Raw genomic sequence first — 56,264 nt, 5'->3', positions numbered from 1 at the left:
GACGCGGTGCGTCTCGTCGCGCTCGGCGACGACGCGCTTCGTGCGGCGCGCGAGCGCGCGGTCGACGATGAGCGCGGTGAGCGCGCCGAGCGCCGCACCGATCGCGACCCCACCGAGCAGCAGGAAGCCGAACACCTGGCCCGGGTCGTACGTGAAGTCCTGCGCGACCCGGTCGGGGTCGGGCGTGAAGGCGAGCGAGAGCACGAGGGCGACGAGCGCGCCGACCACCGCACCGACGAGCAGGAACGCGCCGTAGCGCGGCGCCCGGCGCACGACGACCTCGTCGCGGCTCGTCTCGGTCTCGACGACCGGCTCGACGGGAGCGACCGGCTCGACGGGAGCGGATGCCTCGTCGGCGGCGTGCGGCTGCGCGCCCCGGTCGGCGGCGGGCTCGGGCTGGTCGTCGGTGCTCACCCCTCCATTGTCCCGCATCCGTCCCCCGCCCGGGACCCGAGCGAAAACGGCGCCGGCCGGGAGCCCCCACGGCTCCCGGCCGGCGCCGGACTTCGGATGCAGCGGCGGCCTACGCCTCCGTGCGACCCGCCGCCCGGCGGCGGAGCAGCACGACCAGCACGACCGCCGCGATCAGCAGCAGCAGCGCGACGCCGCCCCAGATGAGCCACGGGCTGACCCCGGCGGTCTCGGCGACCTCGGTGCTCCCGGCATCCGTGCGCTGCACCTCGCCGCCGTCCTCGGCGGCGACGGCCGGGGCCGCCACCCCGCAATCGGCCGGCAGGGTGAGGCTGAACGTCACCGGATCGAGCTCCTCGCCCGCGGCGTAGGTGCCGAAGGCGGCGGCGCCCTGCTCGGTGAGCACGGCCGGCACGTCGCTCGCGGCGAGCATGGTGCCGTCGACCGCGAGGCCCGAGAGCTCGAGCTCGGCGAAGCGCACGCCCTTCGCCTCGACGGGCGCGCCGTCCTGGGTGGTGCCGGTCACGTCGAGCAGCAGGTACGCCTCCTCGGCGCTCACGAACTCGAGCTTCGGGTTCGCGATCGTCGTGTCGAGCGCGCCGTCGTGGCCGGTGAACTCCACCGAACCGGGGAACGCCACGACGCCGCGCAGCGTCTTCGCGTCGATCGGGCCGGTGCCGCCGGTGAAGGCGAAGCGGCCGTCCTGCTCGCTCGCGCCCGTCACGGTCCACGTGCCGTTCGCGATGCCGCTCTCCAGGTACTGCAGGAAGCTCGCCTTGAAGCCCCAGTCGAGGCTGCCCTCGGTCACGAGGCACTGGTTCGCCGCCGCGGCGACCGTGAACACGACGCCCTTCGAGATCGAGCCCTGGAAGGTGAGCGTGTGCTGGCCCGGCTCGAGCCCGGCGGGCAGCGAGCCCGTCCAGGTGACGACACCGTTCGCGTCGGCGGTGAGGTTCTCGGCCAGCACGGTCGGCGTCGAGTAGACGACCACCATGATGCCGGTCTCGTTCGGCTCGAAGCCGTCGACCGAGATCGTCACCGGCTTGCCCGCGACGAGGTCGGCGAGCACGGCCGGCGCGAGCTGGATGCCGGTGGTCGCCGGCGGCGTGAGCGGCACGGGCGTCGCCGCCGAGGCAGGCGTCGCCGAGGCGGTCGTGCCCGAGCTGCCGGCCGGCGCGGCGCCGGGGCTGCCGATCACGACGGTGATCGGGTCGAGCGCCTTGCCGCTGCCGTAGTAGCCCTGGAAGGCGTCCGCACCGGCCGCGGTCAGCGTCGCCGGGGCTCCGGCGAAGCGGGTCGCACCGCCCACGCTCGACTTGGCGGCCGCGCCGAGGTCGACGGTCGCGAAGTCGATCCGCGAGCCGTTCGCGGTCAGCTCGAGCACGCCGGTCGTCGCGCTCGTCACGCGCAGCGTCGGGTTCGAGAAGGTCAGGTCGAGGATGCCGCCGTGCCCGATGAAGCGCACCGAACCGGAGTAGTCCGCCGTGCCCGTGCCGCGGGCCGCGGTGTAGCTGCCGCCCGACTGCCCGAACTGGAAGGCGCTGCCGGCCTGCGTCGCACCGGAGCCGACCGTGATCGAACCGCGGGCGATCGGCCCGACGACGTAGGAGCGGAAGGCGTCGGCGATGCCCCAGCTGAGCGAACCGCTCGAGACCGGATTCGTCGTGCCCGGCTTCGTCGGATTCACCGGGGGCTTCGGGTCGACCGGGGGCTTCGTGCCGCCCTTCACCGTGATCGGCGTGAAGGCGTCGAGCGAACGATCGGTGACCGAGAGGCCGTGCGCCGCCGAGGAGGCCACGGTGTAGCGCTTCTTCGCGTCGAGCTTGCCCGCGGGCACCTTCAGCTCGATCGAGAAGGCGCCGTTCACGATCTCGCCGGGCTTCACCCAGGCGAGCGCGGTCCAGCCGTCGGCGACGAGCGGGCCGGTGCCGGTCCAGATGCTCGCGTCGCCGAGCAGCACGTACACGCCCTGCGCCGCACCAGCTCCGGTGTAGCCCGTGCCGCGGACGGTGAACGTCTGCGCCTTCGAGGCATCCACGTCCGTCGACGGGCTGACCGCGAGCTTCGGGTTCGGCGCGTCGGCCTTCAGCGTGATGGGCGCGAAGGCGTCCATGGTGCGGTTGAAGACCGAGAGGCCGTGGGCGGCCGAGGTGGCCACGGTGTAGCGCTTCGCGGGGTCGAAGGACTTCGCGGGCACCTTCAGCTGCACCGTGAACCGGCCGTCGACGATCTGGTTCGGCATGACCCAGTCCAGCGCGGTCCAGCCGTCGGCGACGAGCGGGCCGTCACCGGTCCAGATGCTCGCGTCGCCGAGCAGCACGTACACGCCCTGCGCCGCGCCGTCGCCGACGTAGCCGGTGCCGGTGACCGTGAAGGTCTGCGCGGCCGCGGGGTCGACGTTCGTCGCGGGCGACACGGTCAGCGTCGGCTTCGCGGCGCCGGCCTTGACGGCGATCGGCGCGAAGGCGTCGAGCGAGCGGTCGGTCGCCGACAGCGCGTGCGCCGCCGAGGAGGCGACGGTGTACCGCTTGGCCGGATCGAGGGCCCGCGCCGCGGTCTTCAGCTGGATGCTGAACGCGCCGTCGACGATCTCGTTGGGCTTGACCCAGGTCTGCACGGTCCAGCCGTCGGCGACGAGCGGGCCGTCACCGGTCCAGATGCTCGCGTCACCGAGCAGCACGTACACGCCCTGCGCGGCGCCAGCTCCGGTGTATCCGGTGCCGGTCACCGTGAACGTCTGCGCGAGCGAGGCGTCCACGTCGGTCGACGGCGTGACCGTCAGGGTCGGCTTGACCGGCTGCGGTGCCGCGGCGAACGCGATCGGAGTGAACGTCTCGAACCCGGCGTGCTTCGCGCCGCCGCCCGAGTACGTGTAAATGCCGTAGTTCCCATCGGCCAGGGCCTTCTCGAACTCGCGCACCGTCAGCTCGACCCGGAACGAGCCATCCGCCTCGATCGCGACCGCGCCACGCGCCGCCCCACCGATCGTCGCGACATCCTCCGGGTTCACGACCCACTTCTGCGAGTCCACGACCCGCGCCGCCGCCGGCTCCCCAGCGCTCGGCTTCCACGCATCCAGGAACGAACCGAACACCACGTACGCCCCACCGAACTTGCCCGCCAACGGCGGACGCGTGCCATCCGTCGACGGCGACACCGGCGAGAACCCGGTGCCCGACACGGTCACGACCTCACCGGCCGCATCCAACCCCGTCGTCTTCGACACCGACACCACCGGGGTCGCGGGCGCCGCGGCGAACGCGATCGGGGTGAACGTCTCGAACCCGGCGTGCTTCGCACCACCGCCCGAGTACGTGTAGATGCCGTAGTTCCCGTCAGCGAGGGCCTTCTCGAACTCGCGCACCGTCAACTCGACCCGGAACGAGCCATCCGCCTCGATCGCGACCGCGCCACGCGCCGCCCCACCGATCGTCGCGACATCCTCCGGGTTCACGACCCACTTCTGCGAGTCCACGACCCGCGCCGACGCCGGCTCCCCAGCGCTCGGCTTCCACGCATCCAGGAACGAACCGAACACCACGTACGCCCCACCGAACTTGCCCGCCAACGGCGGACGCGTGCCATCCGTCGACGGCGACACCGGCGAGAACCCGGTGCCCGACACGGTCACGACCTCACCGGCCGCATCCAACCCCGTCGTCTTCGACACCGACACCACCGGCTGCTTCACGGTGATGGGGGCGAAGGCATCGAGGGATCGGTCGGTGGCCGAGAGTTCGTGCGCGGCCGAGGAGGCGACCGTGTACGTCTTGGCCGGGTCGAATTTGCCCGCCGCGATCGTGATCGACTTGGTGAACGCGCCGTCGACGATCTCGCGCGGCATCACCCAGCTCTGCGCGAGCCAGCCCTCGGAGACGAGCGGCCCTTCACCGGCCCAGATGCCGGTCTCGCCGATCAGCAGGTAGGCGCCGTTCTTCGCGCCCTCGCCGACGAAACCGGAGCCGGTCACCGTGAACACGTTCTGCACCGCCGGGTCGACGTTCGTCGCCGGGGAGATCGTGAGCTGCGGCGCCGCGGCCACGAGCGGCGCGGGAGCCGGAGCGTCGGCGGCCTTTGCGGCCGGGGACGGCGTCGCAGGCTCGGCCGGAGCAGCCGGGGTCTCGGCGACGGGTGCGGTCTCGGGCGTCGGCGCGGGCTCCGCCGCCGGCGCCTCCGACGCGGGGGATGCCTCGGGCGAACCCGACCCCGCCACGTCGCCCTCATCGCTCGAGTCCGCGGGCGCGAGCGGCGCCTCCGCGACGAGCGGGGCCGGGGACGGCGAGGCGTCCTCGGCGAGCGCGGGGCCCGCCGACATGAGCGAGCCGCCCGCGACGAGCAGCGCGGCGAGGCCGCTCGCGAGCCAGCGGGTCACTGTTCCGGCGCGGGTCGCCGGTCGAGCGGTGGTCGGTGACGGTGTCTTCACGACGCGGTCCTCCAGGCATGGCGAAGCCGCGCGGCGCACGTCGGCGAGCGCGGCTTCGGTGGTGGTGATCGGGGGAAACCAATTGAGGTTAGGCTTGGCTAAGACGAACCTATGCCCCACGCTGACGCCCTGTCAACATTAAGGATAGGCTAACCTCACTCCCGATGACCTCACGCCCCAACCCCCGCTCGGCGCGCACGCGCCTCGCCGCTCTCGCGACCCTCGCCGTCGTGCTGCTCAGCGGCTGCGCCACCGGCGCCGCGGGCGGCCCCGCGGCCGTCGCGCCCAACTGCATCGACGCCGGGGTGCCCTTCGGGGAACTCACCATCGAGCAGACGCCGCGCGAGACCGTCGGCGAATCGACCGCCTGCCTCGCGAACTCCGCCCTTCCCGTCGTCGAGAGCGACGAGCAGCCGGCCCTGCCGACGGTGGTCACCGACGCGAAGGGCAACGAGGTCACGGTCGAGGATGCCTCGCGCATCCTCCCCCTCGACATCTCCGGCTCGCTCGCGGCGACCGTCTTCGGCCTCGGCCTCGGCGACCGCGTCGTCGGCCGGGACGGCTCCACCGGCTTCGCCGAAGCCGCCGGACTGCCGGTGGTGACCCACGGCGGCCACAACATCACCGCCGAGGCGATCCTCGCGCTCGACCCGAGCGTCGTCATCACCGACACGACGCTCGGCCCGCTCGACGTGCTCGACCAGCTCCGCGACGCCGGCATCCCCGTCGTGCTCACCACCTCGGAGCGCAGCCTCGACACGATCGACGTGCTCATCGAGCAGGTCTCGACGGCCCTCGGCGTGCCCGAACGCGGCGCCCTCCTCGCCGCCCAGGTCGACGAGGAGCTCGCGAGCACCACCGCCGAGATCGCCGCCGCCGTGCCGGCCGACCCCGAGGTGCGCCCGCGCGTGCTGTTCCTCTACGTGCGCGGCTCCGCGAACGTCTACTACCTCTTCGGCGAGGAGTCCGGCGCCGACGCCCTCATCGAGGCGATCGGCGGCGTCGACATCGCCGGCGAGATCGGCTGGAAGGGCATGCGCCCGGTCACCGCCGAGGCGCTCGTGGCCGCCCAGCCCGACGTCGTGCTGCTCATGTCGGACGGGCTCGAGTCGGTCGGCGGCGTCGACGGGCTGCTCGAGCGCGTGCCCGCCCTCGCCTCGACGCCCGCGGGCGAGCACCGCCGTTTCGTCGACATGGCCGACACCGAGATCCTGAGCTTCGGCCCGCGCGCCCCGCACATCGTCGAGGCCCTCGCCCGCGCGGTGTGGGCGCCCTCGCAGTCCGGCCCGCTGCCGTGAGCGGCGCGCGCACCGGCACCGGCACGGTCGAGACGGGCGCGAGCGGCGCGGGCACGAACCGCACGCCGCTCGACACCGTCACCGCGCCGCCGAGCGGCCGGGTGACGCTGCGCACCCGCCGCACGCTGCTCTTCACCGGGCTCGCCCTCGGTCTCGTCGTCGCGGCGGTCGTCGCGGCGGGCACCGGCCAGCTCGCCATCCCGCCCGGCGAGGTCTGGGCCTCGATCCTGCGCGGCCTCGGCCTCTCGAACGCCCCCGAGACCGTGCCGAACGCCGACTCAGCGCTCTGGAACATCCGCTTCCCCCGCGTCGCCATGGCCGTGCTCATCGGCGCCGCCCTCGCCGTCGCGGGCACGGTCATGCAGGCGATCTTCGCGAACCCGCTCGCCGAGCCCGGCGTCGTCGGCGTCTCCTCGGGCGCCGCGCTCGGCGCCGCGAGCGCGATCGTCTTCGGCTGGACCGCCGCGGGCGACCTCGTCACCGCCGGGGCCGCCTTCGTCGCGGGCCTGCTCACGACCCTGCTCGTCTACTTCACGAGTCGCGCGGGCGGCCGCACGGAGGTCGTGACCCTGCTGCTCACCGGCATCGCGATCAACGCCTTCGCGGGCGGGGCGCTCGCCTTCCTCACCTTCCTCGGCGACTCCGGCTCGCGCGAGGAGATCGTGTTCTGGCAGCTCGGCTCGCTGAACGGCGCCCGCTGGCAGGAGGTCGCCGTGATGCTGCCGCTCATCGCGGTCGCGATCACGGGCGCGCTGCTGCTCGGCCGCACCCTCGACCTCTTCTCCCTCGGCGAGCGCGGCGCACGCCACCTCGGCGTCCGGGTCGAGGCCGTGCGGATCACCTCGATCGTGCTCGTCGCCATCCTGGTCTGCTCGGCCGTCGCCTTCGCCGGCATCATCGGCTTCGTCGGCCTCATCGTGCCGCACCTCATGCGCATGGCGATCGGACCGGCGCACCGTCCGCTGCTCATCGCGAGCGCGCTCGGCGGCGCGCTGCTGCTGCTGCTCGCCGACCTCGCGGCGCGCACCCTCGTGCCGATGGCGGAGCTGCCGATCGGCATGCTCACCTCGCTCATCGGCGGTCCGTTCTTCTTCTGGCTGCTGCTGCGCACCCGCCGCCGCTCGGGAGGCTGGGGATGACCCGGCCGCCCGCGCTCGAAGCGCGCAGCCTGTGCGTCGAGATCGACGGCGCCCGACTGCTGCACGACGTGGACTTCGCCGCGCACGCGGGCCGGGTGCACGCGCTGATCGGCCCGAACGGCGCCGGCAAGTCGACGCTGCTCGCCGCGCTATCCGGCGATCTGCCCGCCGCGAGCGGTGAAGTGCGGCTCGGCGACGCCCCGCTCGCCGGCCGCAGCCCGAAGGCACTCGCCCGCGAGCGCGCGGTGCTCACGCAGGACCACCGCGTCTCCTTCCCGTTCCCGGTGCGCGAGGTCGTCGCGATGGGCCGGCACCCCTGGGCCAGGAGCCCGGAGGCCGAGCGGGACGACGCGATCGTCGACGACGCGCTCGCGGTGACGGATGTCTCGCACCTCGCCCATCGCACGGTGCCCTCGCTCTCCGGCGGCGAGCGGGCGCGCGTCGCCCTCGCTCGGGTGCTCGCCCAGCGCACCCCGGTGCTGATGCTCGACGAGCCGACCGCGGCGCTCGACCTCAAGCACCAGGAGGACGTGCTCCGCCTCGCCCGCACGCACGCGCAGCGCGGCGACACCGTGCTCGTCGTGCTGCACGACCTGAACCTCGCCGCCGCCTACGCCGACGACATCACGCTGCTGCGCGGCGGGCGGGTCGTCGCCACCGGCTCCCCCGCCGAGGTGCTGACGGCCGAGCGGATCGAGGCCGTCTACGGGCAGGCCGTCGAGGTGCTGCCGCACCCCAGCACGGGCGTGCCGCTCGTGCTGCCGATCCGCTGACGCCTCGCTCCCCGAGCTCGCCCTGGTTCCCGAGCCCGTCGAGGGGCCGCACCGCACGCTTCGACAGGCTCAGCGAACGACGGGGTCAGCGGGCCGTGATGACCGGCACGTGCCCCTCGAGGTCGGCGCGCTGCCCGGAGGCGTGCACCCGCCCGCTCGCCCGCGCCTCGTCCCACGAGGCGCGACCGGTGGCGAGGCCGAGCCAGGTCGAGGCATCCGTCTCCACCACGTTCGGCGGCGTGCCGCGCGTGTGGCGCGGCCCCTCGATGCACTGCACCGCGCCGAACGGTGGCACCCGCACCTCGACCGTGCCGCCGGGCGACAGCTCGGCGAGCAGCTGCAACGTGTAGCGCACCGCCAGCGCGAGCGCCGGGCGGGCCGTGCCGTCGCCCTCGCGCGCCCACTCGGCGACCGCGTCGCGTCCTGCGATGTCATCGATCCTCGCCCGTGCCATCCCGCCATTCTCCCTCGCGGTAGCCTGTGGGGGTGAAGATCCTCGTCCTCGGCTCGGGCGCACGCGAGCACGCCATCATCCTCGCCCTGCTCGACGAGGAGGCCGGTCACGAGATCGTCGCGGCCCCCGGCAACGCGGGCATCGCGGGCTCGCCGACCGACTCCGCCCGGGGCAGCGTCACGACCATCGCGCTCGACCCCACGGACCCCGCCGTCGTCACCGACTACGCACGCGAGCACGGCATCGAGCTCGTCGTCGTCGGCCCCGAGGCGCCGCTCGTCGCGGGCGTCGCCGACGCGCTCCGCGCCGCGGGCCTGCCCGTCTTCGGCCCGAACCGCGAGGCCGCCGCGCTCGAGGGGTCGAAGACCTTCGCGAAGCGCATCATGGACGCCGCGAACGTGCCGACCGGCCGCGCCGTGCGCGCCGCCGAGCTCGACGAGGTCGCCCGCACGCTCGACGAGTTCGGCGCGCCCTACGTCGTGAAGGCCGACGGGCTCGCCGCAGGCAAGGGCGTGCTCGTCACCGAGGACCGCGACGCCGCCCTCGCGCACGCCGCGCACTACCTGCAGCAGGGTCCGGTGCTGGTCGAGGAGTTCCTCGACGGCCCCGAGGTCTCGCTGTTCCTGCTCTCCGACGGCGAGCACGTGCTGCCCCTCTCGCCCGCGCAGGACTACAAGCGCCTGCTCGACGTCGATCAGGGCCCGAACACCGGCGGCATGGGCGCCTACTCGCCGCTGCCCTGGCTCGCCGGCGCCACGAACGGCCGCGGCGACGTGTTCGGCAGCGAGGAGGCCTTCGTCGACGAGGTGATCGAGTCGATCGCCCTGCCGACCGTGCGCCAGCTCGCCGCCGAGGGCACCCCCTTCTCCGGGCTGCTGTACGCCGGACTCATCCTGACCAGCCGTGGCATCCGCGTCATCGAGTTCAACGCCCGCTTCGGCGACCCCGAGACGCAGGTCGTGCTGCCCCGCCTCGCGACCCCGCTGTCCGGGCTGCTGCTCGCCGCCGCGACCGGCGGCCTCGGCGGGCTGCCGAAGCCCGAGTTCCGCCCCGAGGCGGCCGTGACCGTGGTGCTCGCGAGCGAGGGCTACCCCGAGCGGCCCGAAACGGGTCGCACGATCGAGGGCATCGACCAGGCCGCCGAGGTGCCCGGCGTGCACCTCGCGCACGCCGCGACCGCCGTGGCCGCCGATGACGCGGCGCCCGGGCTCGTCGCGACCGGCGGCCGTGTGCTGAACGTCGTCGCCGTCGGCGAGGACTTCGCCGAGGCGCGCCGCCGCGCCTACGACGCCATCGGACGCATCCGCCTCGACGGCGGCCAGTACCGCACCGACATCGCGGCCCGCGTCGCGGACTGAGAGAGGCCACGGATGACGAACGCCCCCGCACTGCCCGGCTGGCAGCACGTCTACTCGGGCAAGGTCCGCGACCTCTACGTGCCCGCGGCGACGCCCGACGACGACGACTCGTGGACGGGCGATCCGCTGCGCCGCTCGCCGATCGTGCTCGTCGTCGCGAGCGACCGGGTGAGCGCCTTCGACCGGGTGCTCGACCCCGCCATCCCCGGCAAGGGAGCCCTGCTCACCGAGCTCACGCACTGGTGGTTCGAGCAGCTGCCCGAGGTGCCGAACCACCTCGTGCAGCCCCACGACGACCGCTTCGAGGTGCCGGCCGTGCCCGCCGAGGTCGCGGCCCGGGCGACGGTGTGCCGCACGCTCGACATGTTCCCGGTGGAGTGCGTCGTGCGCGGCTACCTCACCGGCGGCGGCTACCAGGAGTACCTGCAGACGGGCGCGATCGGCGGGATGCCGCTGCCCGCGGGCCTCTCCGACGGCGACCAGCTGCCCGAGCCGGTGTACACCCCGGCGTGGAAGGCGCCGGTCGGCGAGCACGACGTGAACGTGTCGTACGAGCGCACCGTCGAGCTCGTCGGCGAGGTCGTCGCCGAGCAGCTGCGCACGATCTCGCTCGAGGTGTTCGCGAAGGCCTCCGCGATCGCCGAGGCGCACGGCGTCATCCTCGCCGACACGAAGTTCGAGTTCGGCGCCGACCGCGAGACGGGCATCGTCACGCTCGGCGACGAGGTGCTCACGAGCGACTCGAGCCGATACTGGGATGCCGAGGCCTACGCCCGCACCGACGCACCGCTCGCGGAGCGGCTCGCGAGCTTCGACAAGCAGATCGTGCGCGACTGGCTGAGCGCGAACTGGGACCGGGCGAACGACAGCGAGCCGCCGGTCCTGCCGCAGGACGTCGTCGAGCGCACCGCCGCCCGCTACGGCGAGCTGCTCACCCGCCTGCGCGGCTGACCCCACCCCAACCCAAAACCGGAGTTGCCCGACGTTCATGAAAGTCGGGCAACTCTGGATTGACGTTTCGCGCCCGCGTCTTGGTGCGATCTTGGTGCGATCTTGGTGCGAGTCTGATGGACTCTCTCGCGTGACCAGTTCGAGCGCGCCGCGGAAGCCGCGACTGCTGTACGTGGAGGACGACGCCGAGATCGCCGGAATGACGAGCGAGGTCCTCGGCGAGACCTACGACGTCGAGCACGTCGCCGACGGCGCCGTCGCCCTCCGGCGGGCCCTCGGCGGCGGCTACGAGCTCATGCTCGTCGACCGTCGCCTGCCCGGGATGGACGGGATCGAACTCGTCCGCGCGATCCGCACCGCCCGGATCACGACGCCGATCCTGCTGCTCACCGCCCTCGGCGCGATCGGCGACCGCGTCGACGGGCTCGACGCCGGCGCGAACGACTACCTCGTGAAGCCCTTCGACTACGACGAACTGCTCGCGCGACTGCGCGCCCTCCTGCGCGGCTTCCGGGCCGACGGGCGACGCCGCTCCGTCGGCGGTTGGACGTTCGTGCCGGACTCGAGCGCGATGTACGGAGCGGACGGTGCGCGCGTCGCACTCACGGCCACCGAGAACGCGCTGCTGCGGCTGCTCACCGACAGCCCGGAGCACATCTTCTCGCGGGACGAGATCCTCCGGGCGGTGTTCGCCTCGGAGGATGCCGCGAGCTCCGTCGACACCTACGTGCACTACGTCCGCCGCAAGACCGACGCGGAGGTCATCGAGACGGTCAGGGGCCAGGGGTACCGCGCAGGAGCGTCCGCATGAGCGACGCTGCCGACCGTTCCCGGGTGCGTGCTGCGGCCGTCCGGGTGGGCCTGCTCGTCGGCACGAGTTCGGCGGCGGTGCTGGTCGCGGGGGTGGCGGTGCTGCTCGTCGTCCTGAACACCTCGGCGCGGCCGGAACGCGAGCACGGAGGCCCGCCGCATCCCGACAGCGACCGATTCGTCGTCGATCTCGACCACGTCGTCTGGTGGCTCGTCGGGCTCGGGGTCGCCGGTGCGGTCCTGATGGCGGCGATCGGCTGGCTCGTGGCCCGAAGCGCCGTGCGTCCGCTGGCGACCGCGCTGGCCGGGCAGCGTCGTTTCGTCGCCGATGCGAGCCATGAGCTGCGCACCCCGCTCACGGCGATCTCCGCCCGGGTCCAGCTCCTCCAGCGCCGACTCGACCGGGGCGAGCCGATCGACGAGCTCGTTCGACTGCTGCGGCGGGACGTCGACGTGATGGACGCGGTGCTCGCGGAGCTGCTGCTCCTCGCCGAAGGCGGCCACGCCGAGATCCCAGACGGCGGGGCGGACCCCGTCGACTGCGCGCGCGACGCCATGGCGCTGCTCGAACCGGTCGCGAGCGAGCACGGCGTGCGGCTGACCCTGGCGCCGACCGTCGGGGCCGGCGCCGAGATCCCGGCCCCGACCCTCATCCGGCTGATCACCGTTCTCCTCGACAACGCGGTGCAACATGCACCGCAGGGCTCGGCCGTCGAGGTCGCACTCGCCTCGGTCGGCGACACCGTCGAGATCCGGGTGCGCGACCACGGCCCCGGGGTCGCGCTGGAGGATGCCGAGCGCATCTTCGAGCGATTCGCGCGCTCCGGAGAACACGGCCGTCGGCGCGGCTTCGGACTCGGGCTCGCGTTGGCGCGGGAAGGGGCCGAGCGATTCGGGGGAAGCGTCGAGCTCACGTCGAGCTCCGCCGCCGGCTCGACGTTCACGCTGCGGTTGCCGAGGGCCCGAACTCCTCGCTCGGAGGCACCAGCTCCGCCGTCCCGGCCCATCTCCTGACCCCGCCGTCAGCGGCGACGAGAAGCCCCGCGATCGTCCCCGCCTCCGCCAGCCAGCCCAGCTCGTCCCCCGCGATGCAGGCCGCCGTGGCCCAGACGTCCGCGCGGGTGAGCCCGTCGGCGACGACCGTCGCGCTCAGCACCGACGTCGCCGTAACGCCGTTCCGCGGATCGACGAGGTGGTCGCCGCGCTCGGCGAGGCCCGAAGTCGCCACCGCACCCTCACCGAGCTCGAGCGTCGCGAGCACCGCCCCGGGGCGGCGAGGATCGGCGATCCCGATCCGCCAGCACCACTGCTGCCCCGGAGCACGGAAGAGCTGCACGTCTCCGCCGACCGAGATGCCTGCGGCGACCACCCCCGGGAGCTCGCAGAGCGGCGCGAGATGACGCCTCGCGGCACGCTCGGTCGCCCAGCCCTTCACGAAACCCGTCGGGTCGAAGTCGCCGCCGAACCAGGCGGAGAACCGGCCCCCGGTGCGGTGGGTCCAGTCTTCGCACGCCGACGCGACCTCGGCGAGGAGCGGGCTCGCGTCCTCGAGTCCGAACTCCCCTCGGCGGAACCGCGACACCTCGGAGTCCGCCCGGTAGGTGGAGAAGCGGTGCTCCAGGTCGGCCAGCTCGAGGAGACAGCCGTCGATCGCCTCGGAGACGCGCTGCTGCTCGCTCGGATCGCCCACCACTCGGACGCTCGCGACCGTGCCCATCAGTTCGGCGACGCGCGTCTGCACGGGGGTCATCGCCGGGCCTGGTCGAGGGCGGACTGCAGCGACTGCTCGTATCCGGTGCTCGTGTACGTGGCTCCGGAGACGAAGTGCACCGAGCCCGACTGCGTCTGGATCGTGTCGGCGACGAGCTGGGGGATGGCGCGCTGGTTGATCTCCCGATCGCGACCGTTGCCGTCCGGGTACTGGATCGCATCGACCCCGCTGATCCGCCCGCCGGACACCGTCACGCGCAATTGAACCGGGCCGTAGCGCGTCGACGCCGTCTGCCCGGTGTACGTGCCATCGGCCAAGGCGGAGGCGGCCGATCCGGTTGTCCCCGTCGATCCCGTCGACCCGGCCGCCCCCGTCGGCCCGGTTGTCCCCGTCGATCCCGTCGACCCGGCCACCCCCGTCGGCCCGGCCGCGGTCTCGGCGGGAACGGCGTCGCCGAACGAGGTGCGATAGCTGAAGAGCAGGACGAGCCCGCTCACGGTCGCTGCGAGAGCGATGAGGATGCGCTTCATGATGCCTCCCGAGTTCGGGCCGACGGTCGGAACCGCCGGGTTCAGATGGTGAAGGACTCGTGGTGCAGTCGCTCGGGCCCGACGCCGGCGGCGCGCAGGTCGCGGAGCACCGCCGTCATCCACGGCGCCGGCCCGCAGACGAAGACGTCGCAGTCGAGGAGATCGGGCCGCAGATGGCACAGCAGCTCGGCACCGGACCACGCCGCGTACTGCGCCGGCACCCAGGACGGTCCGTGCTGCGATCGCTCGCCGTCCAGGGCGAAGTGGACGACCCCGCGTTCCCGCTGCAGCCGCTGGATCTCAGGGATCCGCAGCGCCTCCGAGGCCAGATGGTTGCGGGTCACGAGGGTGGCCTCGCCGGAGGCGTACGCCTCCCCTTCGAGCAGCGCGAGCAACGGGGCGACTCCGGCCCCCGCCCCGAGCATGAGGAGTCCCCGCCCGGTGCGCGCGGCACCGGTCATGGTGCCGTACGGTCCCTCGACGAGCACCCGGGTACCGGGTCGCATCGCGGCCATCCGCCGCGTGCCGTCCCCGGCGGTGCGCGCCGCGATGACGAGCTCGTCCTGACCGGGCGCCGCGGCGAGCGAGAACGGGTGCCCACGGCTCCACCCGGGCCCGTCGAGGAACCGCCAGACGAAGAACTGCCCGGGCAGCGCGTGCAGCCGATCGAGCGCTCGCCCGCGAACGCGCACCTCGATCCCGCGATCCCCGTCCGCGCGGACCCCTGCGACACGAAGACCGTGTCTCGCCGAACGGCGCAGTGGAAGGACGATGCGCCACACGAGGACGCAGGCGGCGGCCGCACCCCAGAGCCCCCACCAATAGACGCTCGCGATCGGCGAGGCGGTGAAGTCCGCACCCGTCCACAGCATGTGCGGGATCGCGAGGCCGACACCGAGGTAGGCGTAGAGGTGGAGGAGGTGCCAGCTCTCGTAGCGCAGTTTGCGCCGCGCCCGTCGCAGCGAGGTGACGACGACGAGCACCAGGAGCAGGGTGCCGGCCGTCGCGAGCAGCATCCCCGGGTACGCCCAGACGAACCCCCAGAGCTGCTCCAGCGGGCCGAGTCGAGCGGCCTGCGCGTAGCCGAAGACGAGCAGCGCGATATGGGCGACGAGCAGCCAGAACGACCAGAAGCCGCTCTGCCTGTGGAGCCGGGTGATCGCGTCGCGCCCGAGCCCGCGCTCGAAGACCGGAACCCTGGCCATGAGCAGCACCTGGTAGAGCAGGAGGTTCGCCGAGGCGAGACCGGTCAGCCGGCCCAGGCTGTCGAGCGCGTCGGGCCCGCCCCCGATCGTCGCCTGCACGCCTCCGCCGAGCACCCAGATCACGGCGATCGACAGGCTCGTCCCCCAGATCACCCCGATGGCCGTGAATCGCCACCGCTGCTGCGTCGCCCGAGCTCGGGAACGCTGCGGTACCGGGATCGACGCTGCGGGTCGGGAGGTGGCGGTTGCGGTCATGCGGCCATGCTCGGCTCCGCTCTCTCAGACGACGCCAAGAATCCGTGACGCAGAGGAAACGCTCAGCGAACGGACAGCCCACGCATCCGCCGACCCCTCCGACCCCCAACCCGGAGTTGCCCGACGTTCATGAAAGTCGGGCAACTCTGGTTCTGAGCTGGAGCCGGAGCTGGAGCCGGCGGGTCAGGCCGTCCAGGCGGTCTTGACGTTCACGAACTCGCGGATGCCGAAGGCGCCGAGCTCGCGGCCGTAGCCGGAGTCCTTCACGCCGCCGAAGGGCAGCCCGAAGAACGAGGCCGAGTTGCCGTTCGCGAACACCGCGCCGAACTCGAGCTCGTCCTGCAGCCGGGCGATCTCCTCGGCGTCCGTCGTCCAGACGCTCGCGGCGAGGCCGAACTCGGAGTCGTTCGCCAGCTCGACGGCCTCCTCGAGCGAGCCGACCCGGTACACGCACGCGACCGGGCCGAAGCACTCCTCGCGGAAGATCCGCATCTCGGGGGTGACGTCGGTGAGCACCGTCGCCGGGTAGAGCCAGCCGGGGCCGCCGGGCAGCTCGCCGCCCGTGTGCACCGTCGCGCCCTTCGCGATCGCGTCGGCGACGAGCTCGTGGGCGTCGGCCCGCACCTGCTCGGTCGCCATCGGTCCGAAGCCCGTCGCCGGGTCGAAGGGGTCGCCCGCGGTCGTCGCGCGCATCCGCTCGAGGAACAGCGCGAACCACTCGTCGTAGACGTCGTCGTGCACGTAGAAGCGCTTCGCGCAGATGCAGCTCTGCCCGCTGTTCTGCGTGCGCGAGGCCGCGCCCGCCTCGGCGGACTTCGCGACGTCGGCGCTCGGCAGCACCACGAACGCGTCGGTGCCGCCGAGCTCCAGCACGCTCTTCTTGATGTTGCGCCCGGCGGCTTCGGCGACCGCGGCCCCGGCGCCGACGGAGCCGGTCAGGGTCACGGCGCGGATGCGGCGGTCCTGGATCAGGGCGGATGCCGCGGCCCCCTCGATGAGCAGCGTCTGGAACGCGCCCGCCGGGAACCCGGCCCGCTCGAACAGCTCGCCGAGGTACAGCGCCGTCTGCGGCACGCTCGAGGCGTGCTTCAGGAGCCCGGTGTTGCCCGCCATGAGCGCGGGCGCCGCGAAGCGGATCACCTGCCAGTACGGGTAGTTCCACGGCATCACGGCGAGCACCGTGCCGATCGGCTGATAGACGACGCGCGCCGCGCTCGCCCCGACGGAGGCGGCCGGCACCGGCTCCTCCGCGGCGAGGTACTCCTCGGCGTGGTCGGCGTACCAGCGCATGCCGTTCGCCGACTTCGTCACCTCGTACTTCGCCGTGCCGAGCGTCTTGCCCATCTCGGTCGAGGCGAGGGCGGCCGCCTGCTCGAGGTCCGCGTCGAGCAGCTCGGCGGCCCGGCGCATCCACGCCGCCCGCTCGGCGAACGTCGTTCGGCGCAGCACGGCGTTCGCCGCATCCGCGCGGGCCAGGATCTGCTCCACCTGCTCGGGCGTGTGCGGCGCGAACTCGCGCTCCACCGCTCCGGTCGTCGGGTTGATCGTCGCGATCACCATCTCGTTGTCCTTCCGTGTTCTCCGCGCCGCGATCAGAGTTCGCCGCGGCGTCGCGCGTCGACGATCCGGTCGCCCTGCCTGAGGGAGAGCGCCATGATCGTCAGGGTCGGGTTCGCCGCGGCGCCGGTGGTGAACACCGAGCCGTCCGAGACGAAGAGGTTGGGCACGCCGTGCACGCGCCCCTCGGGGTCGACGACCCCGTCGGCCGGGTCCGCGCTCATGCGCGCGGTGCCGAGGTTGTGGCCGGAGGGCATCGCGGGGGCGCGCCAGACGCGTTCGGCGCCGACCGCCCGGAACATCGCCTCGACCCGGCCGTAGGCGTGCTCGCGCATGGCGACGTCGTTCGGGTGGTCGTCGTAGTGCACCTCGGGGGCGGGCAGCCCCCAGCGGTCGACGAGCTCGTCCGAGAGCGTCACCCGGTTGCCGGGCTGCGGCAGGTCCTCGCCGCAGATCCAGCTCGCGGCGGTGCGCGGGTAGCCCTCGACGCGGGCGGTGAAGTCGGCGCCCCAGCCGCCGGGCTCCATGAAGGTGGTGAACGAGGGCAGCCCCTGCGAGATCGTCTCGAGGTAGTACCCGCCCGCGAAGCCGCGCTCGGGGTCGTGCCGGGACTCGTCGGCGACGATGCCCGCCATGTTCTCGCCGCGGTACATGTGCACCTCGTCGGGGAACTGCCCGTAGACGACGCCGGTCGTGTGCCGCATGTAGTGCCGGCCGAGGTGGTCGGAGGCGTTGCCGAGGCCGTGCTCGTGCCCGGCGGTCGCCGAGAGCAGCAGCAGCCGCGGTGTCTCGATCGCGTTGCCCGCCACGGCGACGAGCGCCGCGCGCTGCCGGCGGAGCACGCCGTCGCGGTCGAGGTACTCGACGCCGTCGGCCCGTCCCGCGGCGTCGAGGGTGATCCGCACGGCGTGCGACTCGGGGCGCAGCTCGAAACGATCGGTGGCGATGGCCTTCGGGATCTCGCTGACGAGCGGGGTCCACTTCGAGCGGTGGCGGTCGCCCTGCGAGTTGAAGCCGTCCTGGATCGTGCCGGGGCGGCCGTCGTAGGGTTCGACGTTCGTCGCGTACGGGCCGGTCGCGTAGTGGCGGTAGCCGACCCGCTCCGCCCCGTTCGCGAAGACCCGGTACGAGGTGTTCGCGGGCATCGGCGGGCGGCCCTCGCGGTGCGAGACGCCCATCGCGCGCTCCGACTCCGCGTAGTAGGGGGCGAGCTCGGCGGGGTCGATGGGCCAGTCCGCGAGCGAGGCGCCCGCGATCTCGCCGTAGCTCGAGCGGGTGCGGAACTCGTGATCCTTGAAGCGCGGCGTGAGCCCGGTCCAGAGCAGCGCGGTGCCGCCGACGGCGTGGCCGTTCCAGGCGGGCAGCGCGGGGAAGTCGTGCGCGAGCGTCCAGCTGCCCGTCGCGCGCCTCGCCTCGAGCCAGGACAGCTGCGCGAAGGCGATGCGCTCGTCGTCGACGAAGTCCTCGGGGTCGATCCACCGGCCGGACTCGAGCATGACGACGTCGAGCCCGGCGCGGGCGAGCCGCAGGGCGAGGCTCGCGCCGCCCGGCCCGGAGCCGACGACGACGGCGACGTCCGCGTCATCCAGTTCGTAGTGCCTCATGCGGTCACCTCCGCGCCAGCCGATGCGGCGGCGGGAGCGGCGGCCTCCGATGCGGCGGAAGCGCCGAGCGGGCCGAGCTCGACGAGCGGCTCGTCGAGCTCCTCGACCCGGGGGTCCGGCAGCCAGGGCAGCTCGTCGAAGCCGCGGTGCAGGTACCCGCCGAGCGCGTACGACGGCCCGGGGTACCCGAGCAGCTGCCACACCTCGCGGTCGTCGTACAGGTGGAAGCAGATGCGCTCGCGGACGAAGGCGAAGAACGCCTCGCCCTCGTGCGCGGCGAGCCAGGCGGTGCGGGCCTCGAGCGACGCGGCGCCCGGGTCGCCGAGGGCGGCGGCCGCCTCGGCGGCGCCGGCGGCGACGAGCGCGGAGAGCTCGGAGGAGGCCGCGGCGTCGGCGGCGAGCAGCGCGACCGCGCGCTCGTACGGGCCGTCCGGAATGCCGGGATGCGGGTAGAGCGCCCGCGCGAGCGCGAGCAGAGTGCTGGCGGTGGCGTCCGGAACGGCGGGCGCCGGCTGGTCTTCGGTCATGCTGGCCTTCTCGATGGTGCGGTGGAGCGGGAGTCGTGCGGGTGTCGTCGGAGGGGCGGGGCGCCCCGGATGCCTCGGGGCGCCCCGCCGTCCGATCAGGGGATGATGCGCTCGCGCCAGGCGTCGGGGAACCCGGGCAGGTCCTCGCCGCCGAACGACGTCGAGTGCACGTCGGGCATCTCGTCGTTCACGCGCAGCACGGCGTCGAGCTCGGCGCTCGTGATGGGCGTCTGCGGCACGACCCAGTCCTTCGGGATGTCCTGGCCCTGCCAGAGCTGCGTCAGCGCGAGCAGCGCGGTGCGCCACTGGAAGTTGGAGTAGACGCCGCCGAAGCCGTTGAGGTCCCGCTCCTTCCAGGCCCGCAGGTACGCCATGTTGTCCTCGCCGTTCACGATCGGCACGTCGACGCCGGCGTCCTCGAACGCCTCGATCGCGGGGACGGACTGATCGCCGAGGTCGACCCAGACGGCGTCGATCTCGCCCTTGGCGATCTCGTCGGTGACGGCCTTCTTGATCTCGGCCGGGTCGGCGCCGGTGAGGTAGTCGACGTACTCGATGCCCGCGTCGTCGAAGATCTTCTGCGAGGCCGCCCAACGCGACTCGAAGACGTCGACGCCCGCGGCGGTGCGGAGCGCGACGACCTTGTCGCCCGGCTCGAGCTGGTCGGCGATGAACTCGCCGACGTCGATGCCCCACGCCATGCCGCCGACCGAGTGCACGAACGAGGTCACGCAGTCGGTGCTCACGGCGCGGTCGAAGACGATGACCGGCTTGCCGGTCTCGCAGGCGCGCTCGACGGCCGCGGTCGTCGCGTCGGGCGAGTACGGCGAGATGATGAAGCCGTCGCAGTCGCCCTCGTTCACGAAGTAGTCGATGTCGGCGACCTGCGTGTCGTCGGAGTCCTGCGCGTCGCGCGTCTCCATGACCTGCACGACGCCCTGCTCCTGGAGCACCTGCAGCTGCTGGTTCATCGTGATCCAGCCGGTCTGCCGCCAGGTGTTCGAGAGCGAGGCGTTGGCGAAGCACACCTTGCCGGGCCGGTCGAGCGCGTAGTCGGCCGCGGCGACCATGTCGCCGGCCAGGTACTGCAGGTAGGGCTTCGCCGGGTCGCCCTCGAACTGCGCGGAGCGCCGCTCGTTCTCGAGGTCGAACTGGGCCTGGTCGAACCAGGGGTTGGCTTCGGCGCTCGGCTCGCTCTCGGAGCCGCCGCCGGCGTTCGCGCCGGGCGCGCACGCCGTGAGCGCGAGCGCGAAGACGCCGGCGCCGACGAGGGCGAGGCGGGAGGTGCGTCGTTGCATCATGTTCCTCTCGGTTGCTGTGGTGCGGTGGCGGGGGCGGGGGCCCCCTCGCCCGCGCCGGGCTCGGAGCGCGGCGGGACCTCTGCGGCCGGCGGACGACGCCGCCGGATGGTTCGGAGCACGGTGACGGCCATCGCGACGAGGATGATCGCCCCCTGCACGGTGGGGCGCCACGTGGCGGCGACGCCGACGAAGTTCAGCAGCGTGAACAGGCTCTCCAGCACGAGCGCCCCCGCGACCGCGGAGAGCAGCCAGCCGCGACCGCCGCCGAGCACGACGCCGCCGATGACGCACGCGGTGATCGCCGTGAACTCGTAGCCGGAGCCGACGGAGGGGTGCACGCCCGCGTAGCCGACGAGCAGGATCGCGGCGACGGTCGCCGCCAGGGCGGAGAGCAGGTACGCCCGGGTCTGCAGCCACCACACGGGCGAGCCGGCGAGGTGGGCGACGCGCGGGTTGTCGCCGGACAGCAGGAGCAGCCGGCCGAACGGCCGCCGCACGAGCCAGGCCGCGGCCGCGACGACGACGACGAGCACGACGACCGCCCAGGGCAGGTAGCCGAGGATCGGCAGTTCGAGCCCGCTGCGGCCGAGCACCCGGAACTCCTCGGCCGGGTTCTGCCCGGCCGAACCGCCGGTCGCGTAGAAGGTGAGGCCCGAGAGGATGAGCATCGTGCCGAGCGTGGTGATGAAGCCCGGCACCCGCAGCAGCGTCGTCACGAGGCCGTTCACGAGGCCGACCACGATCGCGACGGCGAACATGAGCAGCACGACGGGCAGGATCCGCGAGGGGTCGTCGCCGATGAGCGTGCCGGCGAGCACCACCTGCACGCCGATCACGGCGCCCATCGACAGGTCGAACTCGCCGGAGACGAGCACGAAGTACTGTCCGACCGCGACGATGGCGACGGGTGCCATCCGCGCGATCAGCCGCAGGAACTGCTCGGGGGCGGCGAGCTGCGGGTTGTAGACGACGACCGCGACGAGCAGCGCGACGAGCAGCACCCAGACGATGCCGCCCGGGGTGGCGAGGCCCGCGGCGATGCGCGTGGCGAGCGGGGGCCGGCTCGGGTCGTACCGGGTGACGGCGGGCTCGGCGACGGTGCCGGTCATCGCTCGGCTCCTTCCGTGACGGGGGCGGTCGGGCCGGCGGCGGTCGCCGCGGATGCCTCGGCCGGGTCGGGCCCGGCGGCGGCCGCGAAGCGGCGACGCACGAGCGGGGCGGCCCGGCGGGCGTAGAGGGCGACGGCGGCGATGATGACGACGCCGCGCACGACCTCCTTGAGGAAGGGGTTCACCTGGAGGATCCCCATCGCGCTGTCGACGACGGCGAAGATGAGGATGCCGCCGAGCGTGCCCCAGAGCGAGCCCCGGCCGCCCGCGAGCGAGGCGCCGCCGAGCACGACGGCGGCGATCGAGAGCAGGTCGTAGCCGCCCTGCTCGCCGACGGTCGGGCTGCCCACGCCGAGGCGGGCGACGATCACGATCCCCGCGATGCCGGCGCAGAGGCCGGAGAGGGCGTGCGCGACGACCACCGGCGTGCCGGCGCGGACGCCGGACATGCGGGCGACGTGCGCGTCGCCGCCGACGGCGAGCAGGTGCATCCCCATCCGGGTGCGCCCGACGAGGACGACCGCGAGCACGAGGCAGACGAGCATCAGCAGGGTCGGCACGGGCAGCGGGCCGATGCTCGCCGAGCCGAAGCCGGCGAGCTCGGGGCTCGCCTTGCCCGTGGTGCCCCGGTAGTAGCTCGCAAGGTAGCCGGCCACGAGCAGCCCGACGCCGAGCGAGGCGATGAAGCCGCTGAGCTGCAGGTAGGCGACGAGGCATCCCGTCAGCGCCCCGATCACGACGGTCGCGACGAGCGCCGTGACGATCCCGGGGACGGTGCCGCCCGAGGCGCCGGCCATGGTGCCGGCGGCGAGCACGCTCGACAGGCTCACGAGGTACGCGACGGAGAGGTCGAGGCTGCCGACCAGGATGACGAGCGTCTGGCCGATCGCGACGAAGCCGAGCACGGCGATGCTCGTCATGAGCACGGTGAGGTTGCCCGGCGTGAAGAGGTTGCGTCCGGCCGCGGCGACGACGACCGCCGCGACGACGATCACGCCGAGGAGCACGAGGTAGACGCCGGCGGTCGAGCCGAGGCCGCCGCGCAGTCGTGCGAGCGCGCTCATGCCGCCACCGCCGTTCCGGCGGCCAGCGCGGCCACCTGCTCCTCGCTCGGTGCGCGGTCGAGGGCGCCGGCGATGCGGCCGTCGCGCATGACGACGATGCGGTCGCTCATGCCGATCACCTCGGGCAGCTCGGAGGAGACCATCACGATCGCGTGCCCGGCGGCGGTGAGCCGGCGCATCACCTCGTACACGGCGCGCTTCGCGCCCACGTCGATGCCGCGGGTCGGCTCGTCGAGCAGGATCAGCCCGGGGTCGAGCAGCAGCCACTTCGCGAGCACGACCTTCTGCTGGTTGCCGCCGGAGAGGTAGCGCACGATCTGCTCGGGCCCGCGGGCCGAGACATCGAGCTCGGAGAGCAGCGGGGTCAGCCCGCGCGCGGCCGTGCGGGCTCGACGCGGGGCGCTCGAGCGCACGACGGCGAGCGCGTTGTCCTCGATGGACTGCTCGAGGGCGAGGCCCGAGCCCTTGCGGTCCTCGGTGAGATAGGCGATGCCGGCGTCGATGCCGTGCGCGGGCCGGCGCGGCCGGTAGTCGCGCCCCTCGAGCCGCATCGAGCCGCGGGTGAACGGGGCGACGCCGGCGATGGCCTCGAGCAGCTCGGTGCGCCCCGAGCCCTGCAGCCCGGCGATGCCGAGGATCTCGCCCCGGTGGATGCCGAGCGTGATGCCGTCGAGCTGCGCATTGCCTGCGCCGGTGATCGCGAGCAGCTCGCGGCGGTCCTCGCCCGGCGCCGGCTCGGGGAAGAAGGCGGAGAGCGCCCGGCCGACCATGAGCCGCACGACCTCGGACTCGTCGGTCTCGGCCGTCTCGAGCGTGGCGACGAGGGCGCCGTCCTTCAGCACGGTGATCTTCGAGCACAGTTCGAAGATCTCGCGCATGCGGTGCGAGACGTAGAGCACGGCGACGCCGCGAGCGGAGAGCCGTCGGACGATCGCGTAGAGCAGTTCGACCTCGTGCTCGGCGAGGGCGGCCGTCGGCTCGTCCATCGAGATGATGCGCGGTTCGTAGCTCAGCGCTTTGGCGATCTCGACGATCTGCTGCTCGGCGACGGAGAGGGTGCGCACGAGGGCGTTCGGCGAGATGCCGTCGACCCCGATCTCGGCGAGCAGTTCGGCGGCGCGGCGGCGCATCGCGCGGCGGTCGACGAGGCCGAAGCGGCGCGGCTCGCGGCCGAGCAGGATGTTCTCGGCGACGGTGCGGTCGGGCAGGAGGTTGAACTCCTGGTAGACGGTCGAGACGCCCGCGGCGTAGGCGGCCTGCGGGTGGTGGAACGTGCGGAGCTCACCGTCGATGCGCACGGTGCCCGCGTCGGCCTGCTGCACGCCGGCGAGGATCTTCATGAGCGTGGACTTGCCCGCGCCGTTCTCGCCGACCAGGGCGTGCACCTCCCCCGCCTCGACCACGAGGTCGACGCCGGCGAGGGCCGGGTAGCCGAAGAAGGACTTCGCGAGGCCTCGCACCTCCAACGCATGACTCATGCGCACTCCACTTCATCGTGTTGGGGAAACGTTTTCCAACGCCTGTTCAGCGACAGTACCGGCCGATCGATACTGCGTCAAGGATTATCGATAATCCTGCATCACGCCACCCCGGCCGCGTATGATCGAGCCAGACCGGTGCCCCGAACTGGGGCGCCCGACCGGGCAGCGAAGGGGGCGGCATGGGCGCAGCCGACGGCGGGGCGAGCCCCGGCCTGCTCGACCGGGCGACGCTCGGCAGCCGCGTGCGCGACTACCTGCTCGTCGAGATCGCGAACGGCCGGCTCGCCCCGGGCTCCCCCGTGCGCGAGCTCGACATCGCCAAGCGGCTCGGCACGAGTCAGACCCCCGTGCGCGAGGCGTTCCGCGAGCTCGCCGCCTTCGGCCTGCTCGAGGCGCGCAGCCACGTCGGCACCCGGGTGCGCGAGGTCGGCGAGCGCGAACTCGCCGAGGCCGTGCCGGTGCGCGCGGCGCTCGAGGCCGTCGCGGCCCGGCTCGCAGCCCCGCACGTCGCCGCCGACCCGTCACGCCTCGAGGCGGCCCTCGACGAGCTCGTGCGCGTCGCCACGCTCGACGACCGGCTCGCCTACGCGAACGCCTGCACCCAGTTCCACCGCGAGGTCGTGCGCTCGGCGCAGAACGATTCCCTGCTGCGCGCCTGGAACGCGCTCGGCATCGAGATCATGACCATCATGACGATGCTCACGAACGAGGAGCCGCTCGACGTCGCCGCCGAGGGCCACCGCGGCATCGTCGAGGCGCTCGCCTCCGGCGACGCCGAGCGGTCGGTGGCGATCGTCAACGCGCACGTCGCCGCCTACATCCCCGGCGCGACCGAACCGCCCGTGCACGTCACCAACTGAGCCCCGCCCTCCCCTTCCGCCTGGGACTTGCCCGACTTTCATGAAAGTCGGGCAACTCGGAACGTGGGTGGGGTCAGCGGGGCGGGGTGCTCGCGCGCAGGACGACCTCGGCGGACGCCGCTCCGCCGTCGGCCGCCGTCTCCTCGCCGAGGGCGACCCGCAGCAGCCGCCGGCCGGTCTCCTGCAGCGGGATCCGCACGCTCGTGAGCGGCGGCGACACGTCCTGCACCGTCGGGATGTCGTCGAAGCCCGCCACCGCGAGGTCGCGACCCGGCTCGAGCCCCGCCTCGCGCAGCGCCGTCATCGCCCCCATGGCCATCACGTCGTTCACGGCGAAGACGAGCTCGACGCCGTCGAGGCCCCGCTCGAGCAGCCGCTGCATCCCCTCGCGACCGTCGTCGCGCGCGAAGCCGGTGCGCTCGACGCGCGCGATCGTGCCGCCGGCCGCCTCGACGCCGGCCGTGAAGCCGCGCAGCCGGTCGTCGCCCGTGTGCAGGCCCTCGGGCCCGGCGAGCACCGCGAAGCGCCGATAGCCGAGGCCGGCGAGCGCGCGCGCCAGCGCCTCCGCGCCCGCTACGTTGCCGATGCGCACGGCGCGGAAGTCCAGCTCGCCCGAGCCGAGGTAGGCGACCCGGCCGCCGGCCCGCTCGTACGAGGCCAGTTCGGCGACGAGCGCCGCCGTCTCCGGCTCGTCGCTGCGGCGGGACGCCGCGAGCAGCATCGCGCGCGGCCGCTGACCGCGGAGGGTGCGCACGAGCGCGAGCTCCCGCTCGGGGTCGCGCTCGGTGGCGGCCATCGTGACGATCAGGCCGTCCTCGTCGGCCTCACGCACGACGCCGGCGGCGATCTGGGCGAAGTACGGGTCGGCGATGTCGGCGACGAGCAGCGCGACCGTGGTCGTCGAGCCGCGCACGATCGCCTGGGCGGAGAGGTTCGTCGTGTAGTCGAGCCGCGCCGCCGCGTCGACGACCCGCTGCCGGTACTCCTCGTTGACCTTCCGGGTGCTGCCGTTGAGCACGCGCGAGGCGGTCGCGAGCGACACCCCGGCCTCGCGGGCGACGTCGTGCAGGGTCGCGGTGCGGGCGTTCGGCTCGCGGTCCATCGCTCCCCCTCCGGTGGCGGCCGGCCGCCGCGCGGCCGTCCGCCAGTCATCCTCGCACAGCGGCCGCTCAGGGATGGGCGCCGACGACGTGCATCCCGGCCATCACGAGCACCATCGCCCCGGAGACGACGACCCCGGCGACGGCGATCGGCTCCGGCCGGCGCGCGCCGCGACCGGTCCGGATGAGCGGTGCGGCACGGCCGAGCCACCAGCCGACCGCGATCGCCGCGGCGAGGGCCGCGGGCAGCGCTCCGTCGGCCGGGCCGCCGACCGCCGTCGCGCCGAGATGGTGCCCGCTCGCCGGCAGCAGGAAGGGCACGGCGACGAGCCCGGCCATCGCGAGCCCGTCGAGCACCATCCGCGGGTCGTGCCGGCCCCGCCTGGCCCGTACCGCGTCGACGCCGGCGAGCCCCACGAGCAGCAGCGCCGCGCCGAACTGGGCGAGCGGGTGCGGGCCCGTCGTCATCGCGAAGACCATCACCGCGAGCATCGCGAGCTGCCACGCCCCGAAGGCGAGCCACGGCGCCGCACCGCTCGCCGCCAGTGCCGCGGGTGCGGCGCCGGGAGCGCCGGGGGCGCCGTGACTCATTTCCCGTAGCCCTTGCTGAGGCCGGCGATGTACTGCTTCGAGAACACCGCGAAGAGCACGACGAGCGGCACCGCGCCGAGCGTCAGCGCGGCGAGCAGCGCCGGGTAGTCGCTCTGGAACTGCCCCACGAACTGCTGCACCCCGAGCGTCACGGTCTGGTTGCCTTTGCCGGGGGCGAGGATCAAGGGGAACCACAGGTCGTTCCACACCGGCAGCATCGTGATCGACGCGACCGCCGCGATGCCGACGCGCACGATCGGCAGCGTGATCCAGAGCGTGCGCCACTCGCCGGCCCCGTCGATGCGCGCGGCCTCCTTCAGCTCGGCGGGCACCGCTCGGAAGTACGTCGTCATGAGCGCGATCGCGAGCGGCAACTGCATCGCCGTGTAGACGAGCACGAGGGCGCCGAGCGTGTCGACGATGCCCCACGCGGTCATCGTCTTCAGCAGCGGCACGGTGCCGAGGCGGATCGGCAGCATGATGCCGATGACGAAGAACCCGGCGAGCGCCGGCGCGATCGGCACGCGGTACTCGACGAGCGCCCACGCGGCGAGCGTGCCGAGCACGATCGTGAGCACGATCGTCGAGATCGTCACGATGAGGCTGTTCTGGTAGTTCAGCAGGAAGTTGCCGCGGCTGAAGACGTTCAGGTAGCCCTGCACGCTGAACGTCTCGGCGTCGGGCGGGGCGAGGAAGGAGCCGAAGATGCCCTGCGTCGTCTTGAAGGAGTTCATCACGACGATGAGCACGGGCACGACGGCGCCGAGCGAGAGGGCGATGAGCGCGGCGTGCAGGCCGACGTTGGCGGCGCGGTCGGCCGGGCGCACGCGGCGACGCTGGCGGGGCTGGGTCACGGTGGTCATGGCGTCCCTCAGAGCTCGTAGGTCTTCAGGCGCCGCTGGAGCACCCAGAAGTAGGCGGCGGTCGTGACGAGGATGATCGCGAAGATGACGCTCGCGACCGTCGCCCCGAGGTCGAGGTCGGCCACCTGCCCGCTCGAGCCGAAGAAGGAGCGGTAGAAGAAGGTGCCGAGGATGTCGGTCGAGTAGTTCGGCCCGGGCGCCGAGCCGTTCAGCGCGTAGACGATGTCGAAACCGTTGAACGTCCAGATGTAGGTGAGGATCGTGATCAGTCCGAACTGCGGCGCGATGAGCGGGAACTTGATCCGCCAGAAGATCGTCCAGGCGCCGGCGCCGTCGATGCGCGAGGCCTCGACGACGTCGTCCGGGATCGCGAGGAGCGCGGTGTAGAGGAAGACCATCGGGATGCCGAGGTACTGCCAGACCGACATCAGCGAGATCGTCGGCAGGGCCGTCGCCTCGGTGCCGAGCAGCGGGAACTCGACGATGCCCCAGAGCGGGTTGATGATGAGCCGCCAGAGGAAGCCGACGATGACGACCGAGAGCGTCGCCGGGATGAAGAGCAGCGTGCGGTAGACGCCGACCGAGCGGCGGAGCCGGCCCGAGGTGAGCAGCGCCGCGATGAGCAGGCCGATCGGCAGCTCGACGAGGAGGTGGATGAGGAAGAACTCGACGTTGTTCACGAGCGCGTTCCAGAACCGCTCGCTCGTCGTGGGGTTCGTGAACAGCTCCACGTAGTTGCCGAATCCGACGAAGGTGCTCTCGCCGCCGCCGGAGTCGAAGAAGCTCATGCCGACGGAGCTGAGCAGCGGGTACACCGCGAAGGCGACGTACACCACCAGCGCGGGCGCGACGAACAGGGCGAGCATCCGGTATCGGGTGCCGGTTCGGATCATGCGTGGACTCCTCGGGGGCGGGGGCGGTCCGGGGCGGACGGGGCGGATGGCTCGGCGAGCCTGGTCGGGACGGCCGGGGCGGGCGTCGCCCGCCCCGGCCTCTCGTGCGACTACCCGGCCGGCGTGTACCAGGAGTCGAGCCCCTTCTGGAGCTCGGCGGTCGCCTCCTCCGGGGAGAGCCCGGAGTTGTACATGAGCTGGGCGACGCGCCAGATCTCGTCGTCGAGCGGCGGCTGGCCGGCGCTCAGCCGGTCGAGGGCGAGGCGGGAGGTGAGCTCGGCGCCCTCCTTCAGATCGGCGAACTCCTGGGCGAGCGGGTTGTCGTAGCTCACCGGTTCGGAGCCCATCGAGAAGAAGCCGGGCAGCTTGTTCACGTAGAGCTGCTGGAACTCCGGCGTGCCGAGCCACTCGAGGAACTCGGTCGCGGCCTCCTTCTGCTTGCCCGCGGCGTTCAGGCCGAAGGCCATGTCGGCCATCTCCTGCTGGTAGCGCTGGTCGCCGGCCGCGGCGGGCGGGGCGCCGAAGACGCCGACGTCGAGCCCGGTCGAGGTGACCTGGCTGATCTGCCACGAGCCGTCGGGCAGGATCGCGGCCTGGCCGAGGGTGAACAGCTGGGTCATGTCCTCGTAGGAGATCGACTCGTAGCCCTTGGGCAGGTAGTCCTTGAAGGAGTCGAACACGCGGAAGCCCTCGACGAAGTCGGGGTCGGTGAGCTTCTTGGTGCCGTCGATGAGGCCGAGCCGGCCGTCTTCGCCGTGCCAGGCGTTCGGGCCCACCTGGTAGAGCATGTTGTAGGCGAGCTGCCAGCCGTCGGCGGAGCCGAGGGCCAGCGGCGTGTAGGTGCCGTCCTCCTTGACGGCATCGAGCACGTCGAGGAACTCGGCCTGGGTCGTGGGCACCTCGAGGCCGAGCTCGTCGAAGATCGCGGTGTTGTAGTAGAAGCCCGCGAGCACCGAGGCGACGGGGACGCAGTAGGGCGTGCCGTCGTCGCCCTCCCAGGCGGCCAGCGCGGACTCCGGGAAGGTCGAGATGGCGTCGAGCTCGGCGAGCGAGTCGAAGTAGCCCTGCTCGATCCAGGAGCGGTTGACGTCGAACGGACGGCACATGATGACGTCCGGTCCGGTGCCGCCCTCGATCTGGGACTGGATGGCCGCGTTGTAGTCGTTGGTGTCGACGGGGGCGTACTCGACCGTGATGCCGGGATGGCTCTTCTCGAACGCGGGGATGATGTCGTTCTCCCACATCGCCGCGTCTTCGGTGCGCCAGGTGCCCAGCACGATCTTGGTGGTGTCGCCGTCGCCCGATCCGCCGGCTGCGCAGCCGGCGAGTCCGAGGCCCAGGGCGGCGACGGCGAGGGTGGCGAGCGGAGCGAGTCTCGAACGCATCGGTTCCTTCTCTCTTGCTGTGGTGTCGCTCGGTCAGGGGGATGGAAGCCGTCGCGGGGAGAGCGGATGCGCCTCGCCGCGCGGTGCCGTCAGCATACTGTTGTACCAATGAGGTAGCAAGAGGTATTTTCTGGATCGATTGATTGTGCGTAGTTGTATTGTCTGATACAGATTGGTACACCGTCCGGTAAGGCGGGCGCATCGATCGTTGGAGGACCTGTGATTCGTGTCGGCATCCTTGGTTCCGGCTTCATCGCCGACTGCTACGCGGACTCCCTGCTCGACGTCCGCGAGGCCGTCCTCGCCGGCAACACCTCGCGGGACGCCGACAAGGCCCGCGCGTTCGCCGAGCGCTGGAACAGCCCGCTCTGGACCACCGACCCCGCCGAGCTGTGCGCCGATCCCTCGATCGACCTCGTCGTCATCGCCCTGCCCAACGAGGCCCACCTCGAGGCGGTGCGCATCGCCGCAGCGGCCGGCAAGGCGATCGTCTGCACCAAGCCGCTCGCCCGCACGGGCGCCGAGGCGGCGGAGATCCTGCGCATCGTCGAGCAGGCCGGCGTGTGGCACGGCTACGCCGAGAGCTCGGTCTTCTCGCCGAACATCGAGCAGGCGCACCGCATGGCGGCAGCCGGCGGCATCGGCGACCTGCTCACGATGCGCGCCCGAGAGGCGCACTCCGGCCCCCACGCGGCCCATTTCTGGGACGCGGAGACCGCCGGCGGCGGCGCCCTGCTCGACATGGGCTGCCACACCGTGGAGTCCGCCCGCCACTTCTTCGGCAAGGACAACCGCGTCGTCGAGGCGTTCGCCTGGGGCGCGACGCTCCGCCACGCCGACAAGACCACCGGCGAGGACACCGCGGTCGCGCTCCTGAAGTTCGAGCGCGGCCAGCTCGCGATCATCGAGGCGTCCTGGGCCGAGCAGGGCGGCATGCAGCTGCGCCACGAGTTCTCCGGCAGCGCTGGCCGGCTCGTCACGGACACCTCGGTGAGCCCCGTGTGGGGCTTCATCACGAAGCCCGTCGGCTACCTCGTCGAGAAGGCCGACGTCGACACCGGCTGGGTGCATCCCGTGCCCGAGGAGACCCGCGCCTACGGCTTCTCCCAGCAGATGCGCCACTTCGTGCAGCGCTTCGCCGCCGGCGAGACCCCGATCGAGACCTTCGAGGACGGCTGGATCGTCAACTGCATCCTCGACGCGTGCTACCGCTCGATGCGCTCGGGCACGTGGGAGAAGGTACTGGTCGCCCGATGACCCGACCGCCCTCCGACGCGCTCCTCGCGAGCGACCGCCCGGACCCGCTCTGGTCGCGCGTCGCCGGCACGATCATGGCGGCCGTCGAAGCCGGCCGCTATCCGCTCGGCACCCGACTGCCCCCGGAGCGCGAGCTCTGCGAACAGCTCGAGGTCTCCCGGGTCACGCTGCGGCGAGCGCTCGCCCACCTCGTCGAGGCCGGCGCGCTCACCTCGCACCAGGGCCGCGGCTGGTTCGTCTCGCGGCCGCAGCGGGCCGACTGGCCATCGAGCCTGGAGTCCTTCAGCGAGACGGCCGAACGGCTCGGCCTCGCCGCCTCGTCGACCGTGGTCGAGGCCGCCCGCGAGGCCGCCAGCCTCGACGACGCGGAGGCGCTCGGCATCGCGCCCGGCACCGCCGTCTACCGCATCCGCCGCATCCGCCACCTCGACGGCGTGCCGACCGCACTCGACACGGCCCTCGTGCCCGAGGCCGCGGCGCCCGGTCTGCTCGAACACGACTTCACGAGCGAGAGCCTCTACCGCGCCATGCAGGCCCGCGGCACCACCGTGCACCGCGCCGAGTCCGTGCTCGAGTCGCGACCCGCCGACGCCGCGGCGAGCGAGGCGCTCCAGCTCAGCCGAGGCGCGCCGATGCTCGTCATCCGCCAGCTCGTCCACGACGAGCGCGGCCGCCCCGTGCTGCTCTCCCTCGTCGAGTACGCGGGCGACCGCTACCGGCTCCGCACCACCTTCACCAAGGGCGGCTGACGCCGCCCGCCCAACCGATCGCCGGCCCCGCCGGCCTGGAAGGAGCACCACCATGACCCGATTCCCCGACCACCTCCCCGAGGCGCTGCGCACCCTGCAGGCCGACGAGATCGCCGGGAACCGAGCCGTGCTCGAGCGGGAGGGGCTCGTCACCGACGACACGCACTTCTCCTACGTCGGCCTCGACGAGGCCGACAAGCGAGAGCTGTTCGCCGGCGGGCGGCCGGCCCGGCGGGTCCGCTCCTTCCTCATCGACCTGGCGACGGGCCGCTCGCACGACACGGTCGTCGAGCCCGCGACCGGGGTGCTCGTCTCCGCCCGCGAGCTCGAGCTCGACGTCGACGGCGCCGTCCCCGTCGTGCTCCGCGAGTTCTCCCTCGTCGAGGAGGTCGTGCACCAGGACGAGCGCTGGCTCGCCGCGATGGCCAAGCGCGGGCTGACCGACGTCTCGAAGCTGCGCGTGAACCCGCTCTCCGCGGGCGTCCTCGCCGACACGGAGCGCGGCCGGCGCATCCAGCGCTGCTTCACCTTCGTGCAGCACACCCCCGAGGACCTCGGCTGGGCGCACCCGGTCGACGGCGTGACCGTCATGGTCGACGTCGTCTCGGGCGAGGTGCTCGACGTCGTGGACTACGCCGAGCTGCCGATCCCCGCCGAGGAGGGGAATTACCACCTCCCCGAGTGGCGCGGCCCCGACCGCGAGGGCCTGAAGCCGATCGAGATCACCCAGCCCGAGGGCCCGAGCTTCACGATCGACGAGCACGGCGTGCTCTCCTGGGCGGGCTGGCAGCTGCAGCTCGGCTTCGACCAGCGCGAGGGCCTCGTGCTGCACAACATCGGCATCGACGACGACGGCGAGACCCGCCCCGTCGTCTACCGCGCCTCCATCGCCGAGATGGTCGTGCCCTACGGCGACCCGAGCCCGCAGCGCTGGTTCCAGAACTTCTTCGACGGCGGCGAGTACCTCTTCGGCGGCTTCGCGAACTCCCTCGAGCTCGGCTGCGACTGCGTCGGCGACATCACCTACCTCGACGCGGTCGTCGCCGGCAACGACGGCGCCCCGCACGTCATCCGCCAGGCGATCTGCATCCACGAGGAGGACGCCGGCATCCTCTGGAAGCACTCCGACAACTGGAACGGCTCGAGCGAGACCCGCCGCAACCGCCGCCTCGTCGTGAGCTTCTTCATGACCGTGGGCAACTACGACTACGGCTTCTACTGGTACTTCGGCCTCGACGGCACGATCGAGTTCGAGATCAAGGCGACGGGCATCGTCTTCACCTCCTCGTACCCGGGCGAGGGCTACCCGTGGGCCACCGAGGTCGCCCCCGGCCTCGGCGCCCCGAACCACCAGCACCTCTTCAGCGCCCGCCTCGACATGATGGTCGACGGGCACCGCAACTCCGTCGACGAGGTGGAGGCCGTCGCCGTGCCCCGCGGCGCCGACAACCCCAGCGGCACGGGCTTCACCCAGTCGTTCACCCGGCTCACCAGCGAGCTGCAGGCGCAGCGCGAGGCGGACAACCGACGCGGCCGCGTCTGGCTCGTCACGAGCGAGGAGCGGCGGAACCGGCTCGGCCGCCCCACCGGCTGGGTGCTCTTCCCCGAGGGCGGCCCGCTGCTGCTCGCGGACGCCGACTCCGACATCGCCGCGCGCGCCGCGTACACGACGAAGCACCTGTGGGTCACGCCCTACGCGCCGGACGAGCGGTACCCCGCCGGCGACTTCGTGAACCTGCACCGCGGCGGCGCCGGCCTGCCCGAGTGGACCGCGGGCGACCGGCCGGTCGAGGCGAGCGACCTCGTGCTCTGGCACACCTTCGGCCTCACGCACTTCCCGCGGGTCGAGGACTGGCCGATCATGCCCGTCGACTCCACGGGGTTCGTGCTGAAGCCGCACGGCTTCTTCGGGCGCAACCCCTCGCTCGACATCCCGGCCGCCGCCGACCACTGCGCACCGGACCATCACGCATCGGCGGGGCATGCCCACCCGCACGACGCGCACCACTGAGACTGGAGCACGAGGAAACCGTGGACGGATACATCGCATTCACCGACGCGACGGCGTCGCAGGCCGAGGAGCTCACGCGGCTCGTGCCGCGGCTCGAGGCGCAGCTCGCCGAGCTCGGCGCAGCAGGTGCGTTCTCGGCGCCCGGCCCGGTGCTGCTCGGCATCGGCGCGAGCCTCTCGGCGGCGGCGCCCGCCGTGTGGCGGCTGCGGGCCGGCGGGGTGCCGGCCTGGCGTCTCGGCGCCGGCGACACCCCGCTGCCGCTCGTCACGGGCGACCACCCGGTCGTCGCGATCTCGCAGAGCGGCCGCAGCTCGGAGACCGTGGCGGCGCTCGAGTCGGTCGCCCCCGAGCTCCGCTACGCGGTGGTGAACACGGCGCCGTCCCCGCTCTCCGAGCTGGCGAGCCGCCGCCTCGAGCTCGGCAACATCGCCGACAGCTACGCGTCGACGATCGGCTACACGGCGACCCTGACGGCGCTCGCGATGCTCGCCGAGGCGTGGGCCGACGGCCGGACGGATGCCTCGTGGGCGAGCCTCGGCGAGCGCTTCCGGGCGGCCGAGGCGGCCCTCGAGCCGGGCCTCGATGCCGCGGCGGAGCTCTTCGCCGCCGCGCCGAGCGCCGACTTCGTCGGGGGCGGCGGCTCGCTCGGCTCGGCCGAGTCGGGGGCGCTGCTCTTCCGGGAGGCCGCCCGCATCCCGGCGAGCGCGATGAGCACCCGGCAGTACCTGCACGGCTCGATGGAGTCGGCGGGCGACGGGGTGCACGTCCTCTTCGGCGAGGCGCGCGAGGCGCAGCTGGCGCGCACGCTCGCCGACGCCGGCCACCGGGTGCTGCTCATCACGAGCGACCCGGGGCTCGAGGTCCGCGACGCGGCCGTCGTCGTGCTGCCCGAGTCGAGCGAGGCGCAGCGGCCGGTCTTCGAGGCCCTGGCGCTGCAGGGGCTCGTCCGTCACGTCGCCGAGCTCCGCGGCGTCGACATCGAGGAGTTCGTGTTCCACAACGACGACACCAAGCTCGACGTCAGCGACGTGCCGGCATGAGCGGACTGCGGGTCGGCCTCGACGTCGGCGGCACGAAGACGGCGCTGCGGGCGGCGGATGCCTCGGGCGCCGTCGTCGCGGACGTCGTCGTGCCGTCGGGCGAGTGGGACGCCGAGCCCGCGGGCCGCGCCGCACGGCTGATCCTCGACGTGGTCGCCGCGGCCCTGCCCGGCCGGCGCGTCGACGCGCTCGCGGTCGGCGCCCAAGGGCTCGACGCCGAGGCGGTGGCCCTGGCGCTCGAGACCGAGCTCGAGACGAGCGGGATTCCGCGCGTCGCGTGCGTCAACGACGCCGCCCTGCTCGTGCCGGCCGCGGGCTTCGCGGAGGGGCTCGGGCTCATCGCCGGCACGGGCGCCATCGGGGTGGGGCGCACGGCCGAGGGCCGCGACTTCGTGACGGGCGGCTGGGGCTGGGTCATCGGCGACGAGGCCGGCGCTGCGGGCCTCGTCCGCGAGGCCACCAGGGCGGCCCTGCTCGCGCACGACGACGGCCTGCCGGACGACGGCCTGCTCGGCGCGCTGCTCCTCGCCTACGGCGTCGCGGATGCCGAGCGCCTCGCCCGTGCGGTGAACGACGAGCCGACGATGGCGAACTGGGCGCCGCACGCACCCGCCGTGTTCGGCGCGGCCGCCGCCGGCTCCGCGCTCGCGGCCGGGGTGATCGCGGCCGGCGCCGAGCACCTGGCCCGTCTCGTCGACCAACTGCTCGCCCGCGGGGCGGTCGGCCGGCACGTCGTCGCGGGCGGCAGCGTCATCGCGGGGCAGCCCCGCCTCGCGGAGGGGCTGCGGGAGCGGCTGTCGGCGCGGCATCCCGAGCTGGAGCTCGTGATCCTGCGGGAGCCGCCGGTCGCCGGCGCGCTCGCGATCGCCTGCCGGCTCGCCGGCGACGCCTGACGCGGACCCGGCTCGGACTCAGCGGGCCCCGCGCGCGAAGACCGTGCGCAGGCGGTAGCGCTCGCCCACGTAGCGGAGCGTCGACAGCGCGACCGCGCGACCGTCGGCGCCGTGCACGAGCTGACGCATCACGAGCAGCGGCTTGCCCGGCGCGATGCCGAGCGCCTCGGCGGTCTCGGCGTCGGACTCGCGCGCCTCGATCGTGCTGTCCGCGCGCTCGGGGGAGGCGCCCGCGCGCTCGAGCTCCTCGTAGAGCGAGCCGTGGGCGAAATCGACGGCCTCGGCCTCGCCGATGAGGGCGGCGGGCACGATCGTCGTGTCGAGCGCGGTCGGCACGCCCTCGAGCAGGCGGATGCGGTCGAGGTGGAAGACCGGTGTGCCCGGGGCGATCGAGAGGGACTCGGCCTCGTCGAGGTCGGCGGGGGCCACCTCGGCCCGCAGCACGCGGGAGGAGGCCTCGAGGCCCATCTTGCGGGCGGTCTCGGTGAACGACTCGAGGTTGTTCGGCCACTCCTTCGCGACCTTCGCCGAGGCGACGTACCAGCCGCGCCCGTGCGAGGAGGCGAGCACGCCGTCGTCGACGAGCTGCAGGAGGGCCTTGCGCAGCGTGACGCGGCTGATGCCGAGCTGCTGGCAGAGTTCGCGTTCCGGGGGGAGGCGGGAGCCCTCGGCGAGGCGGCCCTGCGCGATCTCGTCCGTGATGAGCTGCACGGCCTGGACCCAGAGCGGCTCTGGATAGTCCGCCCGGATCGGCGACGCCGTCGTCCCCTGCTCTGCCACGCGGTCCCCCTCCGCTCGGGATCGATACCAGTCAGTACCGTACACGACCACTCCGTCCTGACGGGCCCGGGTTCGCGCCGCGCGTCGGGCCGGGGATGCCTCGTCGCCGAGCACACCATTCGGGCATCAAGTTCAATACCAGTATTGACCACATGTAGTCCGAAATGTACCATCGCCTCAACGCGCCGGTGCGGACGCCGGCCGAACCCCCAGGAGGCAACCCCGTGAGGAAGACCCTGTCCACGGCCGGCGCCGGCGCCGGCGCCGGCGCGATCGCCATGGTGCTCGCACTCGGTGCGTGCGCGAGCGGCGGCGACGCCGCCGGCGACGAGAACGTCATCGTCGTGCAGACCAACTGGACCTCGAGCCAGGCCCAGAACAAGCCGCTCTTCGACGCCTTCGAAGCGTTCACCGAGGAGACCGGCATCGAGGTCAAGGTGCTCGAGTCCGGCGACAACCTGAACCAGGTCTACGAGACCTCCCTGCTCGCCGGCGAAGAGGCCGACGTGCTCCTGGTGGGCCTGCTCGAGAAGCAGCTCGACTGGGCCGTCAACGGCGCCGTCGTGCCCGTCAACGACTACATCGAGGAGTGGGGCATCGCCGACCGCATCCCCGCCGACGCGCTCGTCGACTGGACCGACACCGAGGGCAACCTGCGCGCCTTCCCCTATTCGGGCTTCACCTGGCCGTGGTGGTACAACACCGAGCTGCTCGCCCAGGCCGGCGTCGAGGGCGTGCCGCAGACCACCGACGAGCTCATCGCCGCCGCGGGCAAGCTGCGCGCCGCCGGCATCGCGCCCGTCGTGTTCGGCGGCATCGACTGGTCCGGCCAGAAGATCTTCCTGCAGCTGCTCGAGGCCTACCTCAGCGAGGACGAGGCCAAGCAGGTCTACGCCGAGGGCGGCGTCTGCGAGAACCCCAAGGCGATGCAGGGCATCGAGCTGCTGATCGAGCTGCGCGACGCGGGCGTCTTCGTCGACGGCATCGAGGGCTACACCGCCGACCAGGCGCAGGCCGCCTACCTCGACGGCCAGGCCGCCATCGCCCCGCTCGGCTCGTGGGCCTACCCGGGCGCCTCCGAGGAGCTCGCCGCCGCGACCGAGCTCGGCGGTCTGCCGCTGCCCGACGACGCCGCCTACGAGCAGCCCATCGCCTACCGCGGCTCCACCTCCGCCGGCTGGTGGATCAGCCCGAACGGCGAGCAGAAGATCGACCAGGTGCGCCAGCTCATCGAGCACATGTACGGCAACGAGGTCATCAAGGGCATCCTCGACGAGGGCGGCGTGATCCCGGTCGCCGACTTCGGCGGCGACACCTCCGGCGTCTCCGCGCCGCTGCTCGCGCAGTCGCTCACCGAGTTCCCCGAGCGCGTCGAGTTCCCCGTCATGCCCGACATCTACGTGCCGGCCGACGTCTCGAACCCGATGTACCGCGCGACCTCGATCGCGTTCACGCCCGGCACCGACGCGCAGACCATCTGCGCCACGGTCGACGAGATCTACGCCGCCGCGCAGTGATCCCGGCGCGGGCCGGCGCACGCGCGCCGGCCCGCGCATCCGCTTCCCATCGCAGCACCCCGCACCGCCGCACCGCCGAGGACCGACGTGACCACGCTCACCACCCCGCACCGCCCTTCCCCCGACTCCCCCGATCGCGCCGGCTCCCCCGCCCCGCGCCGCCGCCGCTCGCCGCGCGTCCGCGAGGCGGCGCAGCTCTCGGCCACGCTCCCAGCGCTCATCTGGTTCCTCGTCTTCACCGTCGGGCCGCTGGTGAGCCTCTTCTACTTCTCCACGGTGAACTGGCGGGGCCTCATCGCGCCGCGCACCCCCGCCGGGCTCGGCAACTTCGAGCGGCTCTTCACCGACCCGGTGGTGGGCCTCGCCGCCTGGAACACCCTCCTCCAGCTCGTCGTCTCGCTGCCGATCGTCGTCCTCGGCGCGTTCATGCTGGCCTACTACCTGAGCCTCAAACCCCGCGGCCACCGCATCATGCGGGCGCTCATGTTCACCCCCGTGCTGCTCTCCGCCTCGGCGCTCGCGATGGTGTTCGTCGGCGTCTTCGCGCCGAAGGGCATGATCAACGGCTTCCTCGACGTCGTCGGCCTCGACGAGCTGGCCCGCCCCTGGCTCGCCGACGGCACGAGCGCGCTCTGGGCCATCATCATCGTCACCATCTGGTGCAGCCTGTCGGTGTCGGCGATCATGCTCGCGGCGCGCCTCAACTCGGTCGACGAATCGATCTTCGAGGCCGCCGAGATCGACGGCGCCGGCCACTGGCGGCGGATGTGGCAGATCGCCTGGCCGATCTGCCGCGAGTTCATCGGCGTGGTGACGATGCTGCAGTTCCTCTGGACGCTCTTCGCCTCCGCCGCGGTCGTGCTCCTGCTCACCCGCGGCGGCCCCGGCAACGCGACCGTCACCCTCTCGTTCCTCGTGTACGACTTCGCCTTCAACCAGTCGAAGGTCGGCTACAGCCAGGCCGTGGCCGTCGTGCTGTTCGTCGTCGGCGTCGTCGGCATCCTCCTCATCCGCCGCGCCTTCCGGCAGAAGTACTAGAGCCGAGCTTCAGGAGCCATCACCATGACCACCACCACCGCCCCGGAAGCCCGCCCCGCCGAGCGCCGCACCGCTCCCGCCGCCCCGACTCCCGTCCGTCGCCGCCGGCGTCGCCGCGGCGACGCGCTCGGCCGCACCGGCCCGTCGAAGTACCTCGCCCACGCGGGCGTCTGGCTGTACGTGCTGCTGCTCGCCGCCCCGCTCTACTACCTCGTCATCTCGGCGTTCAAACGCAACACGGACATCTTCAACCAGCCGTTCTCGCCGTTCACCCCGCTGACCTTCGACAACTTCGGACTCGCGTTCAGCCAGGCCTCGCTCGGCACGGCGATGCTGAACTCCGTCTACGTGACCCTCGGCGCAGAGCTCGTCACGCTCCTCCTCGCCATCCCCGCCTCCTACGCGCTGGCCCGCTCGAAGGGCGCGGTCGGGCGGATGGTCGAGCGGGTGTTCGCGCTCGGCTTCCTGATCCCCGGGTTCGCCGCGCTGGTGCCGACGGTGCTGCTGTCGATCTCGCTCGGGCTGTTCCACACCCGCGAGTTCCTCATCCTCTTCCTCCCCGCCTCCGCGCTGCCGCTCACGGTCATCCTGCTCACCCAGGCGATGCGCGCCGTGCCGGCCGAGCTCGAGGAGTCGGCGCTGCTCGACGGCGCCGGGCCGCTGCGCGTGCTGTGGTCGGTCTACGTGCCACTGTCGGTGCCCACGCTCACCGTCGTCGCGATCCTGAACTTCCTGTCGTTCTGGAACGAGTACTTCTTCTCGCTCGTCATCATCGGGCCCGACGCGGCGCTGCGCACGGCGCAGGTCGCGCTGCCGACGCTGTCCATCGCGAACGCCGCCCAGTACGGCGTGCTCGCGGCCGGCATCATCATCACGCTCGTGCCCGCCTACCTCGTCTACACGGTGTTCGCCGACAAGATGGAGAGCGCCGTGCTCGCCGGAGCACTGAAGGGATGACCGTGCGCGTGCTCACCAGCCACCTCGGCTACGACCTCGGCGCGGCCAAGCGCGCCGTCGTGGCCGGGCTCGCCGAGGGCGAGACGCCCGCCTGCGCGCTCGTGCGGGACGACGGGGTGCGCATCCCGCTCCCCGCGGAGCCCGCCGTGCACGTCGACGCCTGGGCGGGCGGCGCGTACGCCCGGGTCGAGCTGAGCCAGGTGGAGGAGGCCGGCCGCTACCGGCTCGAGGCCACGACCGACGGGACGACCGTCGCCTCCGAGCCGTTCACGATCGGCGTGGAGCAGTTCGCCGCCGGCACGCTCTCCGACGTGCTGTACGCCTTCAAGGCCGTGCGCTCGAGCGGCGAGATCGACCGCAAGGACCGGGCGGCGACGCGCTGGGGCGACCCCGAGGGACCGACGGTCGACGCGCGCGGCGGCTGGCTCGACGCGAGCGGCGACCCCAGTAAGTTCCTCAGCCACCTCACGTACTCGCCGACGATGAGCCCGCAGCAGATCCCGATGTGCGTGTGGGCGCTGTTCGAGGCGCGGGACCGGCTCGCCGCGAGGCATCCGCGGTTCCACCGCGCGCTCGGCGCGCGCGCCCGTGACGAGGCGCTCTTCGGGGCGGACTTCCTGGTGCGGTTCCGCGCGCCCGAGGGCTCCTTCTACACCGGCATCTTCGACGGGCTCACGAAGCGGCTCGAGGAGCGGATCGTGAATGCCCCGCTGCCGGAGTGCGTGCGCACCGACCGCTTCCAGGCCTCGTACCGCGGCGGCGGCGGGCTCGCGGTCGCTGCCCTCGCCCGGGCCGCGACCGTCGCGCGCGACGAGCCGCTCGGCGAGTACGACGCTGCGACGTACCTCGCCGCCGCCGACGGCGCCTTCGCCGACCTCGAGCGGCACAACCGGGACTACCTCTTCGGGCTCGACCTCGCGACGGGCGAGCTGACGCCGAGCAGCGAGTCGATCGTCGACGACGTGTGCGCCCTGCTCGCCGCGGCCGAGCTCGCCGCCGCGGACCCCGGCCGCACCGACTTCCGCGAGGCGGCCGAGCGCCGCGCCGCCGGGCTGCTCGCCCGGCACCGCACCGACCCCGACGATCCCCGCGCCCCCGGCTGGCTCGAGGCGTGGGACGACGGCCGCCCCTACTTCAGCCCGGTCGAGGCGGGCCTGCCGATCGTCGCGCTGCTGCGCTACGCGGCGGTGCTTCCCGACGCCGCGACCGCGCCGGCCGCGACCGCGCTCGCGATCCGGCTCGCGGCGGAGCTGCTCGCCCGCACCGAGGCGGTGGCGAACCCCTTCGGCTACCCGCGGCAGCGGGTGCAGCCTCGCGGGGGCGCCCCGCGGGACGCCTTCTTCTTCCCGCACGAGAACGACACCGGCTACTGGTGGCAGGGCGAGAACGCCGCGCTCGGCTCGCTCGCCTTCGCGGTGCTCCTCGTCGCCGAGCTGGACGGGACGGAGCCCGGGCTCGCCACGCGGCTCGAGGCGTTCGCCGCCGACCAGCTCGCCTGGATCCTCGGCCGGAACCCCTTCGACGCGAGCATGCTGCACGGTCGCGGCCGCAACACGGTCGAGTACTCGCGCGACCACCCGAACGTGCCGGGCGGCATCGTGAACGGCATCACGAGCGCCCCCGACGACGAGCACGGCATCGCGTTCCTCACCGAGGAGACCGCGGGCGGACCGGACAGCTGGCGCTGGGCCGAGCAGTGGATCCCGCACTCGGCGTGGTACCTGCTCGCCGCCTCGGCGCTGCCCTCGACCGCGGCCGAGTAGCGAGCGGGCGCCTCAGCGCGCGCGGGCGAGCTCGACCCCGGCGACCCGGAGCCAGGCGAGCGGGTCGGCCATGGCCCGCGCGCCCGAGCCCGCGAGCGAGCTGAGCGACGCCGCGGTGCGGAAGCCGCTCGTCTCGGCATCGATTCGCCCGGCGACGAGCGCGACCGGCACGCCGGCGCCGGCCGCCCGCGCGGCGACCTCGCTCGGCGCCTTGCCCGCGGCGGACTGCCGGTCGTAGCGCCCTTCTCCGGTGATGACGATGCGCGCCCCGTCGAGCACCGCGTCGAGGCCGATCGCGTCCGCGACCGCGGCGGCGCCGCCGCTCATCCTGGCGCCCCAGGCGAGCAGCGCGAAGCCGGTGCCGCCGGCCGCTCCGGCCCCGGCCACGGCAGCGAGGGCGCCGCCGCCCGGAGTGGCCTCGGCGAGGCGGGCGAGGCCCTGTTCGAGCCGCACGACGGTGGCGGCGTCGGCGCCCTTCTGCGGGCCGAAGACGGCCGCCGCGCCGTCGGCGCCGAGCAGCGGGTTCGTCACGTCGCCGAGGATCGTCGCCCCGCCGGGCGGTAGAGCACGCAGCCCGCCGAGCTCGACCCGGGCGAGCTCGGCGAGCCCGCCGCCGCCCACCGCGATGGGCTCGCCGTCGGCCCGCAGGAAGCGCGCACCGAGCGCCGTGAGCGCCCCGGTGCCGCCGTCGGTGGATCCGCTGCCGCCGAGTGCGAGCAGCAGTCGCTCCGCGCCGGCGTCGAGCGCCGCGCCGATCGCCTGGCCGAAGCCGCGCGTGGAGGCCTCGAGCGGGCGGGGCCGGTCGAGCAGGGTGAGGCCGCTCGTCGCGGCGAGCTCGACGACGGCGGTGCCGTCCGGCAGCAGCAGCCACTCCGCCGCGTGCTCGCCGCCCGCCGGGCCGGCGACGACGACGGGGCGGCGCTCGGCCCCGGGCACGGCGGCCGCGAAGGCGTCGAGGGTGCCCTCCCCGCCGTCGGCCATGGGCCGCAGCACGAGCTCGTCGAAGGGGCGGACGGAGGCCCAGCCGCGGGCGATCGCCCGGGCCGCGTCGGCCGCGGTGGCGCTGCCCTTGAACGAGTCGGGTGCGACGACGACGCGGGGACCCGCCGGGCGAGCGGCTCCGTCGCCGTTCGGGAAAGCGTTATCCATGCTGCGATCATGGCAGCCCCGCGACAGGGCGGCAACCCCGCGTCATGCGCTCTTGCGCGACGCTCAGCCACGTGCCACACTCTCGGTAAACGCTTTCCCGAGCGCGGCGACCACGCCCGCGCTCCCGGACCTGAAGAGGAACCACCGTGGCAGAGCAGCCCACCCGCACCATCGGCATCATCATGAACGGCGTCTCCGGGCGCATGGGGTACCGCCAGCACCTCGTCCGCTCGATCCTGGCCATCCGCGAAGAGGGCGGCGTGCTCCTCGGCGACGGCGAGACCCGCGTCCAGCTCGAGCCGATCCTCGTCGGCCGCAGCGAGAAGAAGCTCGCCGAACTGGCCGCCAAGCACGGCATCGAGCACTGGACGACGAACCTCGACGAGGCGCTCGCCGACCCGCGCTGGGAGATCTACGCCGACTTCCTCGTCACGAAGGCGCGGGCCGCTGCCCTGCGCAAGGCGATCGCCGCCGGCAAGGCGATCTACACCGAGAAGCCGACCGCCGAGAGCTTCGAGGAGGCGCTCGAGCTCGCGCGCCTCGCCGACGCGGCCGGCGTCAAGAACGGCGTCGTGCACGACAAGCTCTACCTGCCGGGGCTCGAGAAGCTCCGCCGCCTGATCGACTCGGGCTTCTTCGGGCGCATCCTCTCGGTGCGCGGCGAGTTCGGCTACTGGGTGTTCGAGGGCGACTGGCAGCCCGCCCAGCGCCCCAGCTGGAACTACCGCGCCGAGGACGGCGGCGGCATCATCGTCGACATGTTCCCGCACTGGAACTACGTGCTCGAGAACCTCTTCGGCCGGGTCGAGTCGGTCTACGCGAAGGCCGTCACCGAGATCCCCGAGCGCGTCGACGAGCAGGGCCGGGCGTACGCCGCGACGGCCGACGACGCCGCCTACGCGATCTTCGAGCTCGAGGGCGGCGTGACCGCGCAGCTGAACTCCAGCTGGACCACCCGGGTCAACCGCGACGAGCTCGTCGAGTTCCAGGTCGACGGCACGCACGGCTCGGCCGTGGTCGGCCTCTTCGGCTGCAAGATCCAGCCGCGCAACGCCACCCCGAAGCCCGTCTGGAACCCCGACCTCGCCGACGCGCACGACTACGCCGGCGACTGGATCGAGTCGCCCGGCAACCGGGAGTTCCAGAACGGCTTCAAGGCGCAGTGGGAGGAGTTCCTCCGCCACGTCATCGAGGACGCCCCGAACCGCTTCGACTTCCTCGCCGGCGCGCGCGGCGTGCTGCTCGCCGAGGCCGGCCTGCGCTCGAACGCCGAGGGCCGCCGGGTCGAGCTGCCGCACGTGACGATCGCGGGCGCGGGCGGCGCCGAGGCATCCGCCGAGCTCGCCGGAGTCGGCGCGTGACCGCGCTCACCCTGCTCGCGGGCGACGGCGCCGTGCGCGCCGTCGCCCTGCGCGAGGCCCCCGCGTTCACGAAGCCCGGCCGGCCGCCGGCGAGCCGCGTCGCCTACGCGGCCGCGCACGTCGTGCCGCGGGCCTCGGCCGACAACACCCCCGGCGTCCCGGCCGACATCGACTGGGACGCGACGCTCGCCTTCCGCCACCACGTCTGGAGCTGGGGGCTCGGCGTCGCCGACGCGATGGACACCGCGCAGCGGAACATGGGCCTCGACCCCGCCGCCACCCGCGAGCTCATCAGCCGCAGCGCCGCCGAGGCGAACGCGGTCGGCGGCCGCCTCGTCGTGGGGGTCAACACCGACCACCTCGAGGCCGAGCACGTCTCCCTCGCGGAGATCGTCGACGCCTACCTTGCCCAGCTGCACCACGCCGAGGACGCCGGCGCGGGCGCCGTGCTCATGGCGAGCCGGCACCTCGCGCGAGCGGCGCAGAGCGCCGAGGACTACCGGCGCGTCTACGGCGAGGTGCTCGCCGCGGCCGGCGCGCCCGTGGTGCTGCACTGGCTCGGCCCGGCCTTCGACCCGGTGCTCGCGGGGTACTTCGGCTCGGACGACGCGGATGCCGCGGCGGACACCCTGCTGCACATCATCGCGGCGGACCCGGACCGGGTCTCCGGCGTGAAGATGAGCCTGCTCGACGCGGACGCCGAGATCGCGGTGCGCCGCCGGCTGCCCGCGACCGCGCGCATGTTCACCGGCGACGACTTCCACTACGTCGGCCTCATCGAGGGCGAGGGCGAGGGCGCCGGTGCCGCCGACGACGGGCCGGCTCGGCCGTACTCCGACGCGCTGCTCGGGGCGTTCGCCGCCGTCGCCCCGAACGCCTCCGCGGCGATCCAGGCGCTCGACGCCGGCGACGTCGGCGCCTACCGGGCCATCCTCGGCCCCACCGAGGAGCTCTCCCGGCAGGTGTTCGCCGCGCCCACCTACTACTACAAGACGGGCGTCGCCTTCCTCGCCTGGCTGAACGGGCACCAGCCCGCGTTCCAGATGGTCGGCGGCCTGCACGCCGCACGCAGCCTGCCGCACCTCTCCCGCATCGTCGAGCTCGCGAACGAGGCGGGCGCGCTCGAGCGGCCCGAGCTCGCCGCGGCACGCTGGCACGCGCTGCTCGGCGTGAACGGGATCGAGGCGCGCAGCGCCGCCGTCCCGGTCGGGGCCGACGTATGAGCGCGCACCCCCGGCTGTCGATGAACGTCGGCACGATCAAGCACGCGGGCTTCGACGAGTCGCTCCGCGTGCTCGTCGACGCCGGCTACCGCTCGGTCGGGCTCTGGCGCGAGCCGATCGCCGAGGTCGGTCTCGCCGCCGCCGCCCGCCGCTTCCACGACTCGGGGCTGCGGCTGTCGACGCTCTGCCGGCAGGGCTTCTTCACGATGGCGGAGGGCCCGGCCCGCCGGGCCTCGATCGACGAGAACCGCCGCGCGATCGAGGAGACGGCGGTGCTCGCCGAGTCCGGCGCCGTCGGCTCCCGCGCGGTCCTGGTCCTGGTCGCGGGCGGACTCCCCGAGGGGTCGACGGACCTCATCGGCGCCCGCGACCGGGTGGCCGACGCCCTCGGGGAACTCGCGCCCGAGGCATCCGCCGCCGGGGTGACGCTCGCGATCGAGCCGCTGCACCCCATGTACGCGTCGGACCGCGCCGTGGTGTCGACCCTGCGCCAGGCGCTGGACCTCGCGGCGCCCTTCGCGCCGCAGACGGTCGGCGTCGCCGTCGACACCTTCCACCTCTGGTGGGACCCGGAGGTGCTGCCGCAGATCGCGCGCGCGGGCCGCGAGGGCCGCATCGCGACGTACCAGGTCTGCGACTGGAAGACCCCGCTCGCCGCCGACGTGCTGCTCTCCCGGCACTACCCGGGCGAGGGCGTCGTCGACTTCGCCGGGCTGACCGCCGCGGTCGAGGCGGCGGGCTACACGGGCGACGTCGAGGTCGAGCTCTTCAACGCCGATATCTGGGCGAGCCCGCACGCCGAGGTCGCCGCGCGCACCGCGGCGAGCTTCGCCGCGGCCGTCGCGCCGCACCTCGCCCCGCACTCCTGATCCGAGTTGCCCGACGTTCATGAAAGTCGGGCAACCCCGGGTGGAGCGCGCGCACCGCGGCCGGCCCGCCCTCCCCGCGAGGACGGACCGGCCGCGGCCGTCTCCCGTCAGTCCGCCGGCTGGATCTGCCGCAGCGACGGGAACTTCATGCCGGTGACCGGGGTGAGCTCGATGCCCGCGACCGTCACGTAGATGTCGTTCGCCTGGTACCAGACCACCTGCCAGGCCTCCTCCACGAGCATGGCGTTCAGCGCCTGGATCTCGTCCTGCTGCGCCTCCCCCGGCTCCGCGTCGAGCGCCCGGTCGACCTGCGCCTGCAGCTCGGGGAACTGCGCGATGTCCGGCTCCGGCATGTACCACTGCGGCACCGTGAGCTGGCGGGCGATCGTCGCGGTCGGGTTCGAGTCGACGGCGAGCACCGAGATGAACATCGGGTAGCTCGGCGCGTTCGACTGGTAGTCGACGTACTGGAACTCGTCCCAGGTGACTCGGATGCCGAGCTCGCCGAAGGTCTGGTCGACCGCGGCCTGCCACGGCTGGAACGGCGGGGCCATCGGCATCGTCACGTCGAAGCCGTCGGCGTAGCCCGCCTCGGCGAGCAGCGCCTTCGCCCGGTCGAGGTCGTGCGGGTAGCGGCCGTCGAGCTCCTCGTCGTAGCCGGCGAATCCGGCAGCGAAGAGCTGCGGCGTCGCGACGCCCTCGCCCTCGCCGATGCTGCCGAGCAGCGCCTCGCCGTCGAAGGCGTAGGCGAGGGCCTGGCGCACCCTGGCGTCGCCGAGCGGGGCGAGCTTCGAGCCGGTGTGGTCGTTGATGCGCAGGCCGACCCAGGAGGCGACCTGCGAGGCGACGTTCCAGCCGTGCTGTTCGGCCATCCCGACGGTGGTCGCGTCGCCGTAGCTGACATCGATCTGCCCGGCCTCGAGGGCGTTGTTGCGGGCGCTCGAGTCCTGCATGGGCAGCACGGTGACCTCGTCGAAGGGGAAGTCCTCGGCGGCCCAGTGCTCGGCGACCCGTTCGAAGCGGTACTCGGCGCCCGGGATCGTGGCGTCGGACAGCGTGTACGGCCCCGAACCGACGGGGGCCTGCTCGAGTGTGCCGGCCTCGATCGCCGAGGGCGCGGCCATGTAGCTCCGACCGAGGCCCATGAAGTACAGCAGACGGTCGTCGCGGCGGGAGAGCCGGATCTCGACGGTGTCCTCGTCGACGGCGCGGAAGCTCTCCACGTTCAGGTACGACTCGCGCGACACGGTCCCATCCTTCAGGTGCGCGAGGTTCGCGACGGCCGCCTCGGCGTCGAAGGGCTCGCCGTCGGCGAACTCCGCGTCGCTGCGGAGGTTCATCGTCAGGGTGAGCCGATCGTCGGAGAAGGCCCAGTCGGTGGCGAGCCCCGGCTGCGGCTCGCCCGCGCCGTCGATCGTGACGAGCGGGTCGTAGACCGCCGAGAGGTACGGGGCGTTGAAGCCGATGTCGGCGCTCGCCGGGTCCCAGGAGGTGAGGTCGGCGAAGTTGCCGATGCGCAGCTCGCTCGGGACGGCGGCATCCTCGCCGCCGGCACCGCCGGCCGAGCAGGCCGTGAGGGCGAGGGCGGATGCCGCGACGAGCGCGACGGCCGCGATGGGGGTGCGGTTCATGGTGTTCCTTTCGTGGTCGGGGGAGTGCGGAACAGCTGGGGCGGCCGGCGGATGCCGGCACGGTCAGTCGGCGACGGCGAGCACCGCCTCGTCGAGCCGTCGGATGACGGTCGCATCGTGCCGGGACCTCGCCCCGGGAAGGTAGGTGACGGCGCGGAGCTCGCCGCCGAGGAAGCGGAAGCCGCCGGGGTGCCGCTCGTGCAGCTCCCAGTCGACGGGGCCGCCGGAGTCGTAGCCAACGCTGATGCCCGTGAACGGCGCCATGCCGAGCAGCATCGGCACCGCCGCAAGCTCCGCGTCCGGCATCCCGTCGACCTCGAGCACGACACGCCAGCGCAGGCCGTCCAGCTCGTCGAGCCGGAGCGAGAGCCGGTGCTCCCCCGGCTCGAGCCGGGCGCCGTGCGCCCGGTGCATGACGCCGTAGGCGTTGTAGGAGACGAGCAGGCGGCCGCCCTCGATCGCGAGCAGGTACCCGCCGCCCTGGTCGCCGTGCGCGACGATCACCCCGGAGGCCTCCGGCCCGAGCACGAGCTCGGCGCGCACCTCGAAGGAGCGCAGCACGGTGAGCCGGGAGGCGCGGAAGCGCTCGAGCGGCGGCCGGAACGGCGACAGCCGCACGGGCTCGGCGAGCGCGCACTCGCGCTCCGGCCGGCTGCGGAACAGTGAACCGTCGTCGTCGAGGGGGAAGACGGTGTTCCGCCAGGCCTCGCGCCGCCAGGTCTCGGCGAGCTCGCCGAGGAGGGACGGATGCTCCGCCGCGACGTCGCGCGTCTCGCTCGGGTCGCCCGCGAGGTCGTAGAGCTCCCAGCGGCCGCCCGCCGCCCCCTCCGCGGGGCTCGGCGCGGTCGGGGACACCGCCTTCCAGCCCGCCGACACCATCGCCCGCCGTCCGAAGCTCTCGAAGTACTGGGCCGAGCGGCCGGGCGCCCCGGCGTCGCCGAGCGCGGCGGCGAAGCTCCGCCCGTCGGGCTCCTGCGCGGGTCGACCGTGCCGCTCGGCGAGCGGGGAGACACCGGCGAGCTCGAGCAGGGTCGGGGCGAGGTCGGCGACGAAGACGAACTGGTCTCGGAGGCCGCGGTCGCCGGGCCGCACGGGCGCGCCCGGCCACGAGACGAGCAGTGGGGCGTGCACGCCGCCCTCGTACAGCCCGCCCTTGAACGAGCGGAACGGCGTGTTCGAGACCCGCGCCCAGCCCGCCGGGTAGTGGCCGTGCACGCGCGGCCCGCCGAGCAGCTCGAGCTCGCGGGGGACGTCGCGCACCCAGTCCCCCGGCACCGGCGTGCCCGCGACGAACTGGGCGAAGTAGCTGCGGGTGCCGCCCGGGCCGCCCTCGGCGGTGCCGCCGTTGTCGCTCGCGACGACGATGATCGTGCGGTCGAGCTCGCCGAGTTCCTCGAGCCGGGCGACGAGCCGGCCGACGCTCTCGTCGACCTCGGCGACCGACGCGGCGTAGACCTCCATGTGCCGGGCGAAGAGCTCGCGCTCGGCCTCCGTCAGCGCGTCCCACGGCGGGATCAGCCCGGCATCCGCCTGCTCGCCCTCCGGCAGCCGGGTCCCCGGCGGGACGATGCCGAGCTCGCGCTGCCGGGCGAAGCGCGCCTCGCGCATCGCGTCCCAGCCGGCGGCGTAGCGGCCGCGCTGGCGGGCGATGTCCTCGGCCTTCGCCTGCACCGGGCCGTGCACCGCGGTGTGCGCGAAGTAGAGGAAGAACGGTTTCGCCGCGTCGTTGGCGCGCAGCCCGTCGATCATGCCGAGCGCCTCCTCGGTGAGCTCGTCCGTCAGGAAGTACCCCTCCGGCAGGCTCGGTCGGTCGACGACCGAGTTGTCGCGCACGAGGCGGTGCGGGTGGTGCAGGGAGGTGAAGCCGTCCATGCTGCCGAAGTAGCGGTCGAAGCCGCGCTGCAACGGCCAGCTGGCGCGGTCGCCGCCGTCGTGCAGCTCCGACTCGACGGTGAGGTGCCACTTGCCGACCATGAAGGTGGCGTAGCCGCCGGCGCGGAGCGATTCGGCGAGCGTGGGGGCGTCGTCCGGGAGCTCGCAGGTGAAGCCCGGATACCCGGGGTCGACGTGCGCGACGGTGCCGAAGCCGGCGCGGTGCGGATTGAGGCCCGTGAGCAGGGCGGCGCGAGCGGGCGAGCAGACGGGAGCGGTGCGGTAGTCGGTGAAGACCCAGCCGCCGTCGGCGAGGCGGTCGATGTTCGGGGTGGGGATCTCGCTGCCGAAGGGGCCGAGGTCGCTGAAGCCGAGGTCGTCGACGAGCACGACCACGACGTTCGGCGCCCCGGCGGGCGCGGCGCGGCGCGGACGGTCCCAGGGCGCGGACTCGGAGGCGAACTCCTCGACCCGCCCGCCGAAGCCCTCGTAGCCGCGTGCAGCTGCCCGTCCCATGCATCCTCGCAATCGTTGGAGACCAAGTGGTCACTAACGATAACCGCCGCCGGCTCGCGCGAGGTCACGAACGCGTAACTTTCTCCAAGCGTGGAACAACGTATGCTGTGAGGCAGCAGCCGGTCAGCCGGCCGAACGAGGAGCCGAGGATGCCGAGAGTCGTCGATCACGACGCGCGCCGCGACGAGATCGCGGCGGCCGCGTGGCAGGTCATCGCCCGCGACGGCTTCGACCAGGCGACCATGCGCAGCATCGCGGCCGAGGCGGGATACTCGCACAGCGCGTTCGCGCGTTACTTCCCCGACAAGGAGAGCCTGCTGAACGCGGTCTTCCTGCTCACGCGGGGCGACGCCGACGCGCGCATCGACGAGCTCACCGCCGGCAAACGGGGCCTGGCGGCGCTGCACGGCATGTGCGTGGCCGCACTCCCCTTCGGCCCGGAGGGCACGAGGCACGCCAGGGTCGGCGTCGCCTACTGGAGCTACGCCGCGCAGAACGAGGCCTTCTGGGCGACGCAGCGCGAGCACGCCCGGCAGTGGCGCGAGCGCATCCTGCGCCACCTGGAGGAGGCGCGCGACGACGGCGAGCTCGCCGACGACGTCGACCTCGTCACCGCCTCCGACCGGGTCGCCTCGTCGAACATGGGCTGGCAGAGCATCCGGCTGCTGATGCCCGAGTTCTCGACCGACGAGCGCATGCGCGCCGCCCTCGACGCCCTGCTCGCGAGCCTGCGCCGCCGCTGAGCCCCCTTCCACAGTTGCCCGACTTTCATGAAAGTCGGGCAACTCGGGAGATCGGGCGGGAATAGCCCGGGGCGCTGCGCGGTAGTATTAGTTGTGCTTACAACCAATGGGGCGCCGCAGGGCGCCGGACTCCTCGCCGCCGACACCGGCATGGGCGCCGTGACGCTGCGGGTCGCCGACCTCGACGGCATGATCCGCTACTACCGCGACGGCGTCACCCTCGAGCTGCTGCGCCACGACGGTCCCGTCGCCGTGCTCGGCCGCGGCACGACGCCGATCATCGTGCTCGAGCACGCGCCCGAGCTGCGCCACGCCTCGCCGCGAGACGCCGGGCTCTACCACACGGCCATCCTCTTCGATACGCGCGAAGCGCTCGCGACTGCGATCTACGCCGTCGCCTCGCGCTACCCGGGCACTTTCACGGGCAGCGCCGACCACCTCGTCAGCGAGGCCTTCTACTTCACCGACCCCGAGGGCAACGGCGTCGAGCTCTACTTCGACCGCGACCGCTCCGCCTGGAGCTGGGTTCACGGCACCGTCGAGATGGCGACCCTGCACCTCGACCCGAACGCGTACCTGCGCGAGCACCTCGGCGAACCGGGCGTGCAGGCGGCCGCCGCGGGCACCGGCCTCGGCAGCGCGATCGTCGGCCACGTGCACCTCTCCGTCGGCGACGTGGCGAGCGCGCGCGAGTTCTACGTCGAGCGGCTGGGCTTCGAGACGACCGCCGAGCTGGGCGATCAGGCCCTGTTCGTGTCGGCCGGCGGCTACCACCACCACATGGCGATGAACACCTGGGGCAGCCGCGGCGCCGGTCGCCGTGGGCTCGCCCTCGGGCTCGGCAAGGTCGAGATCGTCGTGCCCGACGCCGACGAGCTCGGCGCCCTCGGCGAGCGCATGGCGCACTTCCGCGTCGGCGTGCGGGACGACGGCCGCACGCTCGCGTTCGACGACCCCTGGGCGAACCTCGTCGAGGTCCGCGCAGCGGAGTAGGCCGCGCAGCGAGCGGATGCCTCGGGCGCGGATGCCTCGTCGAGGCATCCGCGTCGCCGAGCTACTCGGCCGAGCCGCGCCCGTGCTGCAACTCGTGGAACTCGGCGAAGCTCGGCGCCTCGCCCGGCAGCGGCGTGAGCTCGGGGCGGGCGCGCAGCCCGTCGAGCACGATCGTGAGCTGCCGGTGCCAGTGCGGCAGGTAGCCGCCGCCGAACTGCCCGACCGAGCCGAGCATGTTCGCGAGCACGGAGAGGTCGACCCCCGTGACGTCGGCGCGCAGCGAGCCCTCGGCCTTGGCGCGGTCGACGAGCTCGTTCAGCAGCGGCTCCATGGCGAGCGCGGGCTGATGGTCGGGGTAGATCTCGCCGACCCGGTGCAGCAGCGCCGCGAGGTACGGGGTCTCGGCGATCCAGCCGGCGAGGCGCTCGATGTAGCGCTCGATCGCCTGCCAGGCGGTGTTCGCCTCGAGGATCTCGGGCTGCATGTCGCGGAACATGACGAGTGCCGAGTCGTAGAGCTCGAGCAGCAGCGCTTCGCGGTTCGGGAAGTGCCGGTAGACGGTGCCGGCCCCCACCCCCGCTCGATTGGCGAGTTCGTCGAGCGGCGCGTCGATGCCGCGCTCGGCGAACAGGCGACGGGCTTCCACGAGCAGCCGCTCGTGGTTGCGCCTGGCGTCGCGACGGGTGGAGGTCGACGAGCTCATTCTCGAATTGTAGCGACGGATGCCCCCGCCCATTCATGCGGATTTCCAGCGAGCGCCCCCTCAGCGGGCTTCGAGCCCCGGTCGCCCGAGGCGCGCGCGTAGGCTGGCTCCGTGACTCAGCACGAAGACGTGGCCGACGGCGTCGAATCGAACGGCGTCGAATCCAACACCCGGCGGATCGAGGCATCCGTCGTCACCGACTTCAGCGACCGCATGAGCTACGGCGGCTACCTCGACCTCGGCACGCTGCTCGCCGCGCAGCGGCCCATCTCCCGGCCCGAGCACCACGACGAGCTGCTGTTCATCATCCAGCACCAGACCACCGAGCTCTGGCTGAAGCTCGTACTGCACGAGCTCGAAGCGGCCTGCGCCTACCTGCGCGCCGACGAGCTCGCCCCCGCGCTGAAGTGCGTCGCCCGCGTGAAGCACATCCAGAAGACCCTGACCGAGCAGTGGTCGGTGCTCGCGACCCTCACCCCCACCGAGTACGCGCAGTTCCGCAACGTGCTCGGCAACGCGAGCGGATTCCAGTCGTACCAGTACCGCGCCGTCGAGTTCGTGCTCGGCAACAAGAACGCCAAGATGCTGCAGGTCTTCGACGCCGACCCGGTGGCGCACGCCGTCGTGCTGCAGGCGCTCGAGCAGCCGAGCCTCTACGACGAGTTCCTGCGCCTGCTCGCCCGGCGCGGCTACGCCGTGCCCGCCGCCGTGCTCGACCGCGACGTCACCCTCGCGTGGACCTTCCAGCCCGAGCTCGTGCCGCTCTTCGCCTCGATCTACGCGAACCCCGACGAGCACTGGGCGGCGTACGAGACCTGCGAAGAGCTCGTCGACCTCGAGGACAACTTCCAGCTCTGGCGCTTCCGGCACCTGAAGACGGTCGAGCGCATCATCGGCTCGAAGACCGGCACCGGCGGCTCCTCGGGCGCCCCGTTCCTGCGTCGCGCGCTCGAGCTCACCTTCTTCCCGGAGCTGTTCGCCGTCCGCACCGAGATCCCGGGGTGAGCGTGACCGCCACCGACGACACGCCGAGCACCGGCCGGCTGCCCGGGCGGCCGGCGCGGCTGCGCCTCGCCGACGGCGCACCGGGCCCCGAGGGCGTGGCCTTCCCGCCGTTCGTCGACCATCACGTGCACCTGCAGATGGTCGACCCGGATGCCGCGCCGCGGGCGGGCATCGCAGGTGTCGTCGATCTCGGCGCGGAGCTCACCGCGATCTCGGCCCTCGCCGCCCGCGAGCCGCTGCCGCGCGTGGTGTTCGCCGGCCAGTTCCTGACCGCACCGGGCGGCTATCCGAGCGACCGCTGGTGGCTCCGCCCCGGAAGCCTCCGCGAACTGGCGGCACCGAACCCTGCGCACGAGCGCCGGGCGCTCCCCGAGCCGATCGAGACCGCCGTCGCCGAGCAGGCGGCCTTCGGCGCCCGGCTCGTGAAGGTCATGCTGAACGCCGACGCCGGTCCGGTCTTCGACCGCGAGACGCTCGACGCGGTCGTCGCCGCGGCGCGGGCGCACGGCCTCCTCGTGGCCGCGCACGCCGAGGGCGACGGCATGGCCCGGCTCGCGATCGAGGCCGGCGCCGACGCCCTCGTGCACGCGCCGTTCACCGAGCGCCTCGACGACGAGCTCCTCGCGCGCGCGGTCGCGGCGGGGCAGTGCTGGATCGCGACCTTCGACATCCACGCCCGTGCCGGTGAGGCATCCGCGCTCGAGACGGCGATCGACAACACCGCGCGGTTCCGCGCTGCCGGCGGGCGGGTGCTCTACGGCACCGACCTCGGCAACGGCGAGCTGCCCGACGGGGTGAACGCCGGCGAGCTCGCCGCGATGCTCGCCGCGGGCCTCGGCGGGGCCGAGCTCGTCGCGGCGCTCACCGACCCGTGGCCGCTCGCCGACCCCGCTGCCTGGGGCGGCGACGCCCTCGCCACCTTCGTGCCCGGCCCGCCGCCGGGCGACGCCGACGGGCTGCCCGGCTGGCTCGCCGGCGCCCGCGTCGTCCCGATCGAGAACCTGGAGTTCGGATGAGCCTCGACCAGCACCTCGCCTACGCCCGCCGGATGGACCGCGCCGACGGCCTCGCCCATTTCCGCAAGCGCTTCGCCGGGGCCGACGGCCCGCTCGTCTACTTCGACGGCAACTCGCTCGGCCGCCCGCCGCTCGCGGCGATCGAGCGCATGCAGCAGTTCATGACCGAGGAGTGGGGCGGCCGGCTCATCCGCGGCTGGGACGAGGCCTGGCTCGCCCAGCCGACCGAGCTCGGCGACCGCATCGGCCGCGCGGTGATCGAGGCGAAGGCCGGGCAGACCGCCGTCGCCGACTCCACGACGGTGCTGCTCTACAAGCTCGCCCGCGCCGCGGTCGACGCGCAGATCGCCCGCGACCCGCAGCGGCGCGAGATCGTCGTCGACACCGACAACTTCCCCACCGACCGCTACGTGCTCGAGGGCATCGCGAAGGAGCGCGGGCTGCGGCTGCGCTGGATCGAGGTCGACACGGCGGCCGGCGTCACCCCCGCGCAGCTCGCCCAGGCCGTCGGCCCCGAGACCGCCCTCGTCGTCGTCTCGCACGTCGCCTACCGCTCGGCGCACCTCGCCGACGCCCCCGAGCTCACGCGCATCGCGCACGACGCGGGCGCCCTCATCCTCTGGGACCTCTGCCACTCGGCCGGCTCGGTTCCGGTCAAGGCGGATGCCTGGGGCTTCGACCTGGCCGTCGGCTGCACCTACAAGTACCTCAACGGCGGGCCGGGCTCGCCCGCGTTCGCCTACGTGCGCGAAGACCTGCAGGGCGCGCTCGCGCAGCCGATCCAGGGCTGGTGGGGCACGACGGACATGTTCCTGATGGGGCCGGAGTACGAGCCGGTGCCCGGCATCCGCCGCTTCCTGTCCGGCACCGCGCCGATCCTCGGCATGCTGCCGATGGCCGAGACGCTGGCGATGATCGAGGAGGCGGGCATGCCCGCGATCCGGGCGAAGTCGGTGGCGCTCACCGCCTTCGCCATCGAGTTGTCGGAGGCGTGGCTCGCGCCGCTCGGCGTGACGCTGGCCTCGCCCGCCGACCCCGAGGAGCGCGGCGGGCACGTCACCCTGCACCACGACGCCATGCGCGAGGTGACCGCCAGGCTCTGGCAGCGCGACGTCATCCCGGACTACCGCGATCCCGGGGGCCTCCGCATCGGCCTCTCGCCGCTGTCGACGAGCTTCGAGGAGGTGCACCGCGGCCTGCAGCAGACCGAGCAGGTGCTCCGCCAGGTGCTGACCGAGCGGGCCGGGCTGGCCTAGGGGCCGGCCCGGCCGCTGGCCGCTGGCCGCTGGACGGCGCGACTACTCCGAGCGGGACGCGGATGCCTCGGCAGGCGCGCCGCCCGCGGCATCCGCGCTGCCCGAGTCATCCGGCCGCTGCCCGCCCCAGGCCACGGTGACCTTCGGCTTCGCGAAGAACAGCACCACGATCGCGCCGAGCCCGAAGCCGATGACCGGCAGCCAGAGCGACTGGCTCATCGCCGTCGCGAAGCCCTCGGCGAGCTGCGGCGGCAGCCCGCCCGAGCCGG

49 protein-coding genes (2 of these 49 running past the window's edge) are annotated in these 56,264 nt (G+C 73.2%); 25 read left to right on the top strand and 24 right to left on the bottom strand.

Annotated features, from left to right (window positions below; all coding sequences use genetic code 11):
- Nucleotides 1-414: the 5' portion of a hypothetical protein gene (locus tag MTP13_RS06970; RefSeq protein WP_243570342.1), read on the bottom strand. Its footprint begins 9 nt before the window's first position; 414 of the gene's 423 nt are visible here — the first part of the coding sequence; its start codon is at nucleotides 412-414; the stop codon falls past the left edge of the window.
- 109 nt (nucleotides 415-523) lie between these two features.
- Nucleotides 524-4,834, bottom strand: a complete 4,311-nt coding sequence (locus MTP13_RS06965) for an HtaA domain-containing protein (protein WP_243570341.1) — start codon at nucleotides 4,832-4,834, stop codon at nucleotides 524-526.
- Between the two features lie 164 nt (nucleotides 4,835-4,998).
- Here MTP13_RS06965 and MTP13_RS06960 point away from each other — a divergent pair, with 164 nt between their 5' ends.
- The 3 genes from MTP13_RS06960 to MTP13_RS06950 all read left to right on the top strand — a co-directional run bounded on the left by MTP13_RS06960 (nucleotide 4,999) and on the right by MTP13_RS06950 (nucleotide 8,044).
- The gene (locus MTP13_RS06960) at nucleotides 4,999-6,132 is read left to right on the top strand and encodes a heme/hemin ABC transporter substrate-binding protein (RefSeq protein WP_243570340.1); all 1,134 of its coding nucleotides are present in this window, start codon (nucleotides 4,999-5,001) and stop codon (nucleotides 6,130-6,132) included.
- Between the two features lie 101 nt (nucleotides 6,133-6,233).
- Nucleotides 6,234-7,271, top strand: coding sequence for a FecCD family ABC transporter permease (locus MTP13_RS06955; RefSeq protein WP_243570941.1), 1,038 nt, complete (start codon nucleotides 6,234-6,236; stop codon nucleotides 7,269-7,271).
- Nucleotides 7,268-8,044 (top strand): heme ABC transporter ATP-binding protein, encoded by a 777-nt coding sequence (locus MTP13_RS06950; protein ID WP_243570339.1) that lies wholly within the window; start codon nucleotides 7,268-7,270, stop codon nucleotides 8,042-8,044. Before MTP13_RS06955 ends, MTP13_RS06950 begins: the two co-directional genes overlap by 4 nt.
- Before the next feature lie 85 nt (nucleotides 8,045-8,129).
- Here MTP13_RS06950 and MTP13_RS06945 read toward each other — a convergent pair whose 3' ends face one another.
- Complete coding sequence (locus MTP13_RS06945) at nucleotides 8,130-8,498, bottom strand: sterol carrier family protein (RefSeq protein ID WP_243570338.1); 369 nt, start codon at nucleotides 8,496-8,498, stop codon at nucleotides 8,130-8,132.
- A gap of 32 nt (nucleotides 8,499-8,530) precedes the next feature.
- On the opposite strand from MTP13_RS06945, the gene purD reads away from it, so the two are divergent.
- From purD to MTP13_RS06925, 4 genes are all read left to right on the top strand, one after another.
- Nucleotides 8,531-9,856, top strand: coding sequence for a phosphoribosylamine--glycine ligase (gene purD, locus MTP13_RS06940; protein ID WP_243570337.1), 1,326 nt, complete (start codon nucleotides 8,531-8,533; stop codon nucleotides 9,854-9,856).
- Nucleotides 9,857-9,868: 12 nt separating this feature from the next.
- Nucleotides 9,869-10,807, top strand: coding sequence for a phosphoribosylaminoimidazolesuccinocarboxamide synthase (locus tag MTP13_RS06935; protein ID WP_243570336.1), 939 nt, complete (start codon nucleotides 9,869-9,871; stop codon nucleotides 10,805-10,807).
- 130 nt (nucleotides 10,808-10,937) lie between these two features.
- On the top strand, nucleotides 10,938-11,618 hold the full coding sequence (locus MTP13_RS06930; protein ID WP_243570335.1) for a response regulator transcription factor: 681 nt from the start codon (nucleotides 10,938-10,940) through the stop codon (nucleotides 11,616-11,618).
- Nucleotides 11,615-12,631 carry a sensor histidine kinase gene (locus MTP13_RS06925; protein WP_243570334.1) on the top strand — a complete coding sequence of 339 codons (1,017 nt, stop codon included), beginning with the start codon at nucleotides 11,615-11,617 and terminating at the stop codon, nucleotides 12,629-12,631. The genes MTP13_RS06930 and MTP13_RS06925 overlap by 4 nt, the downstream gene beginning before the upstream one ends.
- Here the strand turns inward: MTP13_RS06925 and MTP13_RS06920 are convergent.
- From MTP13_RS06920 to MTP13_RS06875, 10 genes are all read right to left on the bottom strand, one after another.
- Nucleotides 12,558-13,367: an FAD:protein FMN transferase gene (locus MTP13_RS06920; RefSeq protein ID WP_243570333.1), complete on the bottom strand. Its 810-nt coding sequence runs from the start codon at nucleotides 13,365-13,367 to the stop codon at nucleotides 12,558-12,560. The genes MTP13_RS06925 and MTP13_RS06920 overlap by 74 nt on opposite strands.
- Nucleotides 13,364-13,858 carry an FMN-binding protein gene (locus tag MTP13_RS06915; RefSeq protein ID WP_243570332.1) on the bottom strand — a complete coding sequence of 165 codons (495 nt, stop codon included), beginning with the start codon at nucleotides 13,856-13,858 and terminating at the stop codon, nucleotides 13,364-13,366. The genes MTP13_RS06920 and MTP13_RS06915 overlap by 4 nt, the downstream gene beginning before the upstream one ends.
- 41 nt (nucleotides 13,859-13,899) lie before the next feature.
- Nucleotides 13,900-15,318: a ferredoxin reductase family protein gene (locus MTP13_RS06910; RefSeq protein WP_243570331.1), complete on the bottom strand. Its 1,419-nt coding sequence runs from the start codon at nucleotides 15,316-15,318 to the stop codon at nucleotides 13,900-13,902.
- Between the two features lie 183 nt (nucleotides 15,319-15,501).
- Nucleotides 15,502-16,878: an aldehyde dehydrogenase family protein gene (locus MTP13_RS06905; RefSeq protein WP_243570330.1), complete on the bottom strand. Its 1,377-nt coding sequence runs from the start codon at nucleotides 16,876-16,878 to the stop codon at nucleotides 15,502-15,504.
- A gap of 32 nt (nucleotides 16,879-16,910) precedes the next feature.
- Nucleotides 16,911-18,479, bottom strand: a complete 1,569-nt coding sequence (locus MTP13_RS06900) for a GMC family oxidoreductase (RefSeq protein ID WP_243570329.1) — start codon at nucleotides 18,477-18,479, stop codon at nucleotides 16,911-16,913.
- Nucleotides 18,476-19,006: a hypothetical protein gene (locus MTP13_RS06895; protein ID WP_243570328.1), complete on the bottom strand. Its 531-nt coding sequence runs from the start codon at nucleotides 19,004-19,006 to the stop codon at nucleotides 18,476-18,478. The genes MTP13_RS06900 and MTP13_RS06895 overlap by 4 nt, the downstream gene beginning before the upstream one ends.
- 95 nt (nucleotides 19,007-19,101) lie before the next feature.
- Nucleotides 19,102-20,307, bottom strand: coding sequence for a substrate-binding domain-containing protein (locus MTP13_RS06890; RefSeq protein WP_341681403.1), 1,206 nt, complete (start codon nucleotides 20,305-20,307; stop codon nucleotides 19,102-19,104).
- A complete protein-coding gene (locus tag MTP13_RS06885) occupies nucleotides 20,304-21,416 on the bottom strand; it encodes an ABC transporter permease (RefSeq protein WP_243570327.1) in 1,113 nt (370 codons plus the stop codon). Before MTP13_RS06885 ends, MTP13_RS06890 begins: the two co-directional genes overlap by 4 nt.
- On the bottom strand, nucleotides 21,413-22,480 hold the full coding sequence (locus tag MTP13_RS06880) for an ABC transporter permease (RefSeq protein ID WP_243570326.1): 1,068 nt from the start codon (nucleotides 22,478-22,480) through the stop codon (nucleotides 21,413-21,415). The genes MTP13_RS06885 and MTP13_RS06880 overlap by 4 nt, the downstream gene beginning before the upstream one ends.
- Complete coding sequence (locus MTP13_RS06875) at nucleotides 22,477-23,958, bottom strand: sugar ABC transporter ATP-binding protein (RefSeq protein ID WP_243570325.1); 1,482 nt, start codon at nucleotides 23,956-23,958, stop codon at nucleotides 22,477-22,479. Before MTP13_RS06875 ends, MTP13_RS06880 begins: the two co-directional genes overlap by 4 nt.
- A gap of 182 nt (nucleotides 23,959-24,140) precedes the next feature.
- Here MTP13_RS06875 and MTP13_RS06870 point away from each other — a divergent pair, with 182 nt between their 5' ends.
- Nucleotides 24,141-24,821 (top strand): GntR family transcriptional regulator, encoded by a 681-nt coding sequence (locus tag MTP13_RS06870; RefSeq protein WP_243570324.1) that lies wholly within the window; start codon nucleotides 24,141-24,143, stop codon nucleotides 24,819-24,821.
- A 73-nt stretch (nucleotides 24,822-24,894) separates the two neighbouring features.
- Here MTP13_RS06870 and MTP13_RS06865 read toward each other — a convergent pair whose 3' ends face one another.
- From MTP13_RS06865 to MTP13_RS06845, 5 genes are all read right to left on the bottom strand, one after another.
- Nucleotides 24,895-25,923: a LacI family DNA-binding transcriptional regulator gene (locus MTP13_RS06865; RefSeq protein WP_243570323.1), complete on the bottom strand. Its 1,029-nt coding sequence runs from the start codon at nucleotides 25,921-25,923 to the stop codon at nucleotides 24,895-24,897.
- A gap of 67 nt (nucleotides 25,924-25,990) precedes the next feature.
- A complete protein-coding gene (locus tag MTP13_RS06860; RefSeq protein ID WP_243570322.1) occupies nucleotides 25,991-26,512 on the bottom strand; it encodes a hypothetical protein in 522 nt (173 codons plus the stop codon).
- Complete coding sequence (locus tag MTP13_RS06855) at nucleotides 26,509-27,375, bottom strand: carbohydrate ABC transporter permease (protein WP_243570321.1); 867 nt, start codon at nucleotides 27,373-27,375, stop codon at nucleotides 26,509-26,511. The genes MTP13_RS06860 and MTP13_RS06855 overlap by 4 nt, the downstream gene beginning before the upstream one ends.
- Before the next feature lie 8 nt (nucleotides 27,376-27,383).
- Complete coding sequence (locus MTP13_RS06850) at nucleotides 27,384-28,268, bottom strand: carbohydrate ABC transporter permease (protein WP_243570320.1); 885 nt, start codon at nucleotides 28,266-28,268, stop codon at nucleotides 27,384-27,386.
- Nucleotides 28,269-28,378: 110 nt separating this feature from the next.
- Nucleotides 28,379-29,653 (bottom strand): ABC transporter substrate-binding protein, encoded by a 1,275-nt coding sequence (locus tag MTP13_RS06845; RefSeq protein ID WP_243570319.1) that lies wholly within the window; start codon nucleotides 29,651-29,653, stop codon nucleotides 28,379-28,381.
- Nucleotides 29,654-29,872: 219 nt separating this feature from the next.
- Here MTP13_RS06845 and MTP13_RS06840 point away from each other — a divergent pair, with 219 nt between their 5' ends.
- The 5 genes from MTP13_RS06840 to MTP13_RS06820 are packed head-to-tail and all read left to right on the top strand — an operon-like array spanning nucleotide 29,873 to nucleotide 35,603.
- Nucleotides 29,873-30,910, top strand: coding sequence for a Gfo/Idh/MocA family protein (locus MTP13_RS06840; RefSeq protein WP_243570318.1), 1,038 nt, complete (start codon nucleotides 29,873-29,875; stop codon nucleotides 30,908-30,910).
- On the top strand, nucleotides 30,907-31,659 hold the full coding sequence (locus MTP13_RS06835; RefSeq protein WP_243570317.1) for a GntR family transcriptional regulator: 753 nt from the start codon (nucleotides 30,907-30,909) through the stop codon (nucleotides 31,657-31,659). The genes MTP13_RS06840 and MTP13_RS06835 overlap by 4 nt, the downstream gene beginning before the upstream one ends.
- Nucleotides 31,660-31,711: 52 nt before the next feature.
- A complete protein-coding gene (locus MTP13_RS06830) occupies nucleotides 31,712-33,670 on the top strand; it encodes a primary-amine oxidase (RefSeq protein ID WP_243570316.1) in 1,959 nt (652 codons plus the stop codon).
- Between the two features lie 20 nt (nucleotides 33,671-33,690).
- A complete protein-coding gene (locus MTP13_RS06825; protein WP_243570315.1) occupies nucleotides 33,691-34,710 on the top strand; it encodes an SIS domain-containing protein in 1,020 nt (339 codons plus the stop codon).
- Nucleotides 34,707-35,603, top strand: coding sequence for a BadF/BadG/BcrA/BcrD ATPase family protein (locus MTP13_RS06820; protein WP_243570314.1), 897 nt, complete (start codon nucleotides 34,707-34,709; stop codon nucleotides 35,601-35,603). The genes MTP13_RS06825 and MTP13_RS06820 overlap by 4 nt, the downstream gene beginning before the upstream one ends.
- 18 nt (nucleotides 35,604-35,621) lie before the next feature.
- Here the strand turns inward: MTP13_RS06820 and MTP13_RS06815 are convergent, their stop codons facing one another.
- On the bottom strand, nucleotides 35,622-36,383 hold the full coding sequence (locus MTP13_RS06815) for a GntR family transcriptional regulator (RefSeq protein WP_189084372.1): 762 nt from the start codon (nucleotides 36,381-36,383) through the stop codon (nucleotides 35,622-35,624).
- A 224-nt stretch (nucleotides 36,384-36,607) separates the two neighbouring features.
- Between MTP13_RS06815 and MTP13_RS06810 the strand changes: the two genes are divergently transcribed.
- The 4 genes from MTP13_RS06810 (at nucleotide 36,608) to MTP13_RS06795 (ending at nucleotide 41,658) form a co-directional block, all read left to right on the top strand.
- Nucleotides 36,608-37,900, top strand: a complete 1,293-nt coding sequence (locus MTP13_RS06810; protein ID WP_243570313.1) for an ABC transporter substrate-binding protein — start codon at nucleotides 36,608-36,610, stop codon at nucleotides 37,898-37,900.
- An 87-nt stretch (nucleotides 37,901-37,987) separates the two neighbouring features.
- Nucleotides 37,988-38,938, top strand: a complete 951-nt coding sequence (locus MTP13_RS06805) for a carbohydrate ABC transporter permease (protein ID WP_243570312.1) — start codon at nucleotides 37,988-37,990, stop codon at nucleotides 38,936-38,938.
- Between the two features lie 24 nt (nucleotides 38,939-38,962).
- Complete coding sequence (locus tag MTP13_RS06800) at nucleotides 38,963-39,895, top strand: carbohydrate ABC transporter permease (RefSeq protein ID WP_243570311.1); 933 nt, start codon at nucleotides 38,963-38,965, stop codon at nucleotides 39,893-39,895.
- A complete protein-coding gene (locus tag MTP13_RS06795) occupies nucleotides 39,892-41,658 on the top strand; it encodes a glycoside hydrolase family 9 protein (RefSeq protein WP_243570310.1) in 1,767 nt (588 codons plus the stop codon). Before MTP13_RS06800 ends, MTP13_RS06795 begins: the two co-directional genes overlap by 4 nt.
- 12 nt (nucleotides 41,659-41,670) lie before the next feature.
- On the opposite strand, the gene MTP13_RS06790 is transcribed toward MTP13_RS06795, so the two are convergent.
- The gene (locus MTP13_RS06790) at nucleotides 41,671-42,807 is read right to left on the bottom strand and encodes a glycerate kinase (protein WP_243570309.1); all 1,137 of its coding nucleotides are present in this window, start codon (nucleotides 42,805-42,807) and stop codon (nucleotides 41,671-41,673) included.
- 182 nt (nucleotides 42,808-42,989) lie between these two features.
- Here MTP13_RS06790 and MTP13_RS06785 point away from each other — a divergent pair, with 182 nt between their 5' ends.
- From MTP13_RS06785 to MTP13_RS06775, 3 genes are read left to right on the top strand one after another with little or no spacing between them, the layout of a single operon-like run.
- Nucleotides 42,990-44,168: a Gfo/Idh/MocA family protein gene (locus tag MTP13_RS06785; RefSeq protein ID WP_243570939.1), complete on the top strand. Its 1,179-nt coding sequence runs from the start codon at nucleotides 42,990-42,992 to the stop codon at nucleotides 44,166-44,168.
- Nucleotides 44,165-45,391, top strand: coding sequence for a DUF993 family protein (locus MTP13_RS06780; protein ID WP_243570308.1), 1,227 nt, complete (start codon nucleotides 44,165-44,167; stop codon nucleotides 45,389-45,391). Before MTP13_RS06785 ends, MTP13_RS06780 begins: the two co-directional genes overlap by 4 nt.
- Nucleotides 45,388-46,260 (top strand): sugar phosphate isomerase/epimerase family protein, encoded by an 873-nt coding sequence (locus MTP13_RS06775; RefSeq protein WP_243570307.1) that lies wholly within the window; start codon nucleotides 45,388-45,390, stop codon nucleotides 46,258-46,260. The genes MTP13_RS06780 and MTP13_RS06775 overlap by 4 nt, the downstream gene beginning before the upstream one ends.
- Nucleotides 46,261-46,367: 107 nt before the next feature.
- Here the strand turns inward: MTP13_RS06775 and MTP13_RS06770 are convergent, their stop codons facing one another.
- Nucleotides 46,368-47,891: an ABC transporter substrate-binding protein gene (locus MTP13_RS06770; RefSeq protein WP_243570306.1), complete on the bottom strand. Its 1,524-nt coding sequence runs from the start codon at nucleotides 47,889-47,891 to the stop codon at nucleotides 46,368-46,370.
- A 63-nt stretch (nucleotides 47,892-47,954) separates the two neighbouring features.
- Nucleotides 47,955-50,279, bottom strand: a complete 2,325-nt coding sequence (locus MTP13_RS06765; RefSeq protein WP_243570305.1) for an arylsulfatase — start codon at nucleotides 50,277-50,279, stop codon at nucleotides 47,955-47,957.
- Between the two features lie 149 nt (nucleotides 50,280-50,428).
- Between MTP13_RS06765 and MTP13_RS06760 the strand changes: the two genes are divergently transcribed.
- Nucleotides 50,429-51,022, top strand: a complete 594-nt coding sequence (locus MTP13_RS06760) for a TetR/AcrR family transcriptional regulator (RefSeq protein ID WP_243570304.1) — start codon at nucleotides 50,429-50,431, stop codon at nucleotides 51,020-51,022.
- Nucleotides 51,023-51,172: 150 nt separating this feature from the next.
- Nucleotides 51,173-52,015 carry a VOC family protein gene (locus MTP13_RS06755; RefSeq protein WP_243570938.1) on the top strand — a complete coding sequence of 281 codons (843 nt, stop codon included), beginning with the start codon at nucleotides 51,173-51,175 and terminating at the stop codon, nucleotides 52,013-52,015.
- A 61-nt stretch (nucleotides 52,016-52,076) separates the two neighbouring features.
- Here MTP13_RS06755 and MTP13_RS06750 read toward each other — a convergent pair whose 3' ends face one another.
- Nucleotides 52,077-52,718 carry a TetR/AcrR family transcriptional regulator gene (locus MTP13_RS06750; RefSeq protein WP_243570303.1) on the bottom strand — a complete coding sequence of 214 codons (642 nt, stop codon included), beginning with the start codon at nucleotides 52,716-52,718 and terminating at the stop codon, nucleotides 52,077-52,079.
- Nucleotides 52,719-52,931: 213 nt separating this feature from the next.
- Between MTP13_RS06750 and kynA the strand changes: the two genes are divergently transcribed.
- From kynA to MTP13_RS06735, 3 genes are read left to right on the top strand one after another with little or no spacing between them, the layout of a single operon-like run.
- A complete protein-coding gene (gene kynA, locus MTP13_RS06745; protein WP_243570937.1) occupies nucleotides 52,932-53,723 on the top strand; it encodes a tryptophan 2,3-dioxygenase in 792 nt (263 codons plus the stop codon).
- Nucleotides 53,724-53,725: 2 nt separating this feature from the next.
- Complete coding sequence (locus MTP13_RS06740) at nucleotides 53,726-54,739, top strand: amidohydrolase family protein (RefSeq protein ID WP_243570302.1); 1,014 nt, start codon at nucleotides 53,726-53,728, stop codon at nucleotides 54,737-54,739.
- Nucleotides 54,736-55,995 carry a kynureninase gene (locus tag MTP13_RS06735; protein WP_243570301.1) on the top strand — a complete coding sequence of 420 codons (1,260 nt, stop codon included), beginning with the start codon at nucleotides 54,736-54,738 and terminating at the stop codon, nucleotides 55,993-55,995. Before MTP13_RS06740 ends, MTP13_RS06735 begins: the two co-directional genes overlap by 4 nt.
- A gap of 42 nt (nucleotides 55,996-56,037) precedes the next feature.
- Here the strand turns inward: MTP13_RS06735 and MTP13_RS06730 are convergent, their stop codons facing one another.
- Nucleotides 56,038-56,264, bottom strand: partial view of a DHA2 family efflux MFS transporter permease subunit gene (locus MTP13_RS06730; protein WP_243570300.1) — the end only. Its footprint extends 1,312 nt past the window's final position; only the last 227 of its 1,539 coding nucleotides appear in the window; its start codon lies off the right edge, out of view; it ends in the stop codon at nucleotides 56,038-56,040.

It is taken from the genome of Agromyces soli (genome assembly GCF_022811605.1).
Classification (GTDB): domain Bacteria; phylum Actinomycetota; class Actinomycetes; order Actinomycetales; family Microbacteriaceae; genus Agromyces; species Agromyces soli.
Note: the sequence above shows the minus strand (reverse complement) of the source record. Positions and strands in the feature narration are given on the sequence as shown.

Excerpts from the sequence above, each read along its gene's own strand:
- MTP13_RS06960 (WP_243570340.1), top strand. The coding sequence starts at position 4,999 with ATGACCTCACGCCCCAACCCCCGCTCGGCGCGCACGCGCCTCGCCGCT.
- MTP13_RS06950 (WP_243570339.1), top strand. The coding sequence starts at position 7,268 with ATGACCCGGCCGCCCGCGCTCGAAGCGCGCAGCCTGTGCGTCGAGATC.
- MTP13_RS06945 (WP_243570338.1), bottom strand. The coding sequence starts at position 8,498 with ATGGCACGGGCGAGGATCGATGACATCGCAGGACGCGACGCGGTCGCC.
- MTP13_RS06935 (WP_243570336.1), top strand. The coding sequence starts at position 9,869 with ATGACGAACGCCCCCGCACTGCCCGGCTGGCAGCACGTCTACTCGGGC.
- MTP13_RS06925 (WP_243570334.1), top strand. The coding sequence starts at position 11,615 with ATGAGCGACGCTGCCGACCGTTCCCGGGTGCGTGCTGCGGCCGTCCGG.
- MTP13_RS06920 (WP_243570333.1), bottom strand. The coding sequence starts at position 13,367 with ATGACCCCCGTGCAGACGCGCGTCGCCGAACTGATGGGCACGGTCGCG.
- MTP13_RS06915 (WP_243570332.1), bottom strand. The coding sequence starts at position 13,858 with ATGAAGCGCATCCTCATCGCTCTCGCAGCGACCGTGAGCGGGCTCGTC.
- MTP13_RS06910 (WP_243570331.1), bottom strand. The coding sequence starts at position 15,318 with ATGACCGCAACCGCCACCTCCCGACCCGCAGCGTCGATCCCGGTACCG.
- MTP13_RS06905 (WP_243570330.1), bottom strand. The coding sequence starts at position 16,878 with ATGGTGATCGCGACGATCAACCCGACGACCGGAGCGGTGGAGCGCGAG.
- MTP13_RS06900 (WP_243570329.1), bottom strand. The coding sequence starts at position 18,479 with ATGAGGCACTACGAACTGGATGACGCGGACGTCGCCGTCGTCGTCGGC.
- MTP13_RS06895 (WP_243570328.1), bottom strand. The coding sequence starts at position 19,006 with ATGACCGAAGACCAGCCGGCGCCCGCCGTTCCGGACGCCACCGCCAGC.
- MTP13_RS06890 (WP_341681403.1), bottom strand. The coding sequence starts at position 20,307 with ATGATGCAACGACGCACCTCCCGCCTCGCCCTCGTCGGCGCCGGCGTC.
- MTP13_RS06885 (WP_243570327.1), bottom strand. The coding sequence starts at position 21,416 with ATGACCGGCACCGTCGCCGAGCCCGCCGTCACCCGGTACGACCCGAGC.
- MTP13_RS06880 (WP_243570326.1), bottom strand. The coding sequence starts at position 22,480 with ATGAGCGCGCTCGCACGACTGCGCGGCGGCCTCGGCTCGACCGCCGGC.
- MTP13_RS06875 (WP_243570325.1), bottom strand. The coding sequence starts at position 23,958 with ATGAGTCATGCGTTGGAGGTGCGAGGCCTCGCGAAGTCCTTCTTCGGC.
- MTP13_RS06870 (WP_243570324.1), top strand. The coding sequence starts at position 24,141 with ATGGGCGCAGCCGACGGCGGGGCGAGCCCCGGCCTGCTCGACCGGGCG.
- MTP13_RS06865 (WP_243570323.1), bottom strand. The coding sequence starts at position 25,923 with ATGGACCGCGAGCCGAACGCCCGCACCGCGACCCTGCACGACGTCGCC.
- MTP13_RS06860 (WP_243570322.1), bottom strand. The coding sequence starts at position 26,512 with ATGAGTCACGGCGCCCCCGGCGCTCCCGGCGCCGCACCCGCGGCACTG.
- MTP13_RS06855 (WP_243570321.1), bottom strand. The coding sequence starts at position 27,375 with ATGACCACCGTGACCCAGCCCCGCCAGCGTCGCCGCGTGCGCCCGGCC.
- MTP13_RS06850 (WP_243570320.1), bottom strand. The coding sequence starts at position 28,268 with ATGATCCGAACCGGCACCCGATACCGGATGCTCGCCCTGTTCGTCGCG.
- MTP13_RS06845 (WP_243570319.1), bottom strand. The coding sequence starts at position 29,653 with ATGCGTTCGAGACTCGCTCCGCTCGCCACCCTCGCCGTCGCCGCCCTG.
- MTP13_RS06835 (WP_243570317.1), top strand. The coding sequence starts at position 30,907 with ATGACCCGACCGCCCTCCGACGCGCTCCTCGCGAGCGACCGCCCGGAC.
- MTP13_RS06830 (WP_243570316.1), top strand. The coding sequence starts at position 31,712 with ATGACCCGATTCCCCGACCACCTCCCCGAGGCGCTGCGCACCCTGCAG.
- MTP13_RS06820 (WP_243570314.1), top strand. The coding sequence starts at position 34,707 with ATGAGCGGACTGCGGGTCGGCCTCGACGTCGGCGGCACGAAGACGGCG.
- MTP13_RS06800 (WP_243570311.1), top strand. The coding sequence starts at position 38,963 with ATGACCACCACCACCGCCCCGGAAGCCCGCCCCGCCGAGCGCCGCACC.
- MTP13_RS06795 (WP_243570310.1), top strand. The coding sequence starts at position 39,892 with ATGACCGTGCGCGTGCTCACCAGCCACCTCGGCTACGACCTCGGCGCG.
- MTP13_RS06790 (WP_243570309.1), bottom strand. The coding sequence starts at position 42,807 with ATGGATAACGCTTTCCCGAACGGCGACGGAGCCGCTCGCCCGGCGGGT.
- MTP13_RS06785 (WP_243570939.1), top strand. The coding sequence starts at position 42,990 with ATGAACGGCGTCTCCGGGCGCATGGGGTACCGCCAGCACCTCGTCCGC.
- MTP13_RS06775 (WP_243570307.1), top strand. The coding sequence starts at position 45,388 with ATGAGCGCGCACCCCCGGCTGTCGATGAACGTCGGCACGATCAAGCAC.
- MTP13_RS06770 (WP_243570306.1), bottom strand. The coding sequence starts at position 47,891 with ATGAACCGCACCCCCATCGCGGCCGTCGCGCTCGTCGCGGCATCCGCC.
- MTP13_RS06765 (WP_243570305.1), bottom strand. The coding sequence starts at position 50,279 with ATGGGACGGGCAGCTGCACGCGGCTACGAGGGCTTCGGCGGGCGGGTC.
- MTP13_RS06760 (WP_243570304.1), top strand. The coding sequence starts at position 50,429 with ATGCCGAGAGTCGTCGATCACGACGCGCGCCGCGACGAGATCGCGGCG.
- MTP13_RS06755 (WP_243570938.1), top strand. The coding sequence starts at position 51,173 with ATGGGCGCCGTGACGCTGCGGGTCGCCGACCTCGACGGCATGATCCGC.
- MTP13_RS06750 (WP_243570303.1), bottom strand. The coding sequence starts at position 52,718 with ATGAGCTCGTCGACCTCCACCCGTCGCGACGCCAGGCGCAACCACGAG.
- kynA (WP_243570937.1), top strand. The coding sequence starts at position 52,932 with ATGAGCTACGGCGGCTACCTCGACCTCGGCACGCTGCTCGCCGCGCAG.
- MTP13_RS06735 (WP_243570301.1), top strand. The coding sequence starts at position 54,736 with ATGAGCCTCGACCAGCACCTCGCCTACGCCCGCCGGATGGACCGCGCC.